At 34.2% G+C, this 40,832-nt stretch carries 33 protein-coding genes, 1 tRNA gene and 1 pseudogene; 25 read left to right on the top strand and 10 right to left on the bottom strand.

All coding sequences use genetic code 11. From position 1 onward, the window contains the following. Window positions 1-131: transposase (locus tag M2326_RS14220; protein WP_264620213.1), on the bottom strand; the 131-nt coding region annotated here is incomplete at its 3' end. Window positions 132-193: 62 nt separating this feature from the next. Here M2326_RS14220 and M2326_RS17555 point away from each other — a divergent pair. Further along, a pseudogene (locus tag M2326_RS17555) lies at window positions 194-879 on the top strand (IS30 family transposase); the annotation flags it as partial. A gap of 321 nt (window positions 880-1,200) precedes the next feature. On the opposite strand, the gene M2326_RS14210 reads toward M2326_RS17555, so the two are convergent. Continuing rightward, window positions 1,201-1,782, bottom strand: a complete 582-nt coding sequence (locus tag M2326_RS14210) for a MiaE family protein (RefSeq protein WP_264620210.1) — start codon at window positions 1,780-1,782, stop codon at window positions 1,201-1,203. Between the two features lie 221 nt (window positions 1,783-2,003). Between M2326_RS14210 and M2326_RS14205 the strand changes: the two genes are divergently transcribed. Both M2326_RS14205 and M2326_RS14200 read left to right on the top strand, forming a co-directional pair. Next, complete coding sequence (locus M2326_RS14205) at window positions 2,004-4,292, top strand: TonB-dependent receptor (protein WP_264620209.1); 2,289 nt, start codon at window positions 2,004-2,006, stop codon at window positions 4,290-4,292. 6 nt (window positions 4,293-4,298) lie between these two features. After that, a complete protein-coding gene (locus M2326_RS14200) occupies window positions 4,299-5,153 on the top strand; it encodes a DUF4249 domain-containing protein (protein WP_264620208.1) in 855 nt (284 codons plus the stop codon). A 52-nt stretch (window positions 5,154-5,205) separates the two neighbouring features. Here the strand turns inward: M2326_RS14200 and M2326_RS14195 are convergent, their stop codons facing one another. Beyond that, on the bottom strand, window positions 5,206-6,555 hold the full coding sequence (locus M2326_RS14195; RefSeq protein ID WP_264620207.1) for a hypothetical protein: 1,350 nt from the start codon (window positions 6,553-6,555) through the stop codon (window positions 5,206-5,208). 152 nt (window positions 6,556-6,707) lie between these two features. Here M2326_RS14195 and M2326_RS14190 point away from each other — a divergent pair, with 152 nt between their 5' ends. From M2326_RS14190 to M2326_RS14125, 14 genes are all read left to right on the top strand, one after another. After that, a complete protein-coding gene (locus M2326_RS14190; RefSeq protein WP_264620206.1) occupies window positions 6,708-7,469 on the top strand; it encodes an alpha/beta fold hydrolase in 762 nt (253 codons plus the stop codon). A gap of 46 nt (window positions 7,470-7,515) precedes the next feature. Next, window positions 7,516-7,857, top strand: coding sequence for a phage holin family protein (locus tag M2326_RS14185; protein WP_264620205.1), 342 nt, complete (start codon window positions 7,516-7,518; stop codon window positions 7,855-7,857). A gap of 71 nt (window positions 7,858-7,928) precedes the next feature. Continuing rightward, the gene (locus M2326_RS14180) at window positions 7,929-8,309 is read left to right on the top strand and encodes a hypothetical protein (protein WP_264620204.1); all 381 of its coding nucleotides are present in this window, start codon (window positions 7,929-7,931) and stop codon (window positions 8,307-8,309) included. 175 nt (window positions 8,310-8,484) lie between these two features. Further along, on the top strand, window positions 8,485-8,835 hold the full coding sequence (locus tag M2326_RS14175) for a heavy-metal-associated domain-containing protein (protein WP_264620203.1): 351 nt from the start codon (window positions 8,485-8,487) through the stop codon (window positions 8,833-8,835). 86 nt (window positions 8,836-8,921) lie between these two features. Further along, window positions 8,922-9,611, top strand: a complete 690-nt coding sequence (locus M2326_RS14170) for a DUF3347 domain-containing protein (protein ID WP_264620202.1) — start codon at window positions 8,922-8,924, stop codon at window positions 9,609-9,611. 51 nt (window positions 9,612-9,662) lie between these two features. Further along, a complete protein-coding gene (locus tag M2326_RS14165; RefSeq protein WP_264620201.1) occupies window positions 9,663-10,943 on the top strand; it encodes an efflux RND transporter permease subunit in 1,281 nt (426 codons plus the stop codon). A 7-nt stretch (window positions 10,944-10,950) separates the two neighbouring features. Further along, window positions 10,951-12,888 carry an efflux RND transporter permease subunit gene (locus M2326_RS14160; protein ID WP_264620200.1) on the top strand — a complete coding sequence of 646 codons (1,938 nt, stop codon included), beginning with the start codon at window positions 10,951-10,953 and terminating at the stop codon, window positions 12,886-12,888. Next, entirely contained in the window at window positions 12,875-14,128 is a 1,254-nt protein-coding gene (locus M2326_RS14155; protein WP_264620199.1) for a TolC family protein, read from the top strand. Before M2326_RS14160 ends, M2326_RS14155 begins: the two co-directional genes overlap by 14 nt. Next, window positions 14,128-15,372: an efflux RND transporter periplasmic adaptor subunit gene (locus tag M2326_RS14150; RefSeq protein WP_264620198.1), complete on the top strand. Its 1,245-nt coding sequence runs from the start codon at window positions 14,128-14,130 to the stop codon at window positions 15,370-15,372. Before M2326_RS14155 ends, M2326_RS14150 begins: the two co-directional genes overlap by 1 nt. A gap of 2 nt (window positions 15,373-15,374) precedes the next feature. Continuing rightward, window positions 15,375-16,589, top strand: coding sequence for an efflux RND transporter periplasmic adaptor subunit (locus M2326_RS14145; protein ID WP_264620197.1), 1,215 nt, complete (start codon window positions 15,375-15,377; stop codon window positions 16,587-16,589). Window positions 16,590-16,644: 55 nt separating this feature from the next. After that, window positions 16,645-17,205 (top strand): AraC family transcriptional regulator, encoded by a 561-nt coding sequence (locus M2326_RS14140; protein ID WP_264620196.1) that lies wholly within the window; start codon window positions 16,645-16,647, stop codon window positions 17,203-17,205. 84 nt (window positions 17,206-17,289) lie between these two features. Next, window positions 17,290-19,776 (top strand): heavy metal translocating P-type ATPase, encoded by a 2,487-nt coding sequence (locus M2326_RS14135; RefSeq protein WP_264620195.1) that lies wholly within the window; start codon window positions 17,290-17,292, stop codon window positions 19,774-19,776. A 17-nt stretch (window positions 19,777-19,793) separates the two neighbouring features. Beyond that, window positions 19,794-20,270: a DUF305 domain-containing protein gene (locus M2326_RS14130; RefSeq protein ID WP_264620194.1), complete on the top strand. Its 477-nt coding sequence runs from the start codon at window positions 19,794-19,796 to the stop codon at window positions 20,268-20,270. Continuing rightward, window positions 20,260-22,530 carry a multicopper oxidase family protein gene (locus M2326_RS14125; protein WP_264620193.1) on the top strand — a complete coding sequence of 757 codons (2,271 nt, stop codon included), beginning with the start codon at window positions 20,260-20,262 and terminating at the stop codon, window positions 22,528-22,530. Before M2326_RS14130 ends, M2326_RS14125 begins: the two co-directional genes overlap by 11 nt. Before the next feature lie 93 nt (window positions 22,531-22,623). Here the strand turns inward: M2326_RS14125 and M2326_RS14120 are convergent, their stop codons facing one another. Continuing rightward, window positions 22,624-22,845 carry a hypothetical protein gene (locus M2326_RS14120; RefSeq protein WP_264620192.1) on the bottom strand — a complete coding sequence of 74 codons (222 nt, stop codon included), beginning with the start codon at window positions 22,843-22,845 and terminating at the stop codon, window positions 22,624-22,626. A gap of 496 nt (window positions 22,846-23,341) precedes the next feature. Between M2326_RS14120 and M2326_RS14115 the strand changes: the two genes are divergently transcribed. Together M2326_RS14115 and M2326_RS14110 are read left to right on the top strand one after the other, a co-directional pair. Continuing rightward, window positions 23,342-23,413, top strand: a tRNA-Glu gene (locus tag M2326_RS14115). A 98-nt stretch (window positions 23,414-23,511) separates the two neighbouring features. Then, complete coding sequence (locus M2326_RS14110) at window positions 23,512-24,327, top strand: MOSC domain-containing protein (protein WP_264620191.1); 816 nt, start codon at window positions 23,512-23,514, stop codon at window positions 24,325-24,327. Window positions 24,328-24,339: 12 nt separating this feature from the next. On the opposite strand, the gene M2326_RS14105 is transcribed toward M2326_RS14110, so the two are convergent. The 5 genes from M2326_RS14105 to M2326_RS14085 all read right to left on the bottom strand — a co-directional run bounded on the left by M2326_RS14105 (window position 24,340) and on the right by M2326_RS14085 (window position 31,079). Continuing rightward, the gene (locus M2326_RS14105) at window positions 24,340-25,185 is read right to left on the bottom strand and encodes a mechanosensitive ion channel family protein (protein ID WP_264620190.1); all 846 of its coding nucleotides are present in this window, start codon (window positions 25,183-25,185) and stop codon (window positions 24,340-24,342) included. A gap of 13 nt (window positions 25,186-25,198) precedes the next feature. Then, on the bottom strand, window positions 25,199-26,353 hold the full coding sequence (locus M2326_RS14100; protein WP_264620189.1) for an MFS transporter: 1,155 nt from the start codon (window positions 26,351-26,353) through the stop codon (window positions 25,199-25,201). Between the two features lie 10 nt (window positions 26,354-26,363). Next, entirely contained in the window at window positions 26,364-27,896 is a 1,533-nt protein-coding gene (locus M2326_RS14095) for a GMC oxidoreductase (RefSeq protein ID WP_264620188.1), read from the bottom strand. Window positions 27,897-28,288: 392 nt separating this feature from the next. Then, on the bottom strand, window positions 28,289-28,681 hold the full coding sequence (locus tag M2326_RS14090) for a response regulator (protein WP_264620187.1): 393 nt from the start codon (window positions 28,679-28,681) through the stop codon (window positions 28,289-28,291). Then, window positions 28,668-31,079 (bottom strand): GAF domain-containing sensor histidine kinase, encoded by a 2,412-nt coding sequence (locus M2326_RS14085; RefSeq protein ID WP_264620186.1) that lies wholly within the window; start codon window positions 31,077-31,079, stop codon window positions 28,668-28,670. Before M2326_RS14085 ends, M2326_RS14090 begins: the two co-directional genes overlap by 14 nt. A gap of 329 nt (window positions 31,080-31,408) precedes the next feature. Here M2326_RS14085 and M2326_RS14080 point away from each other — a divergent pair, with 329 nt between their 5' ends. The 4 genes from M2326_RS14080 (at window position 31,409) to serB (ending at window position 36,680) form a co-directional block, all read left to right on the top strand. Continuing rightward, window positions 31,409-32,734 (top strand): trigger factor, encoded by a 1,326-nt coding sequence (locus tag M2326_RS14080; protein WP_264620185.1) that lies wholly within the window; start codon window positions 31,409-31,411, stop codon window positions 32,732-32,734. Window positions 32,735-33,159: 425 nt separating this feature from the next. Next, on the top strand, window positions 33,160-33,834 hold the full coding sequence (gene clpP / locus M2326_RS14075) for an ATP-dependent Clp endopeptidase proteolytic subunit ClpP (RefSeq protein WP_264620184.1): 675 nt from the start codon (window positions 33,160-33,162) through the stop codon (window positions 33,832-33,834). A 164-nt stretch (window positions 33,835-33,998) separates the two neighbouring features. Continuing rightward, window positions 33,999-35,231, top strand: a complete 1,233-nt coding sequence (gene clpX / locus M2326_RS14070) for an ATP-dependent Clp protease ATP-binding subunit ClpX (protein ID WP_264620183.1) — start codon at window positions 33,999-34,001, stop codon at window positions 35,229-35,231. A gap of 210 nt (window positions 35,232-35,441) precedes the next feature. Continuing rightward, the gene (gene serB / locus M2326_RS14065) at window positions 35,442-36,680 is read left to right on the top strand and encodes a phosphoserine phosphatase SerB (protein WP_264620182.1); all 1,239 of its coding nucleotides are present in this window, start codon (window positions 35,442-35,444) and stop codon (window positions 36,678-36,680) included. Window positions 36,681-37,087: 407 nt separating this feature from the next. On the opposite strand, the gene M2326_RS14060 is transcribed toward serB, so the two are convergent. Beyond that, a complete protein-coding gene (locus M2326_RS14060) occupies window positions 37,088-38,614 on the bottom strand; it encodes a GH3 auxin-responsive promoter family protein (protein WP_264620181.1) in 1,527 nt (508 codons plus the stop codon). An 88-nt stretch (window positions 38,615-38,702) separates the two neighbouring features. Here M2326_RS14060 and M2326_RS14055 point away from each other — a divergent pair, with 88 nt between their 5' ends. After that, window positions 38,703-39,497, top strand: coding sequence for a DUF2797 domain-containing protein (locus tag M2326_RS14055; RefSeq protein ID WP_264620180.1), 795 nt, complete (start codon window positions 38,703-38,705; stop codon window positions 39,495-39,497). A 321-nt stretch (window positions 39,498-39,818) separates the two neighbouring features. Continuing rightward, window positions 39,819-40,535, top strand: a complete 717-nt coding sequence (locus M2326_RS14050) for a restriction endonuclease (RefSeq protein WP_264620212.1) — start codon at window positions 39,819-39,821, stop codon at window positions 40,533-40,535. Window positions 40,536-40,832: the final 297 nt, after the last annotated feature.

Raw genomic sequence — 40,832 nt, 5'->3', positions numbered from 1 at the left:
TGCTTCTTCTTCCAACTATACAAACTTCCTGTACTAACACTGTATTTACGACAGGTTTCTACAACGCCTAAATCTTCGCAAGAAGATAAAATTTCCAACTTCTCTTCTAAACTCCATTTCTTGTATTTCATGTCTCAAATGTACTATTTGAAATTTAAAATATCACTCCGAACTTATAAGGGGCTAAAATACAAAAGAGCAAGGACTCAATTGTGTATCTCATGAAAGAATTTATTAATAGATTTGGAAAGATAAAAAACAAGGGGGCGACTTACATCTTTATTTGCGTTCCCAAGCAAAGGTTTATAGAAAAAGAGGTGCGTCAAAAGATAAGCGAGGACTGATAATAGGTCGGGTTGATATTGACCAAAGACCCAAAAGCGTAGAAGACAGAAAGACGATAGGGGATTTAGAAATAGTCTTAATGATTGGAGCTGAGCACAAAGGAGCTTTGTTGATAATCAACGACAGAGCAACAGGAGTTGCTAAAATACGTATATTGAAATCAAAAGAAGCAACAGAAGTAAATCAAGCAATAATAGATGCACTCCAAGATTGGACACCATTTATAAAGACAATTACATCTGACAATGGAAAAGAATTTGCACAACATCAAAAGGTATCTGAAATTTTAGAAATAGATTATTAATTCGCAAAACCATATCATAGTTGGGAAAGAGGTTCAAATGAAAATATGAACGGATTGATAAGACAGTATTTCCCAAAGGGAATGAATTTCGAAAACATAACAGCCAAACAAGTACAAAATGCGGAAGACAAATTAAACAACAGACCTAGGAAAAATTTGGGTATAAAACCCCAAACGAATTTTTTATACATTCATTAAATAATAATGGTCAAGTTGCATTTATGACTTGAATCCGCCTATGAAATTCTAATGTTTATGAAAAAGTATTATTAAAAATAGTAAATGATTATTAAGGAAAGAATTTAGTTTTTATAAATTCCATCATAATTTAAACGAAGAATCATTTTATTCAAAAATTTGTCAATTTATAAATGAGTTAATATAGTATTATTTTCTCAATTAACTTTAAACTATATAGACTAATAGACTTCAGTTAAATGAGGTCTTAGATAAAATAAAAACACTTGTAAACCTTTGTCTGCAAGTGTTTTTATTTATTAATTTTAATTGCTTATTCAGTATTAATAATTAAAATAGATTCGGTATTTTAATTATCCGTGAATAGTCTCGTTTTTGCCGTAATTTACTATAATTGATGTTTCAAATTCAATCCATTGCTTCCAGCGTTTATCTACATCTATATTGTCTGCATATTTTCGAGCAAAACCTAAAAAGGTTTTATAGTGTCCTGCTTCGCTAATCATTAAATCTTTGTAGAATTTAGCCAACTCAGGATCTGTTATGTTTTCAGATAAAACCTTAAAACGTTCACAACTTCTCGCTTCAATCATAGCAGAAAATAATAGCCTCTCACATAAAGCATCATTGCGGCTACCATCTTTTTTCATGAATTTAAAAAGTTCGTTCACATAATGATCTTTGCGTTCACGACCTAAAATTAATCCTTTACTTTTTATTAAGTTATGGACCATTTGTAAGTGTTCTAATTCCTCTCTAGCAATAATCATTAATTCGGTAATCAGTTCTTCTTTTTCTGAATTTTGTGTAATAAGGCTAATTGCATTTGATGCTGCCTTCTGTTCGCACCAAGCATGGTCAGTTAATATTTCTTCAATGTTTGATTCTACTATATTTACCCATCTTGGATCTGTTATTAATTTCAATCCTAACATTTATAAATTTTTAATTTTTATAAAAATAGTGTTTTTTTTTCGAATGTAACTGAGGTTAGAATATCAATTCTAATCCTTTTTTAAAATAATGTTTTGCAGGAGATTAAATACTGGAAATGTTACAATAACTTTAGAAATATGGCTATAAATTTTTTCATCATTATTTTATTAATTTTTTTTAGTGAAAATGCTTATTTTAGCTTTTTCTTAAAAATGAGCTATTGAAAGCATTTGTACTCTCCTTTTTTATATTGTTATGCCTAAAATTAAACGCTCAATCTAAAATTACTTTAGAAGGTTTCGTAAAAGATAAAAATCTACAAGCTATTGTAGGTGCTAAGCTTGTATTTATTTCTAATACAAAGCGCTACACTATTATTACAGGTGATGCAGGTGCATATGCAATTAAGCTTCCAGAGGGTTTATATAATATTGAGATTGCTTCCGTAGGTTTTGTTAGGCAAAATGATAAACGTAACTTTCAAATTAATACAGTACTTAATTATATTTTAGCAAAAGAAAACAGTTCACTAAATGAAGTTGTAATTTTTTCAAATGCAAAAAAAAAGCTTTCTATTTCTTCAGGGAACAGTTTTACCTTCATTCCTGAGAAATTTTCTTCCATTCCATCAATGATGGGTGTTCCAGATATTATTAAATTATTACAGCTCACACCTGGAGTTCAAAATTCTGGAGATGCAAATGGCTATTTGTATGTAAGAGGTAGTGATCCTGGTCATAATTTAATGCTTTATGCAGCAACACCTGTATATGGTATGTCTCATTTGTTAGGTGTTTTTCCCTTCTATAATCCTGATCACGTGCAAGAAGTGCATTTTGATAAATCCAATTCAAATGCAAGGAACGGAGGGAGATTAAGTGCTACTGTTGCAGTCTCTCCTATTAATAAAGTACCTACTAACTTTTCAGTCAAAGGAAGCTTAGGGCTCTTGGCCTCTCAGGCTACTTTTTCAATACCGATAAACCATAAAATGGGTTTATATCTTTCTGGAAGAAAAACCTATGTTGACGAGATCATTGCACCACTATTTGATTCTTCAGATAAAAATAAAAATAGTGATACTAAAGATTTGAAATATAGTTTTGGAGATGGTAATTTAACTTTTATAGCTTCACTTTCTAAAAAACATTTATTTACTGTTGATGCTTTTGTAAGCGGAGATGTTTTACGAATTGCAGATTCAAATTTATCATTGAATGCGGATTTAAAATGGAGTAATAAAACTGTTTCGGCTACTTGGAAATATCAGTTGTCTGAAGAGGCAGTAATGGCTAATTCTGTTTATTTCACACGATATGGAAATAATCTGAGTATGGAGCAAGCAAGTGTACAGCTCAATATTGGTTCCTATGTTAAAGATTTTGGATTTTCTAATTCTGTTAAATATACTGTAAATAATATTCCTTTTGAAACAGGTTTGCAGTATAGTAGATATGAATTGCAGCCTCAAAAGATTGATGTAAGCAATCTAAGTACTAGTACGATTGATCAGCAACCATTAATTATTAAAGCAAATAATGTAGCATTCTATACCGTAGTAAAACCGTGTTTGTCAAATAAGTTGTTTGCAGAATTGGGTTTACGTATTAATTATTATGCTCCTGATCATGGAGGAGCTTATTATTTACGTGCAGAACCGCGACTGCTTTTAAATTATATTCCTCGTGAAAATAGCTCTTTTTTTGCATCCTATACACGTCAAAATCAATACTTGAACCTCGTTACAACTTCTAGTGTTGGTATTCCAACTGATTTTTGGGTGGCTACATCTGATGGTATTCCTGCACAATCTTCCAATGAGTTTTCAGTCGGCTACAATCAAATTGTAAAAAAACAATTTGATTTTTCGATAAGTAACTTTTATCGTATTATGAATAATTTAATTGAGTATCCTTATGGTGTGACACAGTTTAATGAAATTACAACTTTTAAAAATGATTTTTTTGTTGGGAGTGGAGACTCTTATGGTTTAGAGTGGATGCTAAAAAAAAATAACGGTAAATTTAAAGGATGGTTGAGTTATACTTTGAGCTGGGCTAATAGACAGTTTGATCAAATTAATGAAGGGAAACGTTATTTTGCGAAATACGATAGGAGGCACAACTTAGCTATTGTGGGCACTTATGATTTAAATACCAAATGGAATTTTGGAATTACACAAATCTATAGTTCAGGTAATCGTTTTACAACACCCACATCGTGGTATTTTATAAATAATAATCCTGTAAAGGAATATGGTAAGTACAACAATGCACAACTGCCTAATTATATTCGTACAGACGTATCGTTAAATTATTATTTTATAAAAACTAGAGATAAAGAAAGTGCACTTAATTTTTCTGTTTTTAATACATTTAATATAGAAAATCCAATATATACTGTTTTGAATGTTGCGATTGATGAGGACAAACAAAAGATAGAGGTTAATCCCGAAAGAAAAACACTGTACTCCATTCTTCCTTCTATAAGCTGGAGATTTAAATTTTAGATAATTATGAAATACTTTATTTTAGTGATTATAAGTTTGTTGTTTATTAGCTGCAATCAAGATGATTTTGATAAAAGTACACAGTCAGAGTCGAAAATTGTGGTCGAAGGTTGGATTGAGACAGGTGATTATCCGCAAGTGATTTTATCGACAAGTATTCCAATTACCGCTGCGGTAGATTCTACAACGATATTAAACCATGTCATTAGATCTGCGAAAATCACAGTTTCTAACGGTGAAAACGAAGAGATTTTAAGGTTAAAAAGGAATAGTGATCGGATCCCGCCTTTTGTCTATTATGGTAGCGAATTGCTTGGCGAATCGGGTAAGGTATATTCTTTAAAAATCGAATATCTAGATCGAATAATTCAAGCCAAAACTACAATTCCTAAAACTGTTCCTTTAAAAACTGCAACTTATATTAAGGAGAATGTACAAGATACTACAGGTTATGTTTTTATAACATTTGATGATCCAGTATCTGAAAAGAACTATTACCAAGTCACCACAAGAATCGATAAGGAAGAACCCGTTTTTGTACCTGCTTTTTACGGGAACTTAAATGATGATAGTTTTAATTCGAGTTTGGTCTCGATGCAAATCAATAGAGGTATTTTGATTTTTCCTAAAACTAAATTCAAACCTTATTTTACTGATGGAGATCTAATTTATGTGAAATTAAAAACCTTAAATAAAGAAGCTTTTGATTTTTGGAATAGTTGGCAAAATGAAATTGTAAATGGTAGAAACCCTATATATCCATCAAATTCAAGTTTAAAATCAAATATTACAGGTGGTTTAGGATTATGGACAGGTTATGGACAGAGTACAATTATTGTACGTACACCCTTAAAAAAATAAAGCCGAACTGAATAGGTTTTCAGTTCGGCTTTAAGTCAGTTTTTGAAGTTATCTATCTTTCGAAAGCTTTTAAAAAATCCTCGAATTTTTTTTCTAAATCATCAAATCCACTAGAAAAATAAGCACTCATTTCAACCTGTGTATTGTCGTTGAACTTCAAATAAAGGACTTCGTCATATTGTTGAACAAGGGCTCCGGTATTGTTGTTACTATTCCAGCTCCAATATCCGCCATTAGTACTATTGTCTTTAACCCAGACAGAATAATTAATATAGCTATATCCTTTTTCTGAGGACTGAATTACATCGGCAATTTTAGTTCCATCTTTTTTAGAAACCAAAATTAATTTAGTATTTTTATTCTGCGATTTTACCGCAGCAGCAGAGTATGCTCTATTATATTCACTAATCTTAGAATAATAAGTGCTAGTATTGTATGTTGGTTCAATCAAAGTTTTTTCTAACTCTGCCTCGTCATTTGCTAACGCAGCGATGTCTATATCTGCTATAATAACAAAGTTGTCCATTATTTCAACAAGGCCATTTGCAGTTCCTCTGTATGAAACTAATGAACTATCATCTATTAATGCATCAATTTTAGCAGTACTTCCAGCGGTGAATTTTACTAGGTTTTTGTTATTGTATGAAAATGATGATTGTGCAGAATTTGGATCTCCTTTTATACCGCTAATTTCATAAGTGTAGCCATCATTTAGAACCATTTTGAAACTTGATTCTAGAGGAATGTCATTTTCGTTGTTATATTTTCCTTTAGCTGCAAACGTTGCTGCTTTAGCGTTGTCAATGGTTAAAGTTGCATCAACAGATGTAGGTAGGTATATTTCGTCGTAAACTGAAGCTGTTTGCATATACAATTGCGTAGTATAGTTATAGGTCCAGTTTCCAAATGTATCTATAAGATTAACCTTGATATTTGAGGAAATTGCATTTGAAGTTAACGAGGCATTGTTTGCTATTTGAGATGCTTTTGCAGGGAAAATAAATTTTAACTCAGTTGTTGAAGTAGTTTTAATCCATATTTTTTTTGTGTTATTCCAAGTGTAGATACCATAAACTCCTGATACATTTAAGATGTCAGTAATTTCATTGTCATTCTTTCCATTAAAGATATCAACCGAACTGATGTCAAGTAAATGTCCTAAGTTTTGGATAGCTTCAACAGCTCCAGACGTTTTTGATTTGTCCATTTCAGTTAACATAGCATTTGCCTCTGCTTCTAATTTTACTTTTTGCTGTGCAGGGGTTAATGTAGAATAAGGTTGTTTGGTTAAGTTTGCAATTTGATCTGATAGATTTTCAGGAGTTGCATCTGTTCCGGAATTTGTACACGAGGTCGCAAGTTGTGCTACAACAAGTCCTGTTAAAAGGATTTTTTTTATCATAATTTTTTTTAATTTTGGAGCTATTATTTATGTTTTATTTGAGTCAAATAGCCTTACAAAATTAGTTAATAATATTGAGATTGCAATACCTATTTTTAGTGATATAATTGTGAATTCATTTCTTATCTTTGTAATATCGTTAAAATTAAAAAATGTTATATTCAAAAATAGAAGGAGAAGGGAAACCGCTTTTAATCCTTCATGGGTTTCTAGGAATGCTTGATAACTGGAAAACAATCGGAACACAATTCAGTACCGAAAGTTTTGAAGTACACATGCTCGATATGCGTAACCACGGTCGTAGTATGCAATCAGATGATTTTAATTATGAAATCATGGCCAAAGATATTTATGATTATTGTGTGGGGCATAATTTAGAACAAGTAGATGTTATCGGTCACTCTATGGGAGGCAAAACAGCTATGCTTTTTGCTTGTACTTATCCAGAAAAAGTCAATAAGTTAATCGTTGCTGATATAGGTCCGAAATTTTACCCACAGCACCACCAAACTATTTTGGCAGGACTGAATGCTATCGATTTTTCAAAAAAGCCAAGCCGATCAGAGGTTGAAGAAATCATAGGTAACTTTATAACCGATTTTGGTACCCGTCAATTTTTGATGAAGAGCTTGTATTGGATCAAACCAGGGCAATTGGCCTTCCGATTTAACTTGGCTGTTTTTAATCAAAAAGTAAATGAGATTGGCGTAGAACTTCCAGATAATGCTGTTTTCAATAAGCCAACACTTTTTATTCGTGGCGGTAATTCAAAATATATTTTGGATGCTGATATTGATAATATCAATGTTCATTTTCCAGACATGAAACTGGAAACCATTCCAAATGCCGGGCACTGGCTTCATGCCGAAAACCCTAAATTGTTCCATCAATTCGCAAGCGATTTTTTGAAGTGATTTTTAGAACTAAAATAAATTACCTTTGTTATAAATATACATTTTTATGAAATTATTATACAGAATGCTGATCACTGCTATATTGGTAGTTATTTTATCAAATGTGCTAAAAGGTGTCCATGTATCGGGTTTCCTAACGGCAGTAATCGTGGCCTTTGTATTGAGTTTGTTAAATACCTTTATCAAGCCTCTTATTTTACTTTTTACATTGCCAATTACCATCTTTACTTTAGGGTTGTTTTTATTGGTTATTAATGCAATTATTATTTTACTATGCTCAGCCATCGTAGGTGGGTTTCTTGTTGATGGATTTCTACCAGCACTAATGTTTAGTATCTTTTTATCACTGTCTCAATCCATTATGTTTGCAGTGTTAGGGAAGAACTAAATTTGTTTTAACATAATGTTTTCATGTAAAATAACTTTGTTTTATTAAATTTGCCATCATAATAGGTTCAAATGAAAAAAATTCACATATATATAGTAGTACTATTGGGTATCTTCATGATGCCCAATAGTACTATGGCATGTGGAAATAAAAAGGAACCTATTGAACAAAAGGAATGCACAAAAGAGAAAATGAAGTCTCATGATTCAAAAAAAATGGACTGCTGTGCTTCTAATTCGAAGTCAAAAAGTGATAAAAAATCATGTGACGGCAAATGTGGACATTCAAAATGCAGTACAAGTTCTGTACAGACAATAGCTTTCTTGGCTTTTGATGCGACAATTCCTTTTAATTGTTTTGATTTCTCTGTTCAGAAATTAAAAATAGATCAAGCCGTAGGATTTCTTTCTGACGGTTATTCTTCTTTATGGCTTATACCTAAAATAGGCTAAATACACTTTGGATAGCCATAGTTCTATCCTTTTTAAACCATTTTGGTTTACCCTCTTTAATTTTATCGACTTAATGTAAAACTCAAAATAACTATGTCTTATATTTATTTTGTTGCATAAGCTAATTATTTATTCTACTCTATATAGTATTAAAATGAAATCATTTCTAAAAGTAATGATAGCAATAACTCTATTGCTATCAACAACAATCTCATTCGCTCAAATAAAAAACGCAAAAATAGAAACCGTAACAGTTAATGGAAACTGTGGTATGTGTAAAAAAGTAATTGAAAAAGCAGCTAACTCTAATAATCTATCTCATGTGATTTGGGATGTTGAGTCAAAAGTAGCAACCATTACCTATGACGAAACTAAAACCAATCTTGATACTGTTTTGGAAAAAATAGCGCTATCGGGATATGAAAGTAACAAACACCTCGCTTCGGATAAGGCATATAATAAACTACCTGTTTGTTGTCAATATGAACGCAATACAATGGTTGAAGGATCTAAAGTTTCAAAATAAATTAAACAAAAACATACAGTATTGCAGAGAAGTAAGTTTACTTGATCTGTAAATGAAATCACTAAATTAATTTTAAATAAAATATAATGAAAAATATAACAAAAATAATGGTGTTAGCAATTTTAATCACTTTTGCATCTTGTAAAGACAACAAATCAGAAACGACAGATAAAGCAACCACGGAAACAGCAGACAGCCAACAATATTCTTGCGAAATGCATCCTGAAGTACACGGTAAAAAAGGAGAAGAATGTTCTAAATGCGGAATGGCCTTAACGGTGCCTGTAGCCCATGAAGAAGTGATTGAAGAAGTGAAAGAAATGGACGTTACAAAAAGCAAATCGGCATTTTCAATCGATATGATTTTAAATGATTACCTAAAGTTAAAAAATGCTTTAGCTAGCGATGACGCCACATTAGCGACTGCATCAAGTAAAGCTTTAGAAATAACTTTACAAAAAACAACCACTGACAAAATTGAAGCTGATTTATTGACTCAATACAACACCATTGCTGACGCTGCAAAAAAACACACCGCAACAATTACTGAGAATGCTGGTAAAATTGCTGCACAAAGAAATGCATTTGCTTTATTAAGTGCTGACATGCATAACTTTATTAAAATGTTTACTACCGATAAAAAACTGTACCAAGACTATTGCCCAATGTACAATCAAGGGAAAAATGGATACTGGATTAGTGAAATTAAAGACATTAAAAATCCATATTACGGAGCTGAAATGTTGACTTGTGGCGGAATTACAAAAGAATTGTAATACACAGTTTCAACCTTTAAAATGAAAAACATTTTCATTAATTAAACTATTATGGTCGAAAAATTAATATCATTCTCCTTAAAAAATCGGGCAATTGTCTTGATCGTTTCTGGCTGCTTATTTGCTTGGGGAATTTATAGTGTGCAACAAAATCCTATTGATGCCATTCCGGACTTATCTGATAATCAGGTAATTGTTTTTACAGAATGGATGGGGAGAAGCCCGCAGGTAATTGAGGATCAGGTTACCTATCCTTTGGTGTCAAACTTACAAGGAATCCCCAAAATCAAGAATATTCGTGCTTCTTCTATGTTTGGGATGAGTTTTGTTTACATCATTTTTGATGATGATGTAGATCCGTATTGGGCGAGAACGAGAGTTTTAGAACGTCTGAATTTCGCACAAAGACTATTGCCAGAAAATGTAGTTCCCACGCTTGGTCCTGATGGAACAGGCGTAGGCCATATTTTTTGGTATCATCTGGAAACGAATGGGATGGATCTAGGCGAGCAACGAGCATTGCAAGATTGGTATGTGAAATTTGCTTTGCAAACTGTACCAGGTGTTGCTGAGGTCGCTTCTTTTGGAGGTTTTGAGAAACAATACCAATTGGTTTTGGACCCACTTAAAATGCAATACTATAATGTGAGTATGATGGAAGTCATGAAAGCGGTAAAGACAAGCAATAACGATGTTGGTGGTCGAAAATTTGAAATGAGTGATCGCTCGTATGTCGTTAGAGGTTTGGGTTATATAAAAAACATAAAAGATATCGAAGACATTGCTATCAAGAATTACAATTCGGTTCCTGTGAAAGTTAGCGATATTGGTTCGGTGCAAATGGGTGGTGATTTACGATTAGGAGTTTTTGACGCAAATGGCGAAGGTGAGGTTGTTGGCGGAATTGTAGTGATGCGCTACGGCGAAAATGCCGATAAAGTTATAAAAGCAGTTAAAGAAAAAATGAAAGAAGTCCAAAAAGGCTTGCCTGATGGAGTAACTTTTAAAACCTCTTACGATAGAAGCGAATTGATAGAACAAGCGATTGAATCTGTCAAAGGAACCTTAATTGAGGAGATGATTGCCGTTTCGGTTGTGATTTTATTATTTCTTTTTCATTGGCGCAGTGCTTTGATTATTTTGATTCAATTACCCATTTCAGTAGCGATTGGATTTATTTTATTACAAGCTTTCGGAATCTCGTCTAATATTATGTCACTCACCGGGATAGCCCTCGCAATAGGTGTGGTGGTCGATGACGGAATCGTAATGGTCGAAAATGCCTACCGTAGTATTTCGGAAAGACAAGAAGAATTAGATAATAATCAATAGTAGGGCAATGAAAAATTTATTAAAAAAAATATTTAAAAAAGAACAGGACCCTTTGTCTTCTGAAGAAAGAATGAAGCTTATTTCAGATTCTTCAAAGTTAGTTGGTCCAGGGGTTTTCTATTCTACATTAATTGTAATTGCCTCTTTTTTGCCTGTCTTTTTGTTAACAGGAATGGAGGGTAAGTTGTTTAGCCCTTTAGCATGGACCAAGTCCTTTATTCTAATAGTAGATGCATTTTTGGCAATTACCTTAACGCCAGTTTTAATTAGTTATTTGTTAAAAGGAAAATTGCGACCAGAGTCTAAAAATCCCATTAACAAAAAACTAGAGACGCTTTATACCCCTATTTTAATTTTTTGTTTAAAGTGGCGAAAAACTGTTTTAGCTGTCAATGTTGTTGCTCTGCTAATTGGCGGATTGATGTTTACGCAATTGGGATCAGAGTTTATGCCACCTTTAGATGAGGGATCGATTTTATTTATGCCAGTCACTTTGCCAGATGTTTCTAATTCAGAAATCAAACGAATACTACAGGTTCAGGATAAATTGATAAAATCAATTCCAGAGGTGACACATGTTTTAGGAAAAGCCGGAAGAGCCAATACCGCTACAGATAATAGTCCGATTAGTATGATTGAAACTATTGTGTTATTAAAGCCCCATAATGAATGGCGAGCTGGCATTACAAAAAGTGAAATTATTACTGAAATTAATAATAAACTTCAAATTCCGGGTGTGACCAATGGATTTACCCAACCTATTATTAACCGAATCAATATGCTTTCTACTGGTATTAGAACCGATGTGGGAATCAAAGTTTATGGTGCTAATCTGGATACAATTGATGCTTTGTCTCAAAAAATTAAACGAGCATTAGTAGGGACGGAAGGCGTAAAAGATTTGTTTGCAGAACCTATTACAGGCGGAAAGTACATTGATATTTCAGCCAAAAGAGAAGTGATTGGCCGTTATGGTCTTAGTGTTGACGATATTAATACTATAGTCGAAGCGGCGATTGGAGGAATGACTTTGACAACTACAATTGAAGGGCGACAACGTTTTTCAGTCAATGCGCGATATGCTCAAGAATATAGAAGTAGCCTCAACGGATTGAAGAAATTGCAGGTTCAAACAATGGATTTTGGCCCTATTCCGCTAGAAACTGTCGCTGATATTAAAATTTCGGACGGTCCTCCTATGATTAATAGCGAGAATGCTATGCTTAGAGGGAGCGTGCTATTTAATGTAAGGGATCGTGATTTAGGTAGTACCGTAAAAGAAGCGCAAGATAAATTGAATGCAATGATGACCAAAATGCCCAAAGGCTACTATGTAGAATGGAGTGGACAATGGGAAAACCAACTTCGGGCAAATAAAACCTTGAGTTTGATTTTACCGATTGTGATTTGTATCATTTTCTTGATTTTATACTTTACATACAATTCGATGAAAGAAGCAATGATAACCATGATTACTGTTCCGTTTGCATTGATTGGTGGCGTTTTTATGGTCTATTTCTACGGTATAAATTTATCAGTTGCCGTTGCAGTAGGTTTTATTGCTTTATTCGGGATGGCGATAGAAACAGCAATGTTGATGACTATCTATCTTAATGAAGCCATGATGAAAATGGTTGCGAAACACGGGAATACTGCTGAGACTATCAATGAAGATGTTATAAGAGAATATGTTATTGAAGGTTCTGCTAAGCGATTGCGTCCCAAATTAATGACTGTATTTGTGGCTCTTTTTGGATTAATTCCTATTCTATGGTCCACGGGAACAGGTGCAGATGTGATGATTCCTATTACCGTTCCGTTGATTGGTGGTACGATCACTTCCATTATTTATGTATTATTAGTAACGCCAGTTGTTTTTGAAATGTCAAAATTACACGAGCTAAAAACAAAAGGCAAAATAGATCTTATCGATGCAAAACATTAAAAAATATATCCTGATTATTTGTTTGATTTTGTCTTCTGCTTTCGCAAAAGCACAAACGATGTCATTAGAGCAGGTTCTGGAAATAATAAAAACAAACAATCCACAACTGAAAATGTATGATGCCGAAATTCAGAGTATGGATGCCTCCGCAAAAGGTGCTAGAAGTTGGTCTGCTCCACAGCTTAATACGGGTTTGTTCATGACGCCTTATGCTACTAGTATGTGGAAAGCAAACGGCATGAATCCTGGGATGGGTGCCTATATGGTTGGAGTTACACAGATGATCCCGAATGCTTCCAAGCTAAAAGCCGATGCGGATTATGCAAATGCGTTGTCTTCGGTTGAGGTAGAAAATAAAAATTATACCATTAATGAATTGAATGCTTTGGCTAAAACCAATTATTACCAATGGGGAGTTTTAGATAAAAAAATAAAAATCGCCAACGAGAATTTATTGCTTTTAGAATACATGATTAAAAGTATCGAAATACGCTATAAATACAACAGTGATAAACTCGCAACTTATTACAAAGCAAAATCACAATACAGCAGTTTACAAAGCGAAATAGTTACGTTGCAAAATGAGATTGCTCAAAGAAGGTTTCTGCTCAATACATTGATGGCTAGTGATAAAAACACTGTTTTTGAAATTGATTTAGAAGCGGATTTAAAAGATTTTAATGCTGCGGTGATTGATACAATCTCACTTTCTGAGAGTCGTAGCGATATAAAAGCTATTGAAAAAACAAAGGAACTAAACGGACTAAAAATTGCGATCGAAAAGTCAAAAATGAAACCTGAATTTGGAGTGAAATACGATCATATGTTTGCTTTTGGTGACAGGCCACAACAATTTTCTTTGATGGGGATGGTTTCTATTCCGATGCCTTGGTCTACCAAATCTAATAAAGCAACCATCAATAGCATCCAGATAAAAAACGAAAGTTTAGAATGGCAAAAGCAAATGATTTTAAATGAGGCAACCGGAATGCTTTCGGGTTTGCAAAGGGCAATGATCAACTTGCACAAACAATATGATATTAGTGATAAAAGCATCATTCCCGCGTTAAAAAGAAACTATGATACTGCAATTTTAGCTTGGCAAAATAACACAGGAGAGTTATTCGTAGCCTTAGATTCTTGGGAAGCGTTGAATATGGCGCAACTGGATAAGTTAGATAAATTACAAGCTATTTTAAGCACACAAGTCGCAATAGAAAAACAACTAGAAACAAAATAATGAGAAATAAATATTTTAAATATAGTTTGTTGATTGTACTAATTGCGTTGGTTGGTTTTGGCGTGTATTATTTTGTTTCAAACTCAAATGAGCATGGAACTCACAGTCATAACGAAGAAATTTACACCTGCTCAATGCATCCTCAAATTATAAAGCACGAAGCAGGGAAATGTCCTATTTGCGGAATGGATTTAATTCAGAAAGTTACTGAGGATCAACCAATAGATAGCAATGCTATTGCTGCTTTGTTACAGCCTGCTAATGGTTTTGTTGTTGGCGATTTTGAAACAACAACCGTCAAAGATACCGTTATCGCAAGTGCTATAAGTTTACCTGGAACGGTGACTTATAATCCAAATTCAAGTATGAATGTCGCCGCAAGAATTAGTGGGAGAATCGAGAAAATGTATGTGCATCGTAAATTTCAACGGGTTACAAAAGGACAAAAACTATTTGATTTGTACAGTCCTGAGTTGCAAACAGAGCAGCAAAATTTTATTTATTTGATTGCAAATGATGCACAAAACGCTACTATAATTAAGGCAGTAAAACAAAAATTGTTGCTTTACGGAATGAGTACTAGTCAAGTAAATGCTTTGGCTACAGCCAAAAAATTAAATCCAGTAGTTTCAATTTATAGTCCTGCAAACGGAATTGTAGATGGTACTGAAAATAGTGATTCGCAAAATCAAACCCGTCAACAAACCAGCGCTACGGAAGTGTTGCGTTTAAAAGAAGGCGATTATGTAACTAAGGGTGCTGTAGTGTTTAAATTAGTAAATACTGATAAAGTTTGGGCTGTTTTTAATGTTATCCAAGGTTACAATAGTCTTGTAAAGATTAATCAGGCGATTCAGATTAAATCAGAATTAGATGCTAATGAATTGGTAAATGCCAAAGTGAATTTTGTGGAAACACAATTAGATCCAAAAGAAAAAACGAACCGAATTAGAGTGTATCTCGATAATGAAAAACTAAAATATCCTATTGGTTTGCGTCTTGAAGGATCAATGGAGACCAACCCCCAAAAAGGGTTGTGGTTGCAAAAAGAATCATTGGTTAGTTTAGGGAATAAAAAAGTAGTTTTTGTAAAAAAAGGCGAAGGTTTTCAGGCTACTAAAATAAAGACAGGATTAGAGATAAATGGTTTTGTACAAGTGCTAGACGGAGTTGTAGTAGGAGATCGCTTAGCGCAAAATGCACAGTATTTAATTGATAGCGGAAGCTTTATAAAAACGAAATAACGATGAAAAAGCTACATAAAATTTGTTTTTTAATAATGGTTTTTATATTTGTTTTGGGATGTAATTCTAAAAATAAAGAAAAACACGAAACTCATGAATTCAAAGAAAGTATCTATTATACTTGTTCGATGGATCCTCAAATTAAAGAAGATAAGCCAGGGAAATGCCCTATTTGCCACATGGATTTAACGCCTGCAAAAAAAGACAATGGGGCTTATAATTCGATTTCGTTAAGTGACCAACAAATTAAATTGGGGAATATCAGCACAGCTTTAATTGGAACGTCACAACAAAGTCAACAAGGAAATTATACTGGAGTTTTGACGGTTAATCCAGAAGCAATAAAAAGTATTTCGGCAAGAGCAGTGGGGCGAATCGAAAAATTATATTTTAAAACCGAAGGTGATTTTATTCAAAAAGGACAAGCAGTTTATCAATTGTATAGTGAGCCGATTGCAATAGCGAAACAAGATTATGTTTCCGCTTATAGTCAACTTGCAATGCCGGGAGATTTTGGAAAAAATGCTAAAACGATGGTAGCAGCAGCCAAGCAAAAGCTTTTGTTTTACGGATTATCAAACGCGCAAATTGAGGCAGTTAAAAAAAGCAAAGAAGTCTCACCGTATACTACTTTTTATAGCAGCTACAGCGGAACAATATCCGAAATCACGGCTACTGAAGGAAGTTATGTCATGGAAGGTGCTCCAATCATTAAAGTCGCAAACCTTAACACACTTTGGTTGGAAACCCAAGTAAATGTCAACTATGCCAAAAGTTTGCGATTGGGTCAAACGGCAACGATTTCATTTGTAGATTTCCCTTCCAAGTCGGTACAAGCTACAATTTCTTTTATCAATCCAGAGATTAATCCAGATACACGATTGCTATTGATTCAGTTAGAAGTAGCCAATCCAGGCTTGCTGTTAAAACCCGGAATGCAGGCAAATGTTCAAGTAACACAATCCAATCAAAAAGGGATTTTTGTTCCTATTGATGCTGTTGTTCGAGATGAAAAAGTTACTTTTATATGGGTCGAAAAAAGTCATGGTGTTTTTGAAAACTTAAAGGTAACTACGGGATTGGAGTCTAATGGCATGATCGAAATTACATCAGCAATAGATACCAATAAAAAGATTGTTATTACCGGTGTTTATGCTGTTAATAGCGAATACGAATTCCGAAAAGGAAAAGATCCTATGGCGGGAATGAAAATGTAGGTTGGTATTTACAGTGATTTTCGATTTCAATATTTTCTTAAATAATAAAGTTTAAATGAAATTATACATAAAAAATATGGTTTGCGGTCGTTGTGAGGCGGCGGTAAAGACCGTGTTAGAAAAAATGTCGCTTCCAGTTGTTTCGGTAAATTTAGGCGAAGTAATTCTTTCGCGGGAATTAACCAGCGAAGAAAAACAGTCGTTAGCATTGGCTCTTAAGGAGCTTGGTTTTGAATTGTTAGAAGATAAAACTAGTAAAACTATTGAGAAAATTAAAAACCTCATCATTGATTTAGTGCACTATCAAAATGAAAAATTAAAAGTTAATTTCTCTGAGTTTTTAGCAAATGAGTTACACCAAGATTACAGTGCATTGAGTAAGCTTTTTTCAGAAGTGGAAGGCGTTACTATCGAACATTATTTTATAGCTCAAAAAATCGAAAAAGCCAAAGAGTTGTTGGTCTATGACGAACTGAGTTTAAGCCAAATTGCATTGCAGTTAAACTACAGCAATGTGGCTCATTTGAGTAATCAATTTAAGAAAGTCACGGGAATGACTCCAACTTATTTTAAAAAGATAAAAGAAAAAAATCGCAAACAAATTGACGCTTTATAAATGATACAAATCTCTTCCCGAATTGTGTAATGACTAAACAGAATTTCATTCGGATATTTGTAGTATAATTTTTAATAGAGAAACATGGTACATACATATACAATTACGGGAATGTCTTGCGACGGTTGTCGTAAGAAAGTAGAAAAAACGCTGAATACCATTGAAGGAGTAAAAGCTGAAGTTAGTTTGTCTCCTGGTCAAGCAGTAATTACAATGAAAAAACCAATTCAATTAGCACAGTTTCAGGAAGTATTGAAAGGAGCGGGGAACTATACCATTTCAGTCTACAATCCAAATGATGTTAAATTACAAGTCGTTGAGGTAAAAGAAAATGTGCCTAATGTTGCCGAAGGAAAATATTATTGTCCAATGTTTTGTGAAGGCGATATGGTCCACGATAATCCAGGTGATTGCTCAGTTTGTGGAATGGATCTGGTACAACAGCCGATTGTAAATCGAAAGGTCGAATATACTTGCCCAATGCATCCAGAGATCATTCAAGATCATCCCGGTGATTGTCCTATTTGCGGAATGGATTTAGTGCCAATGGAGCCAAAAGAAAGCGATGACAATAAAACCTACAATGAGTTATGGCGTAAAATGAAAATAGCACTATTTTTTACCTTGCCTATTTTTATCATTGCCATGTCAGATATGATTCCGAATAATCCTTTGATGAAAGTCATGAGCATGGAAAGTTGGAATTGGGTTCAATTTGTCTTATCGCTTCCCGTAGTTTTTTATGCCTGTAGTATGTTTTTTGTACGTGCCTATAAATCGGTTTTAACGTGGAATCTAAACATGTTTACGCTGATTGGAATTGGATCTGGTGTTGCCTTTTTGTTTAGTGTTTTTGGTTTGTTTTTTCCAAATCTTTTTCCGGCCGAATTTAAAACCGAAGCAGGGACAGTGCATTTGTATTTTGAAGCAACTACCGTGATTCTGACTTTAGTTTTACTTGGACAATTGTTAGAAGCTAGAGCGCACAGTAAAACTAGTGGGGCAATAAAAGAATTGTTGAAATTAGCCCCTACGCAAGCCACATTGGTGGTGGATGGAGTAGATAAAGTGATTTCTATTCATGATATTAAAAAAGGCGATTTGTTACGTGTGAAGCCCGGAGATAAAATTCCGGTAGATGGAAAAATTACACAAGGAGAAAGCACTATTGATGAATCTATGATTTCGGGAGAGCCTATTCCAGTTGATAAAGTGGTTGATGATGAGGTAATCTCAGGAACAATAAACGGAACAAAATCGTTTGTAATGGTGGCAGAAAAAGTAGGTTCAGAAACCTTGCTAGCTCAAATTGTACAAATGGTTACTGATGCAAGTCGTTCTAGAGCGCCTATCCAAAAACTAGCGGATAGCATCGCGAAGTACTTTGTGCCTATCGTTGTTAGTGTTGCTATTGTTACCTTTTTTGTTTGGGCAATTTATGGTCCAGAACCGGCATTAGTGTACGGTTTTATCAATGCCATTGCGGTGTTGATTATTGCTTGTCCTTGTGCTTTGGGATTAGCGACTCCCATGTCTGTTATGGTAGGAGTTGGTAAAGGAGCGCAGTCAGGTGTTTTGATAAAAAATGCCGAAGCCTTAGAGGTAATGAACAAAGTAAATGTATTGATTACAGATAAAACAGGAACAATTACAGAGGGGAAACCTTCAGTAGAAAAAGTGGTGGCTGTACATAATAATGAGCAGGATTTGCTTCAATTGATTGCTTCGGTAAATCAATATAGCGAGCATCCTTTGGCGCAAGCCGTAGTCAATTTTGCGAAAGCGAAAAATAGCAGCTTAACCGAAGTTAACGATTTTAATTCCATAACAGGAAAAGGAGTGGTAGGAACTGTAGCGGGTAAAAAAGTGGCATTAGGTAATAAAAAACTAATGGATCAAGTGAATGCTCAAGTTGACGTTAAACTTGAAAACCAAATCATAGCGGAGCAAAAACTAGGGAAAACAGTTTCTTACATTGCTGTAGATGGCTTAGCGGTAGGTTATGTAACGATTAAAGATGCTATAAAAGCTACAAGTGCCAATGCGATCAAAGAGTTGATGGCGCAAGGAATTGAGGTCATTATGCTTACTGGTGATAATGAAAACACCGCTAAGGCTGTGGCCGATGAACTGCATTTGACTTCGTTTATAGCAGGTTGTTTGCCTCAGGATAAACTTAATGAAATTAAACGTTTGCAAACCGAAGGCAAAATTATAGCAATGGCAGGGGACGGAATTAATGATTCACCCGCTTTGGCTCAAGCCAATGTAGGAATCGCAATGGGAACGGGGACAGATGCGGCAATTGAAAGTGCCAAAATAACCTTGGTGAAAGGAGATTTACAAGGAATTGTAAAAGCTAAAAAACTAAGTCATGCCGTGATGAAAAATATCAATCAAAATTTATTTTTCGCCTTCTTTTATAACGTAATCGGAATCCCAATTGCGGCAGGAGTATTGTATCCTTTCTTTGGATTATTGCTTTCACCAATGATTGCTGCCTTGGCAATGAGTTTTAGTTCTGTTTCGGTAATTGCAAATGCGCTTAGATTACGAAATTTAAAAATTTAATCTTAAATCATAGTACTATGGGAAATAATAATATGAATAATAAAAATTACAGCAGATTCTTTGTAATGTTAGGCCTATCATTCGTAGCAATGTATATCACAATGTACTTGAATACTTATTCGATAGACCATGTATATTTTAGTCTTACTAGGTTCTACATGAGCTGTCTCGGGATATCTGCAATGGCAGTGATCATGTTGATGATGATGATGGGAATGTATAAAAACAAGAAGAAAAATACAGCGATATTTCTGGGGAGTGTACTTCTTTTTAGTTCGGCTTTATTTCTTGTTCGAACTCAAAAACCAATTATCGGTGATGTTTTGTGGTTAAAAGGGATGATACCACATCATTCTATTGCCATATTGACTAGTGAAAGAGCAGATATCAAAGATCCACAAGTTAAGAAGCTAGCGAATAATATTATAAAAGCTCAGAAGAAGGAAATAGAAGAAATGAAATTGATGATAAAAAGGTTAGAAAATGAAAAATAATACTTTAATGCTATTGGTTTTACTAGTATTTGTTTCAACTAAAATTACTGCTCAAAAGGTAGTTCGGTATGATTTGTATGTTAGGGATACAGTAGTCAATTTTACAGGGAAACCAAAAAAAGCGATCGCAGTAAATGGTCAAATTCCAATGCCAACCTTAACTTTTACCGAAGGGGATATTGCCGAAATCCATGTGTATAATGAATTGAAGGAAGGTACTTCATTACATTGGCATGGCTTGTTTGTTCCCAATAAAGAAGATGGTGTCCCTTATTTGACACAAATGCCTATAAAACCTGGAACAGAGCACGTGTATCGTTTTCCAATAATTCAATCGGGTACGCACTGGTACCACAGTCATAGCGGTTTGCAAGAACAAATAGGAATGTATGGTTCTTTGATTTTAAAGAAAAAATCAGACGACCCAACCTTTAGAAAAGGTATTGATGATCTTCCACAAGTTCCAATTATCTTAAGCGAATGGACGGATTATAAACCTAAAAATGTACATAGGATGCTGCACAACGCTTCCGATTGGTTTGCAATAAAAAAAGGTACTACTCAAAGTTATGCCGAAGCGATAAAAGCGGGTCATTTTAAAACAAAAGTAATCAACGAGTGGAAACGAATGCTAGCAATGGATGTTAGCGATGTGTATTATGACAAGTTTTTGATTAATGGAAAGCAGCAAAGTCAATTGTCTGAATTTAATGCAGGGGATAAGGTGCGTTTGCGAGTTTCAAATGGTGGGGCTTCATCATATTTTTGGATGAATTATGCAGGAGGAAAAATTACAGTAGTGGCCAATGATGGTAATGATGTGGAGCCAGTCGAAGTAGATAGATTAATTATTGGAGCTTCTGAAACCTATGATATAGTTGTATCAATTCCAGAAGACAATACAGCATATGAATTTTTGGCAACACCAGAAGATAGAACCAAGTCGGCCTCTGTATTCATCGGTCAAGGTGTGAAGAAATCAGCAACCCCATTACCAAAACTAAATTATTTTGCAGGGATGAAAATGATGAATGGGATGATGAACATGGACGGATCTATGGACGATATGGGAATGGATATGAGCATGCAAAAAATGAATATGAATGCTGTTATGTATCCAGAACTATCCGTAAGTCCAATGAATATGAATCAAGCTAATATGAAATCTAGCAACATGAAGATGGATGATAGGAATGACTTGAAAATGGACCATTCAAAAATGGACATGAAATCTAAGGAAACCAAAATTGTTACTCTAGATTACAGTATGCTACAATCTCCAAAAGTAACTACTCTACCACAAGAGGCACCAGTATGCGAACTTCATTTTAACTTGACAGGTAACATGAACCGTTATGTTTGGAGTATGGATAATAAAGTACTTTCCGAAAGTGATAAAATTTTAATCAAGAAAGGCGAAATTGTTCGCATTACATTATATAACAATTCGATGATGCGCCATCCAATGCATTTACACGGTCATGATTTTAGAGTGTTGAATGGAAAAGGAGATTATTCGCCATTAAAAAACGTTTTAGATATTATGCCAATGGAAACCGATGTCATAGAGTTTGAAGCAAATGCTGATGGTGATTGGTTTTTTCATTGTCATATTTTATATCACATGATGTCGGGAATGAATAGGGTATTTAGTTATGAAAATTCGGCTCCAAATCCCTTGTTACCGAACAAAGAAAAGGCGTATAAAAAGTTGCAAGCTGAAAGTAATGAACTTCATCTTATGGCACAAAATGATTTTGCTACCAATGGTAATGATGGTCAAGCGATGTTACAAAATACACGTTGGAGTTTTGGAACAGAATGGCGTTTAGGCTATTCTGATTCGAATGGTTATGAGTCAGAAACACATATAGGTAGGTATATTGGTAAAAATCAATGGTTTATGCCTTTTATAGGATTTGATGCTCGATATAGAAAATTGGGGCATGATGAAGTTGAGAATAACTTTTTTAATCAAAAAAGTACAAAAGACAAACGTATTCAGGCTAGTTTAGGTTTTAACTATACTTTACCTATGCTTGTTATTTTTCAAACGGAGGTATTTCACGACGGAAATATAAGATTGCAATTGATGCGTGAGGATATTCCATTAACCAAGAGATTGCGTATGGCATTTATGGTCAATACCGATAAAGAATATATGGGCGGACTCAAATATATAGTTGGCAAAAATTTGGGTATTACGACACATTATGATAGTGATATGGGATTTGGGTTTGGAGTTAATTTGAATTATTAAGCTGTTTTATTTCATTTTTATAATTTCAAAAGCATTGGGATCCCGCAGTTTGAAAGTGTAAACAAAAGGAGTACTTTAGTTTTACCTCTAAGACTAAAGTGCTCTTATTATTTTATTCAGATGACTACTAACAAATTCAATAATATCTCTAGATTGACTTTCTGGACCTTCGAATATTAATTCAAGTTTACAAAATTGAATTGTTTTGGTTTTCCAGTTTTTAAAATTAATTGGTTTGCAGTTGTGATTCCAAAATTCATTGGAACTCTTATCTCTTTTGGATAGCATTATGTTAATATAGATAATTACGTTCATAATTATACCTTAATTCGTTTCCTTCTTTTAGATTTTTTCAAACTTTGAACTTTTCGCTTAAAACCATAAAATTATGTCAAGCAGATTAATGGAAGTAAAAATTAAATGAACTGTTATCTAATAGTAGTTTTCAAAAGTATAGAACAAAGTGGATGTTGCGTCTTCGTGAAAAAAAATGTTTATAATGATTTCATAAATTATTGTTTTTAGAAGGTGAAAATGAAGAGGAAACGTCAAGATATTGCTGTAGCAATAGCCCCCTTACTTTGATTGAATAGGAGTTTTATTGAGAATGAATTTATAAAAGTAGTTTAAATCTTTAAAAATTTATAGTTTTAATAAAAAATTATAAATTTAAAATATTTCATAAGTATTCGTTATGAGGTAATTAGGTGGTTAGTGTGACGAAAAGTGTGATTTTTGTTGAGTTTTTTTAATAATTGGTATTGTAAATTTAAAAAGTAATGCTACTTTTGCAGCTGCAACAAGATTATAAGGCCCGTTCGTCTATCGGTTAGGACGCATGGTTTTCATCCATGTAAGAGCGGTTCGATTCCGCTACGGGCTACAATCAAAAAGCTAAAAAGCTTCGAAATTTTTTTCGAAGCTTTTTTTTTGCTGTCATCACTGCTAACTTTTTTGTAGTTTTGATAAAAATTAAGTTTTATGCTTCAACTCTCAGAATTGTGGATTTATCCCATTAAATCATTGGCAGGGGTATCCTTGAAACAATCGAAAGTAACTGCTCGCGGATTGGAGTTTGATAGACGTTGGATGTTGATCGATGATGAAGGTGTTTTTATTACCCAACGAAATTATCCCGAAATGGCTTTGTTTCAGCTCAATTTGGATGATGGTTTTTTAACCATAACTCATCCAAACAATTTTGATTCGAAAGTAAAAATTTCACTTTCGCTAAAGAAAGAGGGTACAAAGATACAAACAATAGTCTGGGATGATACCGTAGAAGCACTGGAAGAGGAAGCTTCTATTTCGACTTGGTTTTCTGTTATTTTGGGATTTTCTGTACGTTTGGTTTTTATGCCTGATGAAAGTTTTCGGAAAATCGATTCAAAATATGCGACTACTCCAAATGATATTACCTCTTTTTCTGATGGTTTTCCATTTTTGATTATTGGACAATCGTCACTTGATGATTTAAATTTGAGGTTAAAAGAGGCTGTTTCAATAAAAAGATTTCGACCTAATTTGGTTTTTACTGGCGGACAATCGTATGAAGAAGAGCGTTGGAAAGGATTTGAAATAGGGAAATTGTTATTTCAAGGTGTTAAGCCATGCAGTCGTTGTGTTATGACTACTATCAATCCAGAAAAAGGTGTTGTTTCGGGTAAAGAACCACTATTAACATTGTCTAAGTATAAAATGGTGGGCAATAATGTAATTTTTGGTCAAAATGCAATTGCTATGCATACGGGATCAATAGCTATAAATGATATGATCTCTATAAAGGAAGAGGTTTGAATTCACTAATTTTTATTCTGTAGTTTTGATAATTACATTTTGATAATTATATGGTATTTCAATGTTTTCTTCTTCAAACCTATATTTTATACTTTTAAGTAAATCACAGTACATTATAAAACCGTTCTGACTGCTATCTGAGTAAGCCCAAGCTTTTAGTGTTACCGATGAATCACCTAATGCAACCACTCTCGAAATTACTTTTGGAACCTTATTTGCGATTTCACTTACTGTCCTGTTGTCAATATGTAAGGGATGTTTTTCTATTTCTTCTTCTAATATTTTAAGTGCCTTATTGATATCAGAACTGTAACCAATTCCAATTTCAATCATTTTGCAAATTTTAGTTTCTGTTAAATTGGCATTGATCACTACTTGATTGCTAATTAAAGAATTTGGGACAATGACACGATTGTTTTCAGGATCTCTTATTACAACTTGTCTAAGATTAATTTCTTCTACAGTTCCAGTATAGGTACCGCCAAATGTAATTCTGTCATTTATTTTAAAGGGTTTAAATAACACAATCAAAAAACCGCTCATCACATTGCTTAATGCTTGTTGAGAAGCCAAACCTGCCACCAAAGATAAAATTCCCGCACCTGCCAAAAGAGAATGACCGATAATTTTCATTTCGGGTATTTGTTCCAGCGCAAACGAAAACCCAACTACATAAATAATGGTTGAAATTATTTTTTTTACGAAGATATAACTGGTTGGATCAATGTGTTTACAGAATATTTCTTTATGGATGAAATTTTCGGCTATATACTTAAAAATCAATGCTAAGGTAATCGTAATAATGACTATTACTCCAATAGTTATAAGTAAAGTGAAGTCAAAATATAGTGTTTTCATTATTATTCTAGGTTTAAAATTTTGAATATTTTCGGATAATTAAAATTAATACAAACAGTGAAAAAGCAATACCAGCAATAAATCGCATTAAAATCGACATCGAATAATCTATACTAAGATAACCTAAAAAGTTAGTACTTATTCCAGTTCCAAATTGAAGTGCAGCAACCATCAATGCTGAGACTACTAAGGCATTATTCGAAAATTCTTTGGTTGCCCAACTGACGGTATCGGGGAAAATGGAAGACATTAATAATCCTGCTAGAGTCATTGCCGATAGCATAAATAAAACATTATTGCTAGAAGGAAGTATAAATAGGAGTATTGCCAACAAAATTGGCGATACAATATAAATCCATTTTGTATTAAATCGAACAGATAATAAACTAAACAATATTCTTCCGAATGCCAGTCCAGTCCAAAATAAAGCCAAACCAAAAGAAGCATTTTGTATTGAAAGTCCTTGGTTTTTTAAAAAAACAGCACCATAACTTCCCATTGTTCCTTCACAGATTCCGTAAAGGGTAATTAAAGCAACAAATCCCCATAATTTTAATGGAATTTTTAGGGTTTGCACTGCTGATTTATCAGATTGTTCAAATGATAACGAAATTATAAAAATAAGTAATCCAAAAAGGAGAGTAGAAATATAGAGCGGTAGATACCACCAAGCAAGAGAACTACGTAGAATTCCGATTAACAAAGGAGCACCTGCTGTACCCAAACCCAATGAAAAATGCAGTCCCGTTACTGATGCCAGTTCATTTTTGGGAAACAACTTAAAAGCCATTGGATTTAATACGGTGATAACCAATCCAAATCCCAATCCAAGAAAACTTGTGCCAGAAAAAATAAGCCAAAGGGCATTACTTTTATTTTCAATGTAAAAGTGACTTAGATATAAAAGTATCATGGCTACCGCAAGTGACAAGACTCCAGAGAGTAACACTTTTTTCACTCCAATTTTGGACACTATAAAGGGTGCGCTAAGAGCAGACACTATTGCAAATAATGTCTGCGGAATGAAGATTCGTCCAAAAGCGTCACTACTAAATCCAAATTGTGTCGAATCGGTAAAAACGGGACCCAACGCAGGATATAAAATTAAAGCAAAACCGGTTAATAAACCTCCAATATAAACTACAATAGATTGTTGCCATTTTTGCATGGGGTCTGTTTTACAAATTTTTCTTGATGTAATCGCCAACACGTAGCGCCATTGCTATTATTGTTAAGGCAGGATTTACAGCAGAACTCGAAACAAAAAAACTACCGTCAACAACAAATAAATTGTTTATATCATGCGATCTACAATAAATATCTAAAGCGGAAGTTTTGGGATCAGTGCCAAAACGAACTGTTCCGTTTTGATGTGCTACAGCTGCTATAGGCATATCTTTTGCAAAATAAATGTTTTTGGGTATAAAATGCGAAAATTGCCCGGAATTTTGCAAAGCAAATTTTAATTTAGTCATTAATCGGTGGTGTCCTTCTAAATTGTTTGGGGTATACGTAATTTTAATTTTTCCGTTTTCGTATGTAATTCGATTATTTGGATCAGGAAGATCTTCAGATGCTAGCCAAAAGTCTACAGCGTGTTTTGCCATTAGTTCAAATGTAAAACCTGGAGCAGGTACAGGACTATCCGCGCTTATTTGAATCTTATCTGATTTTCCCAACATTTGAATATGTCCCAATGGGAAGTCGAAATCATCACTTTTATGGTAATAATCATTGATTCCTAAAGTTTTTCCAAAACGAGTAGGATTTGGTTCTATGGATAAGGCAATCATGGCAGAATTATTATGAAACATATAATTTCTACCCACAACGCCCGATGAATTTGCTAGTCCATTTGGGTATTGCTCATTTGCACTTTTTAACAATAAAACCGAAGAATTAATAGCTCCACAAGAAAGAATTACTAAATCGGAATTCAATGTTATCGTTTTTCCATTGTATTCCAATTCAATTTTTGAAATTTTGTTTCCAGCTTCATTAGTATATAATTTTTGAACATGGGCATTTATCCATAATTCTACATTTTCGTAACTTAAAGCTTGTCGTAGCGCATTTACATGAGCGTCTGCTTTATGCTCTGTTGGATCAGGAAAACCATCAAAACGATCTAATATAAAAGGAGCTTCAGCTTTATTCTCCTTATTGAAATTCACTCCAATTGGTAAAGGAAAAGGATGGAGGCCAAAGGATTTTAAATCATTAAAAATTTCCTGAATTCGAGGTTCATGTGGTAATGGAGGTAGTGGGTAGGGGTTTTCCTCAGACGGATCAGTAGGGTCAGTTCCGCGTTCCCCGTGTACATCGTAAAGTGTTTCTGCTTCTAAGTAGAAATCCTTAAGGTCTGCATAACTTATGGGCCATTTTGGAGAAATTCCACCGTGATGAATCACTTCTTCAAAATCACTTTCACGCATTCTGAATAAAGCGGCACCATATAGTTTGGTATTTCCACCTACATTATAATGTTGTCCCGGTTGAAATTCATTATCATCTTTATCAAGCCACCTTTCGTTAGTGGTATATCTATTTTTTATAAAAACGGCTTCACTATCCCAATTTTCTTTCTCAATCGGAATATAACCTCCTCTTTCTAATATTAAAATTTTTTTTCCCGAGTCAGCTAATTTATGCGCCAAAGTACTTCCGCCAGCTCCCGTTCCAACAATAATGATGTCATAATGATTTTCCATTTTTCAAACTTTTAAAGACCTTTTTTAGTGTTTAAATTCGAGCTTAACATCATTAATCTTAGAATTATAATGGATTAATTGAGATGTTATTTTTCGAGTTTAATGAAACACTTTTGAAGTTTTATTTACTAGTAAAAATAATGGTTTAGTATTACAAAAACAGATACTTCATTGTTAATCTAAATATAAATGTTTGTAGTCTGAATATAATGAGATTACTGATTGAAAAAGACAGATATTGCTATTTGAAAGAACTAATTTCAATAGTCTATGTTAGATTTTATCTTGAAATGAAATTGGTAAAAGGAAGTAGACTATTTCGGATTTACAATCAGTAAAATTACAAATGCTAATCGAGTACTAATTTTTTACATCAATCATAAATCAGTTTGTTAAATTTTAGATAACATCGTTTTTATTTCGCCAAAGGTGATTGGTTTGACAAGATATTTGCCGTTAATATTGAATTTATCTGCCTGAATTTTGTCATCAAGATTAACGGAACTTGTTAGAATAAAAATATGTATCTTAGATTGAATCGGTATTTTTAAAAATTCTTCAAGAAACTGCCATCCATCCCAAATCGGCATGTTGAGGTCCAATAGTATGATTTCGGGTAATTTTTCCGATGCCCTGAAGATAGCTTGCAATTTATCAAAAGCTTCTTTTCCATTTTTGTAGACTATAATGTTTTCCACCAAACCAGAAAGTTCTACGTATTTCTTGGTAATAAATAAGTGGGTCGGGTCATCGTCGATGATGCAAACTTGATCAATCTTCTTCATATTCAAAATATATTTTAAAAGTGGTACCTACATTTGTTTCGCTTTCGACTTCAATCTTACCATTCATAGCTTCAATTTGATTTTTGCTAATAAATAAACCAATACCTTGAGAGTCAGAATGATTATGAAAAGTCTTGTACATGCCAAATAATTTAGGCCCGTGTTTCTCCAAATTAATTCCAAGTCCGTTATCAATGAATTTTAAAATGACATAATTTTTATTTTTTTCTGATTTGATTTCCAAAAAGCTATCTCTTTCAGGGGAACAATATTTTATGGCATTGGTAATAAAATTCATCACGATACTGTCCAAATAAGCGGGTATTGCAGAGACATTTATATTCTCTTCAATGGTATTGATAATGGTTATATTGGCGTTCTTTGCTTGTAACATCAAGCTATTAATATTATTATCAATAACAAGTTTTAAGGGGATTGACTTTAGCTTTGTTTTGTCTGATAAATTGATTTGGACAACTTCTGTTAAATGTTTAATCGTTTCAGAAAGATTTTCGGATGATTTTTTTAAATATTCAAAAATTTCCGTTCTGGCAAAACTAGGTGATTCAGACTCCATTAGTTCTATCAATGATGATATTCCTCCCGAGTGAGAGCGTAGATTGTGGGAGACAATATAGGCAAAATTTTTGAGTCGATCATTTTGCGATTGTGCAATTTCGAGTAATTCGGCAGTTTCTCGCGCTGCATTTTTGGTTTCAGTAATATCGGCAGCTACGCCCAGGTAGCCTGTAATGTTGCCTTCATGTATAATTGAAGTTACAGATAGGAGAACTGTTAAGGTAGTTTTATCTTTCTTTATATAGGTCCATTCATTTGTTTCATGGAGGTCAATCTTTATTTTTTTTGAAAAAGGATCTTTTTCGTCCAAAGTGCTATCGCTTTCATTTGTTTTTTCAGAATAAAAGTCTTTGAGCTCTTCTTCCTTATGAAATGCTTTCGGTTCGTACTTGCCAATTACTTCGTTAGCGGTATAGCCCAACATTTGTTCTGCACCTTTGTTGAATAAATTAATTTTACCATCAAGATCTGTCCCTATGATGGCTACTTGAGTATTAGCATCTAGTATTGCTTGTGAGTTAGATATAGTTTTTGCTAATTGTATTTCGAAATTTTTGGCAATGGTGATATCAACAATTTGAGCTACAAAGTATTGAATTTTATGATCTTTATTTTTTACTGTTGAAACAGCCGAAATTGCATGAATTAATCGGCCATCTTTATGTATATATCGTTTTTCTAAGGTATAATTATCGCGTTTTTCTTGTATTAATTCCTTCAGTAAATAGAGATCAGATGCAGAATCATCTGGGTGTGTAATCTGTTCCAACGATAGTAGCATTAACTCCTCTGCCGAGTATCCAAGAATATCACATAGTTTTTTATTTACCTTCAGCCATCCACGATTTTCGTCAAGCAATGCCATTCCGATTGCCCCATGTTCAAAATTTCCCCTAAAAGCTTCTTCACTGATTCGTAATTTGTCCTCTATAGTTTTTTGTTCAGTAATGTCTTGAAAAATACCAATCAATTTTTTCTTTCCATTTTTTTCTTTCCATATCTTACCTGATGCTCTTACCCATTTTGGGGTGTTTTTGGCTGTGATAAAACGGCAAATAACGTCATAAGGTTCTTCTGTTTCAATTGTATTTGCAAGGGCTTCGATAATGATATGTTGGTCCTCAGGATGGTAAAATTCTAAAGCATTGGTCTTATTGTGGTGAAAATCTAGTGGAACTTCGTGAATTGCATATACTTCATCTGTCCAAGTAGTTTTGTTTGTATCCAAATCTAGTTCCCAAGTTCCAACATGGTTGATTTTTTGACTTTCTTTGAATAATTCTGTAATTTTTTTTAAACTACTATTTTGTTTTTTTAACGTAAATGTTTTTCTATGCAACTCAAATAATTTCATCACTTGGTTAGAGAGTAATCGTAGTGAATTTATTTGATTTTCATTTAGTGTATGAGGCTTGTCATTAATAACGCACAAGGTACCCAAAGGAAATCCCTTCTTGGTAACTAATGGCACTCCAGCATAAAAAACCACTTGCGAATCGCCTGTTGCCAAGGGGTTATCAAAAAAGCGATCGTCTTTGTTGGAATTTTCAATCATAAATAATTCTTTTGGATTATTTATGGCATGAGCACAAAAAGAGATGTCTTTGGATGTTTCTTTTGAATCGATTCCATGGTGAGATAAAAACCATTGTTTATCCTCAGTAATTAAACTGATTAAGGATATTTTGGTACCGCATATTTCAGCTGCCATTTTAGTCAAAAAATCATAGTCTGAATTTTCCAACTCTCCTATTATTTTATAGGACTCTAGCTCTTTTAATCTTTCAGTTTCGTTTGTAGGGGTGGTAGGTTGTTTCATGGTGGGGTAATAGCATTCTATAGATAACTGTTTGTAATAAACAATAAAACAGCATAAAAGTAAGGTTATTATAGAATGAAACAAATTAATTATTAAATATTAATATGAATTTGGGTAGTCTATAAGTGAAATTGTATATATGTGATGTTATTTTTAGTAGGGTTGATATACTGATGATACAGGAGAGTGTCTGCTAATATATAGGGATAGCTCAGTGCTAGATTAAGGAAGTTAAACCCATTGGAACTCAATAAATAAAAAAGCTTGTTTGGGTTATAAAAATTTTATAATTTTGCCACCCAATTTTATTATGTAAATTAAAGACGAAGATGGATATTAAAAGAGTAGCAATAGATAATGTAAGCGAAACAATAGTAATGAATGTGGTACACATGGATTACAAAGGTCAAGTGCTTAAGAGAATCAACGAAAAAATGCCTTTGGCGCAAGTTAAAGGTTTTAGAAAAGGGGCTGTACCTAAAGAACTAGTTGAAAAACAATACGGAAGAGAAATCAAACAAGAAGAAATTAAAAAACTGGTTGACTTAGCGCTTGAGCGTTTTATTCAGTCAGAAAGATTAAATCTTTTAGGGACTCCACTTCCAGTTGTAAACGATGCAATTGATTGGTCTGCAGAAGAATTGACTTTTGAATTCGAAATTGGTTTAGTGCCAAACTTCGTTTTAGACTTAGAAGCTGAAAATCAAATCGTAAAATATGTAGTTTCTGCAGACGATAAATTGATTGATGGTCAAGTGGAACGTATCCAAAAACAATTTGGAACTGCAATTCCTCAAGAAACAGTTACAGAAGGTGTTGATTTGAAAGGTGTCTTTACAAATGAAGCTGAAGGAATCGGAAATACTACCACTATCGCATTGTCTGCTTTCAAAGACAAAGCAACTGCTGATAAATTTATCGGTAAAAAAGTTGGTGACGTAGTTACTGTAAATACTAGTGGATTATTTGAAGATGCTCATCAATTGATGGACTACCTAAAAGTAGCACATGATAACGTACATGATTTGGCGGTTGATGTTGACTTCACAATCGAAGAAATCACTACATCTGAGCCAGCAGAATTGAACCAAGAATTGTTTGATAAATTGTTTGGTGAAGGGACTGTAGCTTCTCTTGACGAGTTAAAAGCTAAGATCAAAGAGGACGCTGAATCTCAATTTGCTCAACAAGCAGACCAAAAATTATTAGGTGATGTTACTGAGTTTTTAATCGAAAGTACAAAATTCGATTTGCCAGCAACTTTCCTTAAAAAATGGTTACAAACTGTTGGAGAGAAAAAATTATCTCCAGAAGAAGCAGAAGTTGAATACGAGCGTTCTGAAAAAGGATTGCGTTTTCAATTGATCGAAGGTAGAGCAATGTCTCAAACAGATATCAAAGTTTCTTTTGAAGATTTGAAAACTTTTACAACCAAAAATATCCGTCAACAAATGGCGCAATTTGGTCAAACAAACCCAACTGACGAAGAAGTTCAAGGAATCGTTGCAAGAGTTTTGTCTAACCAAGATGAAGTAAAAAGACTTTCTGAGCAAGTAGTTGCAGAGAAGTTATTGGAGGTTTTCAAAGAAAAAGCAAAACCAACAATCAAAGAAGTAACTTACGACGAATTTATTGCTGCGTCTTACGGAGAATAATTTGAAGTTATAGGTAAGAAAAATCAAGGTTGGAAGGTGAAGGTTACATGTCAATTTATTTTAGAAAATTGATAAAAGTTCCAAAACATCATAACTTTATGATTTTATTACTAAAACTAAATAATAAAAAATAAGTATATTTGAGCGTCATAAGAAGTTTTTCTTTGGCGCTCTTTTATTTTTATGGAGCTTTTCCAGCTGTTTGTTACAAGTTTTTTCATTACTTCCCTTTTTTGTACGGCAAAAAAAGAGCTTCCCCCGGTCGCTTTTTTTTACCTACAAAAAATCGTCAGTCATTTCAAAAAGCTTTTCACTTCCATCTGGGCTAAAAAATATACGACATATTGACATTATCTGTAAATCGGAACGACCTTTGCAGTGAAAATAATAATTAAGATATAAAGTTAAACCTGAAATAATAAAATATGAATTACGGTAAAGAATTTAAAAAATTTGCTACAAAGCACCAAGGAGTCAACGCCATGTATTATGATAAAATAATAGCAGCAATGAATCCTACCAATATGACTCCTTATATTATTGAAGAACGTCAATTGAATATTTCTCAATTGGATGTTTTTTCTAGATTAATGATGGATAGAATTATATTTCTTGGAACAGGTATTGACGATCAAATAGCAAATATTGTACAAGCACAATTGTTGTTTTTAGAAAGTGCAGATGCTTCAAAGGATATTCAAATTTACTTGAACTCTCCAGGAGGAAGCGTATATGCAGGATTAGGAATTTATGACACGATGCAATACATCAAACCAGACGTAGCTACAATCTGTACAGGTATGGCGGCTTCTATGGGAGCAGTACTGTTATGTGCAGGAGCAGAAGGAAAACGTTCGGCTTTACCACATTCAAGAGTAATGATTCACCAACCATCTGGAGGAGCGCAAGGTGTGGCTACAGATATGGAAATCAACTTACGTGAAATGTTGAAACTGAAAGATGAATTATACAAAATCATTTCTCAACATTCTGGACAATCATTCGAAAAAGTACACAATGATAGTGAGCGTGATTACTGGATGATTGCTGACGAAGCAAAAGAATACGGAATGATCGACGAAGTATTGAGAAGAGGATAGTTTTTTAAGTTGCAGAGTAACAAAGTAGCTAAGATTCTAAGTTAGCTGCTTTGTTATTTTGTAAATTATTAAATAAATAAGAAAGTATTAAGTTGTTGTTTTTTAAGGAGCTAAGAAAAACTTAGTGACTTTGCAACTTAGAAGCTTTGAAACTTAAAAAAAGAATGGCAAAAGAAAAATTAGAATGTTCATTTTGTGGACGAAAGAAGCCTGAGACCAATTTACTAATTGCTGGTATCGATGCACACATTTGTGATAAATGTATCGAGCAAGCACACGGAATTGTACTTGAGGAAATTAAATCTGGAAAAGGAACGAATGCAGTAGGGGATTTGATTTTGCAAAAGCCAAAAGAAATTAGAGCTTTTCTGGATCAATATGTTATCGGACAGGATCAAACCAAAAAAGTAATGTCCGTTGCAGTATATAATCACTACAAGCGTTTGATGCAACAGCAACAAGACGATGAGGTAGAGATTGAAAAAAGTAACATCATTATGGTGGGACAAACTGGAACAGGAAAAACATTGGTGGCTAAAACTATCGCAAAAATGTTAGATGTTCCGTTGGCAATCGTAGATGCTACCGTATTGACAGAAGCAGGTTATGTTGGGGAAGATGTGGAAAGTATTTTGACACGTTTACTTCAGGCAGCAGATTATGATGTTGCCAAAGCAGAACGCGGAATCGTTTTTATTGACGAAATAGATAAAATTGCTCGTAAGAGTGATAACCCGTCTATTACCCGTGACGTTTCTGGTGAAGGAGTGCAACAAGCCTTATTGAAATTGCTTGAAGGAACCGTAGTTAACGTACCGCCAAAAGGAGGACGTAAACATCCAGACCAAAAGTTTGTTGAGGTAAATACACAAGATATTTTGTTTATCGCTGGTGGTGCTTTTGACGGAATCGAAAGAATTATTTCGAAACGTTTGAACCGTCAAGCAGTGGGGTACTCAACTTCAAAAAATGTTGATAATATTGATAAAGATAATTTATTGCAATACATCATTCCAAAAGATATTAAAGATTTTGGATTGATTCCAGAGATCATTGGTCGTTTGCCAGTGTTAACACATATGGATCCGTTGGATAGAGCCACTTTGCGCTCTATATTAACTGAGCCCAAAAATGCGTTAATCAAACAATACCAAAAATTGTTCTTGATGGATGAGGTTGAATTCACAATTACAGACGAAGCACTAGATTTTATTGTTGACAAAGCATTAGAATACAAATTGGGAGCTCGTGGACTACGTTCATTATGCGAAGCCATCTTGACCGATGCCATGTACGAATTGCCAAGCTCTGAGGATAAAACATTAGAGATTAACAAAGAATACGCAAAAGAAACGTTGAATAAAAATTTATTGAAACGTTTGGAAATTGCTTCATAATTGAGTGTAAGCTCAAATCATATTTAAATAAAGCTCAAAAACAGTCGTTTTTGGGCTTTATTTGTTTAAATGTTGAGTTTTAATTAATTGGGTTAGTTCTTTAATAGGTTAATGACTTAAACTTTCTATTCAAAAAAATCCTGCAATATCCTTTTATATAAACATAAGATTACCGATTTTTGTTCCATTCGAAATCAATAGATACACAAAATGGCAATAGAAGATAAAGAGATTATTTTATTAAAAGTTTCTGGTCAAGACAAACCAGGAGTAACCGCTGGACTTACCGCAGTATTGGCGACTTACAATGCAATTATTTTGGACATTGGTCAAGCCGATATTCACGATACGTTGTCGTTGGGAATTTTATTCGAAATCGAAGCAGGTTCTTGCTCGGCTCCTGTTTTAAAAGATTTGTTGTTTAAAGGATATGAATTGGGAATTAAAGTGAAATTTATTCCAATTTCGATAGCAGACTATGAGAGTTGGGTGAAAACGCAATCAAAGCAACGTTACATCATCAATATTTTGGGAGAAACTTTGGCAGCAAAACAAATCGCTGCAGTAACCAAAATCATGTCAGACCAGCATTTGAATATTGATTCAATCAAAAGATTAACGGGTAGAACCTCTATTATTGATAAAGAGGATTATCCTCGTTCTTGCGTGCAGTTATCCGTTTCGGGAATTATTGTCGACAAAAAATTGATGACATCCAGTTTTATGGAAACTTCCAGAGCTTTGGATGTAGATATATCGTTTCAAGAAGATACTATTTATAGAAGAAACCGCCGTTTGGTGTGTTTTGATATGGATTCAACATTGATTCAAACAGAAGTGATTGATGAATTAGCAGATTTAAATGGAGTGGGTGAGCAAGTACGCGCTATCACAGAATCAGCCATGAATGGTGAAATCGATTTTACCGAAAGTTTCAAACAGCGCATGGCGTTGCTAGAAGGTTTGAGCGAAGAGGTATTACATAACGTAGCCATCAATTTGCCAATCACAAAAGGAGCACACCGTTTAATGAAGGCCTTGAAATATTACGGATACAAAACAGCCATCCTTTCTGGAGGATTTACTTATTTTGGAGAATATTTACAAAAAGAACTGGGAATTGATTATGTTCACGCCAATCAATTGGAAATAAAAGATGGTAAGTTAACGGGGAATTATTTGGGCGAAATAGTAGATGGTAAAAAGAAAGCGGAATACCTTCAAGCCATTGCTGACAAAGAAGGAATTAATATCAACCAAACTATTGCAGTAGGTGATGGAGCGAATGATTTACCAATGATTAATTTAGCTGGATTGGGAATTGCTTTTCATGCAAAACCAACGGTTAAAGAAAGTGCAGAGACTTCTATTTCTAGTTTAGGACTTGACGGAGTACTTTATTTATTAGGTTATCATGACAGACATATTGATATGATGGACGAAATCTAAAATCAAAATAAAATGTATACAAACGGTAGTGCTGTAATAGTGCTACCGTTTTTTTTGATGTAACAACTTTTGCATGATCTCTTTTTGACCTTGTAGGTCTTAATGGAAACCACCAATTACAAAAATGGTATTGTAGAGCAATCGTAATTATGAAAAAGAAAATTTCCTCCATAGCCCTGATCGCAACGGTATCCTCTTGTGGAACGATAGTGGAATAAGAGATATAGTGAAGAGCAGGACCAATCATTCCTGAAAGTGGGAGTACTGCTGCTCCTAACTATTCTGTAGGTCAACAAGAGGTGCTTTTTCGGTACTTACGGCTCTTGCGCCTCCTCTGCCTCCGCAAATGTGTTTGCTTGAACATGAATTGAATATAAGTAGCATCAAACTAAGGTAGATAATGATTCTCATGCCGTAACTTTTACCTGCATATTGATCAATTGTTCTAGATAATCTCGACTGTTGGACAAACGCGGAATTTTATGTTGTCCGCCCAGTTTGTCACGATCTTTGAGCCAGTCGTAGAATAAATTTTTGCGTGCCACATTGATGATAAGTGGATTCAAGGTCATATTATTGTGACGTTTGGCTTCATAATCAGAGTTGATGCCTTGCAAGCTTTCGTCTAATATGTTTCTAAATTGAGCAATGTCTTGCGGTGGTGTTTTAAATTCTATCATCCACTCGTGAGCGCCTTTTTCTCTGTCTTTCATGAAAATAGGAGCCACTGTATAATCGATTATTTCGCTATGAGTCGCTTTGCAGGCTTCGGCAAGGGCTTTGTCTGTGTTTTCGATCATGAGCTCTTCGCCAAAAACATTAATGTGGTGTTTGGTACGACCCGTCACTCGAATTCTAAAGGGGCTCAACGAAGTAAAACGTACCGTATCGCCTATCAAATAACGCCACAAACCGGAATTAGTGGTGATGACAATTGCATAATTTTTGTCCAATTCAACATCAGTCAACCGAATGGCTTTTTGATTTTCGGTACCAAAAACATCCATCGGAATAAATTCGTAGAAAATGCCATAATCCAGCATCAACAACAAATCATCAGAGTAATTGAGGTCCTGAATGGCAAAAAAACCTTCCGAGGCATTGTATATTTCGTAATATTTAAAATCTTTTTTCGGAAGAATTTTTTTGTATTGTTCACGGTAGGGCTCAAAACTTACTCCACCATGAAAATAAACTTCAAGATTAGGCCAGATTTCAAATAAATTACCTCTGCCAGTTTCTTCGAGCATTTTGTTCATCAAAACCAACATCCAAGAAGGAACACCGGCAAAACTAGTAACATTTTCATTTTTAGTTTCATTGATAATAGCCGCTATCTTGGTTTCCCAATGGCTCATTAGCGAAATTTTACTGTTAGGCGTACTACTGAATTCTGCCCAAATAGGCATGTTTTCAATCAATATTGCAGATAAATCACCAAAGTAACTATTATTGTTTTCATAAATTTGAGAGCTCCCTCCCAAACGCAGGCTTTTGCCAAGAAACATTTCCGAATTCTCATTATTATTCAAGTACATGCATAATAAATCCTTACTCCCGTTATAGTGACAACCACCTAGCGCCTCATTGCTCACGGGGATAAATTTGCTCTTGGCATTGGTAGTTCCGCTTGATTTTGCAAACCATTTGATGTGCGTGTTCCAGAATAAATTTTGTTCCCCGTTGCGCGTGCGCTCAATCATGGGCTGAATCTCCTCGTAACAACTGATGGGAACACGGTTGCAAAAAGTAGAGTAGGACAAAATAGAATCAAATCCATGCTGCCTACCCAGTTCAGTATATTTGGCCGACTGAATTAAATTCATAAGTAGCTCTTCTTGAACCTCGTTGGGGTATTTTAAGAAAAGTTCAATCTGATGGATGCGTTGTTTTAGAACCCACGAAGCAAATGAATTAATGATAGTTAGCGGCATTTTTAAAAATTGGGATTATGAATTATGCGTTACGAATGATAACTTTACCAAAAATAGAAAAAATAGTCCAATATTAAACCATAATCGAATGCAATACGAAGGTGTATTATCAAAAATGCAAACCGAATACGGAAACCCGATACAATACTATTTGGTTTTTGAAGATAGTTTTCTCAATATGAACCAGATTCTCAATCAAGAAATCGAAATTCAGTTTATAGGATACCAATGTTTGAACTGCAACAAAAAGAAAAAAATATTTCGACAAGGCTTCTGCTACGACTGCTTTTATTCCAGTGCAGCCGTGGGCGATTGGATTATGAGACCCGAACTTAGCACCGCACATTTGGGAATAGCCGATAGAGATTTGGACTACGAACAAAAAGTACAGCTCCAACCGCATATCGTTTATTTGGCATTGTCAAGCGAGGTAAAAGTAGGAGTGACCCGTAAAACGCAAGTACCCACCCGATGGATTGACCAAGGCGCCAACGAAGCCATCTCTATCATCGAAGTTCCCAACCGCTATCTAGCCGGAATCACCGAGGTTGCCCTCAAAAATCATTTTGCCGACAAAACCAATTGGCGCAAAATGTTAACCAACGACGTTCCGCCAGCCGACTTGATTGCCGAGCGAATGAAACTAGAATCGGTAATCCCCGCCGAAGCTAGAGAATACTTCGTCCTAGACAAAAACGATTTGTACCGCATGGATTACCCTGTCTTGCAGTATCCTACCAAAGTCAAAAGTTTAAGTCTAGACAAAACACCCACTTTCCAAGGAAAACTAACTGGAATCAAAGGACAATACCTCATTTTTGAAGACAATACCGTTTTTAATGTCCGAGGTTCTGAGGGATATGTGGTGCAGTTGAAAGTGTAAGTTTTATTTGGGCGTGCCACCAGTAGTCAAAGGGGCTTACCGTAGTTTGCGCTCATAAAGCCCCTTCGACTACTGCTGTCCTGCTATCCGCGCTACTTCGGTAGCTAGCTCCTATCAGTCACGCGGGATTGTGGTAATTATTGGGTATTTTATTTAAACATAGTTTTGTGGTTTAAGTAAAAACGCATAAACTTGTAGATGACTAGTTTGCAGCTATATTATAAAATAAAGATGAATGAAACTCCAGAATGGTATAATTTTCAAGAAGATATTTGTAGCTAGTTTAGGTCTTTAGGCGCAACTGCTGAAACTAACGTCAGTATTCGTGGTGTAAGAACAACTCATGATATTGATGTATTGGTAAGAACGAAGTTTCTTGGCCATGATATATTGTGGATCGTAGAAGTGAAAAAGTGGAAAAGTAAAGTAAATAAATTACAAGTTTTAGGATTGAGGACGATAGTTGAAGATATTGGAGCAGACAGAGGTTTTATAATAAGTGAAAATGGCTTTCAATCTGGAGCTATTGAATCTGCTGAAAAAACAAACATTCAATTAACGACATATGAAGATTTTAAAAAAGTTACTAAAGAATCAATTCAAAGTGGAGTTATTCAAGTATATAAAGACCGGTTGAATTTATTAGAAACGAGATACTGGTCGCATTCAAAAAAAATTAGAAAAAAGTATGGATTGCGAGGTGAAATATGTGACTATACAGTTACTTTTTCGGGACATTCCTTAATGCATATAGCACATATGGCAATATCTTCGGCAATGAACAACGATTATACAATAAGTCTAGATACACATTCAGCAGAAAAAAGAGGAAATTTAGCAGCAAATAATTTTCCAGAATTAACGAACTGGTTAAATCTTAATCTGAATTTTCTAGATGAGAAAATATTAAAAGCTGAAATTGAAATGATGAAGAATGGAGATTTTAATCCCATATTTCACTCTACTGAGGATAATGAATTTTTTACTAATATAATTGTAAGTCAAATTTCAGAGATAGTAAAAAAATTAGAGAAATAAAAATAAGTGTAAAACGCATCTGGCTCGAATATGTCATCTCGACAACGATAGCGCGGATTTGCATTCTGTACCCGCAACAGTAAGTCGCAGGCAAAAATCAAGATGCACCCAAGCTATTCATTACATTCTGTCTAGTCCTAAATAAACGATACAGATTATTGGGATAAAAATAATTAATTAAACACTTGCAAGAACGTTTTTGCAAGTGTTTTTTGTTTTATATGTTCTCATTTTAATTTGATTCTGTACGTGCATTTGATTTGGTGTCAGCATATAATTAGAATAATGTGGTCGTAA

Source organism: Flavobacterium psychraerolatum (assembly GCF_025960985.1).
Taxonomy (GTDB): domain Bacteria; phylum Bacteroidota; class Bacteroidia; order Flavobacteriales; family Flavobacteriaceae; genus Flavobacterium.
This window is presented reverse-complemented; position numbering and strand designations above follow the sequence as displayed.

What these genes read in the sequence shown, in the direction of transcription:
- M2326_RS14095 (WP_264620188.1), bottom strand. Translation starts at nt 27,896, where the DNA reads ATGGAAAATCATTATGACATCATTATTGTTGGAACGGGAGCTGGCGGA.
- M2326_RS14090 (WP_264620187.1), bottom strand. Translation starts at nt 28,681, where the DNA reads ATGAAGAAGATTGATCAAGTTTGCATCATCGACGATGACCCGACCCAC.
- M2326_RS14120 (WP_264620192.1), bottom strand. Translation starts at nt 22,845, where the DNA reads ATGAACGTAATTATCTATATTAACATAATGCTATCCAAAAGAGATAAG.
- M2326_RS14170 (WP_264620202.1), top strand. Translation starts at nt 8,922, where the DNA reads ATGAAAAATATAACAAAAATAATGGTGTTAGCAATTTTAATCACTTTT.
- clpX (WP_264620183.1), top strand. Translation starts at nt 33,999, where the DNA reads ATGGCAAAAGAAAAATTAGAATGTTCATTTTGTGGACGAAAGAAGCCT.
- M2326_RS14190 (WP_264620206.1), top strand. Translation starts at nt 6,708, where the DNA reads ATGTTATATTCAAAAATAGAAGGAGAAGGGAAACCGCTTTTAATCCTT.
- M2326_RS14210 (WP_264620210.1), bottom strand. Translation starts at nt 1,782, where the DNA reads ATGTTAGGATTGAAATTAATAACAGATCCAAGATGGGTAAATATAGTA.
- M2326_RS14200 (WP_264620208.1), top strand. Translation starts at nt 4,299, where the DNA reads ATGAAATACTTTATTTTAGTGATTATAAGTTTGTTGTTTATTAGCTGC.
- M2326_RS14160 (WP_264620200.1), top strand. Translation starts at nt 10,951, where the DNA reads ATGAAAAATTTATTAAAAAAAATATTTAAAAAAGAACAGGACCCTTTG.
- M2326_RS14165 (WP_264620201.1), top strand. Translation starts at nt 9,663, where the DNA reads ATGGTCGAAAAATTAATATCATTCTCCTTAAAAAATCGGGCAATTGTC.
- M2326_RS14105 (WP_264620190.1), bottom strand. Translation starts at nt 25,185, where the DNA reads ATGAAAACACTATATTTTGACTTCACTTTACTTATAACTATTGGAGTA.
- M2326_RS14145 (WP_264620197.1), top strand. Translation starts at nt 15,375, where the DNA reads ATGAAAAAGCTACATAAAATTTGTTTTTTAATAATGGTTTTTATATTT.
- M2326_RS14185 (WP_264620205.1), top strand. Translation starts at nt 7,516, where the DNA reads ATGAAATTATTATACAGAATGCTGATCACTGCTATATTGGTAGTTATT.
- M2326_RS14175 (WP_264620203.1), top strand. Translation starts at nt 8,485, where the DNA reads ATGATAGCAATAACTCTATTGCTATCAACAACAATCTCATTCGCTCAA.
- M2326_RS14135 (WP_264620195.1), top strand. Translation starts at nt 17,290, where the DNA reads ATGGTACATACATATACAATTACGGGAATGTCTTGCGACGGTTGTCGT.
- M2326_RS14140 (WP_264620196.1), top strand. Translation starts at nt 16,645, where the DNA reads ATGAAATTATACATAAAAAATATGGTTTGCGGTCGTTGTGAGGCGGCG.
- M2326_RS14125 (WP_264620193.1), top strand. Translation starts at nt 20,260, where the DNA reads ATGAAAAATAATACTTTAATGCTATTGGTTTTACTAGTATTTGTTTCA.
- M2326_RS14055 (WP_264620180.1), top strand. Translation starts at nt 38,703, where the DNA reads ATGCAATACGAAGGTGTATTATCAAAAATGCAAACCGAATACGGAAAC.
- M2326_RS14080 (WP_264620185.1), top strand. Translation starts at nt 31,409, where the DNA reads ATGGATATTAAAAGAGTAGCAATAGATAATGTAAGCGAAACAATAGTA.
- M2326_RS14100 (WP_264620189.1), bottom strand. Translation starts at nt 26,353, where the DNA reads ATGCAAAAATGGCAACAATCTATTGTAGTTTATATTGGAGGTTTATTA.
- M2326_RS14180 (WP_264620204.1), top strand. Translation starts at nt 7,929, where the DNA reads ATGAAAAAAATTCACATATATATAGTAGTACTATTGGGTATCTTCATG.
- serB (WP_264620182.1), top strand. Translation starts at nt 35,442, where the DNA reads ATGGCAATAGAAGATAAAGAGATTATTTTATTAAAAGTTTCTGGTCAA.
- M2326_RS14085 (WP_264620186.1), bottom strand. Translation starts at nt 31,079, where the DNA reads ATGAAACAACCTACCACCCCTACAAACGAAACTGAAAGATTAAAAGAG.
- M2326_RS14130 (WP_264620194.1), top strand. Translation starts at nt 19,794, where the DNA reads ATGGGAAATAATAATATGAATAATAAAAATTACAGCAGATTCTTTGTA.
- M2326_RS14155 (WP_264620199.1), top strand. Translation starts at nt 12,875, where the DNA reads ATGCAAAACATTAAAAAATATATCCTGATTATTTGTTTGATTTTGTCT.
- M2326_RS14060 (WP_264620181.1), bottom strand. Translation starts at nt 38,614, where the DNA reads ATGCCGCTAACTATCATTAATTCATTTGCTTCGTGGGTTCTAAAACAA.
- M2326_RS14195 (WP_264620207.1), bottom strand. Translation starts at nt 6,555, where the DNA reads ATGATAAAAAAAATCCTTTTAACAGGACTTGTTGTAGCACAACTTGCG.
- M2326_RS14150 (WP_264620198.1), top strand. Translation starts at nt 14,128, where the DNA reads ATGAGAAATAAATATTTTAAATATAGTTTGTTGATTGTACTAATTGCG.
- clpP (WP_264620184.1), top strand. Translation starts at nt 33,160, where the DNA reads ATGAATTACGGTAAAGAATTTAAAAAATTTGCTACAAAGCACCAAGGA.
- M2326_RS14110 (WP_264620191.1), top strand. Translation starts at nt 23,512, where the DNA reads ATGCTTCAACTCTCAGAATTGTGGATTTATCCCATTAAATCATTGGCA.